Origin of the sequence: Ectobacillus funiculus (assembly GCF_004138295.1) — a bacterium.
Classification (GTDB): Bacteria; Bacillota; Bacilli; order Bacillales; family Bacillaceae_G; genus Ectobacillus; species Ectobacillus funiculus.
In genome coordinates, this window is record NZ_SCFM01000018.1 from 57,672 (window position 1) to 115,342 (window position 57,671).

Annotated in this window: 47 protein-coding genes (1 of these 47 only partly in view); 13 read left to right on the top strand and 34 right to left on the bottom strand. The window is 40.1% G+C overall.

What is annotated here, in order from left to right:
- Nucleotides 1–179 precede the first annotated feature (179 nt).
- Nucleotides 180–659, top strand: coding sequence for a CBO0543 family protein (locus EP737_RS13805; RefSeq protein WP_246040259.1), 480 nt, complete (start codon nt 180–182; stop codon nt 657–659).
- Between the two features lie 223 nt (nt 660–882).
- Here the strand turns inward: EP737_RS13805 and EP737_RS13810 are convergent, their stop codons facing one another.
- From EP737_RS13810 to EP737_RS13860, 12 genes are all read right to left on the bottom strand, one after another.
- Entirely contained in the window at nt 883–1,317 is a 435-nt protein-coding gene (locus EP737_RS13810; RefSeq protein WP_129728562.1) for a DUF2269 family protein, read from the bottom strand.
- 9 nt (nt 1,318–1,326) lie between these two features.
- A complete protein-coding gene (locus EP737_RS13815; protein WP_129728563.1) occupies nt 1,327–1,671 on the bottom strand; it encodes an ASCH domain-containing protein in 345 nt (114 codons plus the stop codon).
- Nucleotides 1,672–2,177: 506 nt separating this feature from the next.
- Nucleotides 2,178–4,907, bottom strand: coding sequence for a P-loop NTPase family protein (locus EP737_RS13820; RefSeq protein ID WP_129728564.1), 2,730 nt, complete (start codon nt 4,905–4,907; stop codon nt 2,178–2,180).
- Between the two features lie 505 nt (nt 4,908–5,412).
- Nucleotides 5,413–6,252 (bottom strand): class I SAM-dependent methyltransferase, encoded by an 840-nt coding sequence (locus tag EP737_RS13825; RefSeq protein WP_129728565.1) that lies wholly within the window; start codon nt 6,250–6,252, stop codon nt 5,413–5,415.
- Between the two features lie 277 nt (nt 6,253–6,529).
- Nucleotides 6,530–6,721, bottom strand: a complete 192-nt coding sequence (locus EP737_RS13830; RefSeq protein WP_129728566.1) for a hypothetical protein — start codon at nt 6,719–6,721, stop codon at nt 6,530–6,532.
- Between the two features lie 460 nt (nt 6,722–7,181).
- Nucleotides 7,182–7,514: a DUF1904 family protein gene (locus EP737_RS13835; RefSeq protein WP_129728567.1), complete on the bottom strand. Its 333-nt coding sequence runs from the start codon at nt 7,512–7,514 to the stop codon at nt 7,182–7,184.
- A 122-nt stretch (nt 7,515–7,636) separates the two neighbouring features.
- Nucleotides 7,637–7,846, bottom strand: a complete 210-nt coding sequence (locus tag EP737_RS13840; protein WP_129728568.1) for a PHP-associated domain-containing protein — start codon at nt 7,844–7,846, stop codon at nt 7,637–7,639.
- Entirely contained in the window at nt 7,843–7,995 is a 153-nt protein-coding gene (locus tag EP737_RS25610) for a PHP domain-containing protein (RefSeq protein ID WP_165350795.1), read from the bottom strand. Before EP737_RS25610 ends, EP737_RS13840 begins: the two co-directional genes overlap by 4 nt.
- Before the next feature lie 99 nt (nt 7,996–8,094).
- A complete protein-coding gene (locus EP737_RS13845; protein ID WP_129728569.1) occupies nt 8,095–9,375 on the bottom strand; it encodes an acetylornithine deacetylase in 1,281 nt (426 codons plus the stop codon).
- A 275-nt stretch (nt 9,376–9,650) separates the two neighbouring features.
- A complete protein-coding gene (locus EP737_RS13850) occupies nt 9,651–10,430 on the bottom strand; it encodes a Cof-type HAD-IIB family hydrolase (protein ID WP_129728570.1) in 780 nt (259 codons plus the stop codon).
- Nucleotides 10,431–11,579: 1,149 nt separating this feature from the next.
- Nucleotides 11,580–12,512, bottom strand: a complete 933-nt coding sequence (locus EP737_RS13855; RefSeq protein WP_246040260.1) for an alpha/beta hydrolase — start codon at nt 12,510–12,512, stop codon at nt 11,580–11,582.
- A gap of 388 nt (nt 12,513–12,900) precedes the next feature.
- Nucleotides 12,901–13,131 carry an excisionase family DNA-binding protein gene (locus EP737_RS13860; protein WP_129728572.1) on the bottom strand — a complete coding sequence of 77 codons (231 nt, stop codon included), beginning with the start codon at nt 13,129–13,131 and terminating at the stop codon, nt 12,901–12,903.
- Between the two features lie 74 nt (nt 13,132–13,205).
- Here EP737_RS13860 and EP737_RS13865 point away from each other — a divergent pair, with 74 nt between their 5' ends.
- A complete protein-coding gene (locus EP737_RS13865; RefSeq protein ID WP_129728573.1) occupies nt 13,206–14,816 on the top strand; it encodes a glycosyl hydrolase family 28-related protein in 1,611 nt (536 codons plus the stop codon).
- 39 nt (nt 14,817–14,855) lie between these two features.
- Here EP737_RS13865 and EP737_RS13870 read toward each other — a convergent pair whose 3' ends face one another.
- The 9 genes from EP737_RS13870 to EP737_RS13905 all read right to left on the bottom strand — a co-directional run bounded on the left by EP737_RS13870 (nt 14,856) and on the right by EP737_RS13905 (nt 25,803).
- Nucleotides 14,856–15,218: a group I truncated hemoglobin gene (locus EP737_RS13870; protein WP_129728574.1), complete on the bottom strand. Its 363-nt coding sequence runs from the start codon at nt 15,216–15,218 to the stop codon at nt 14,856–14,858.
- An 829-nt stretch (nt 15,219–16,047) separates the two neighbouring features.
- Entirely contained in the window at nt 16,048–16,173 is a 126-nt protein-coding gene (locus tag EP737_RS26565; protein ID WP_281278898.1) for a hypothetical protein, read from the bottom strand.
- A gap of 67 nt (nt 16,174–16,240) precedes the next feature.
- Complete coding sequence (locus EP737_RS13875; protein WP_129728575.1) at nt 16,241–18,043, bottom strand: IucA/IucC family protein; 1,803 nt, start codon at nt 18,041–18,043, stop codon at nt 16,241–16,243.
- Nucleotides 18,030–19,244 (bottom strand): MFS transporter, encoded by a 1,215-nt coding sequence (locus EP737_RS13880; RefSeq protein ID WP_129728576.1) that lies wholly within the window; start codon nt 19,242–19,244, stop codon nt 18,030–18,032. Before EP737_RS13880 ends, EP737_RS13875 begins: the two co-directional genes overlap by 14 nt.
- A 9-nt stretch (nt 19,245–19,253) precedes the next feature.
- Nucleotides 19,254–20,555: a lysine N(6)-hydroxylase/L-ornithine N(5)-oxygenase family protein gene (locus EP737_RS13885; protein ID WP_129728577.1), complete on the bottom strand. Its 1,302-nt coding sequence runs from the start codon at nt 20,553–20,555 to the stop codon at nt 19,254–19,256.
- Complete coding sequence (locus EP737_RS13890) at nt 20,525–21,127, bottom strand: GNAT family N-acetyltransferase (RefSeq protein WP_129728578.1); 603 nt, start codon at nt 21,125–21,127, stop codon at nt 20,525–20,527. Before EP737_RS13890 ends, EP737_RS13885 begins: the two co-directional genes overlap by 31 nt.
- Nucleotides 21,117–22,919, bottom strand: coding sequence for an IucA/IucC family protein (locus tag EP737_RS13895; protein ID WP_129728579.1), 1,803 nt, complete (start codon nt 22,917–22,919; stop codon nt 21,117–21,119). The genes EP737_RS13890 and EP737_RS13895 overlap by 11 nt, the downstream gene beginning before the upstream one ends.
- Nucleotides 22,897–24,420, bottom strand: a complete 1,524-nt coding sequence (locus EP737_RS13900) for a pyridoxal phosphate-dependent decarboxylase family protein (protein ID WP_129728580.1) — start codon at nt 24,418–24,420, stop codon at nt 22,897–22,899. The genes EP737_RS13895 and EP737_RS13900 overlap by 23 nt, the downstream gene beginning before the upstream one ends.
- 12 nt (nt 24,421–24,432) lie before the next feature.
- Nucleotides 24,433–25,803 carry an aspartate aminotransferase family protein gene (locus tag EP737_RS13905; protein ID WP_129728581.1) on the bottom strand — a complete coding sequence of 457 codons (1,371 nt, stop codon included), beginning with the start codon at nt 25,801–25,803 and terminating at the stop codon, nt 24,433–24,435.
- A 495-nt stretch (nt 25,804–26,298) separates the two neighbouring features.
- Here EP737_RS13905 and EP737_RS13910 point away from each other — a divergent pair, with 495 nt between their 5' ends.
- Together EP737_RS13910 and rluF are read left to right on the top strand one after the other, a co-directional pair.
- A complete protein-coding gene (locus tag EP737_RS13910) occupies nt 26,299–26,634 on the top strand; it encodes a winged helix-turn-helix transcriptional regulator (RefSeq protein ID WP_129728582.1) in 336 nt (111 codons plus the stop codon).
- 137 nt (nt 26,635–26,771) lie between these two features.
- Complete coding sequence (gene rluF, locus EP737_RS13915) at nt 26,772–27,458, top strand: 23S rRNA pseudouridine(2604) synthase RluF (RefSeq protein ID WP_129728583.1); 687 nt, start codon at nt 26,772–26,774, stop codon at nt 27,456–27,458.
- A 201-nt stretch (nt 27,459–27,659) separates the two neighbouring features.
- Here rluF and EP737_RS13920 read toward each other — a convergent pair whose 3' ends face one another.
- Nucleotides 27,660–28,847 carry an acetyl-CoA C-acetyltransferase gene (locus EP737_RS13920; RefSeq protein ID WP_129728584.1) on the bottom strand — a complete coding sequence of 396 codons (1,188 nt, stop codon included), beginning with the start codon at nt 28,845–28,847 and terminating at the stop codon, nt 27,660–27,662.
- Nucleotides 28,848–29,374: 527 nt separating this feature from the next.
- Here EP737_RS13920 and EP737_RS13925 point away from each other — a divergent pair.
- Nucleotides 29,375–32,251 (top strand): 2-oxoglutarate dehydrogenase E1 component, encoded by a 2,877-nt coding sequence (locus EP737_RS13925; protein WP_129728585.1) that lies wholly within the window; start codon nt 29,375–29,377, stop codon nt 32,249–32,251.
- Nucleotides 32,252–32,312: 61 nt separating this feature from the next.
- A complete protein-coding gene (gene odhB, locus EP737_RS13930; protein WP_129728586.1) occupies nt 32,313–33,578 on the top strand; it encodes a 2-oxoglutarate dehydrogenase complex dihydrolipoyllysine-residue succinyltransferase in 1,266 nt (421 codons plus the stop codon).
- Between the two features lie 189 nt (nt 33,579–33,767).
- Here odhB and EP737_RS13935 read toward each other — a convergent pair whose 3' ends face one another.
- The gene (locus tag EP737_RS13935) at nt 33,768–34,640 is read right to left on the bottom strand and encodes a LysR family transcriptional regulator (RefSeq protein WP_129728587.1); all 873 of its coding nucleotides are present in this window, start codon (nt 34,638–34,640) and stop codon (nt 33,768–33,770) included.
- Nucleotides 34,641–34,837: 197 nt separating this feature from the next.
- Between EP737_RS13935 and EP737_RS13940 the strand changes: the two genes are divergently transcribed.
- Complete coding sequence (locus tag EP737_RS13940) at nt 34,838–35,971, top strand: AbrB family transcriptional regulator (protein ID WP_129728588.1); 1,134 nt, start codon at nt 34,838–34,840, stop codon at nt 35,969–35,971.
- A gap of 56 nt (nt 35,972–36,027) precedes the next feature.
- On the top strand, nt 36,028–36,639 hold the full coding sequence (gene yyaC / locus EP737_RS13945; protein WP_129728589.1) for a spore protease YyaC: 612 nt from the start codon (nt 36,028–36,030) through the stop codon (nt 36,637–36,639).
- Nucleotides 36,640–36,723: 84 nt separating this feature from the next.
- Here the strand turns inward: yyaC and EP737_RS13950 are convergent, their stop codons facing one another.
- Together EP737_RS13950 and EP737_RS13960 are read right to left on the bottom strand one after the other, a co-directional pair.
- Nucleotides 36,724–38,040 carry a CitMHS family transporter gene (locus EP737_RS13950; protein ID WP_129728590.1) on the bottom strand — a complete coding sequence of 439 codons (1,317 nt, stop codon included), beginning with the start codon at nt 38,038–38,040 and terminating at the stop codon, nt 36,724–36,726.
- Between the two features lie 636 nt (nt 38,041–38,676).
- On the bottom strand, nt 38,677–39,543 hold the full coding sequence (locus tag EP737_RS13960) for a LysR family transcriptional regulator (RefSeq protein ID WP_129728591.1): 867 nt from the start codon (nt 39,541–39,543) through the stop codon (nt 38,677–38,679).
- A 149-nt stretch (nt 39,544–39,692) separates the two neighbouring features.
- On the opposite strand from EP737_RS13960, the gene EP737_RS13965 reads away from it, so the two are divergent.
- A complete protein-coding gene (locus EP737_RS13965) occupies nt 39,693–40,820 on the top strand; it encodes a 2-methylaconitate cis-trans isomerase PrpF family protein (RefSeq protein WP_129728592.1) in 1,128 nt (375 codons plus the stop codon).
- A gap of 53 nt (nt 40,821–40,873) precedes the next feature.
- Entirely contained in the window at nt 40,874–41,026 is a 153-nt protein-coding gene (locus EP737_RS25615; RefSeq protein ID WP_165350796.1) for a hypothetical protein, read from the top strand.
- Between the two features lie 314 nt (nt 41,027–41,340).
- On the opposite strand, the gene psiE is transcribed toward EP737_RS25615, so the two are convergent.
- Together psiE and EP737_RS13975 are read right to left on the bottom strand one after the other, a co-directional pair.
- Nucleotides 41,341–41,766: a phosphate-starvation-inducible protein PsiE gene (psiE, locus tag EP737_RS13970; RefSeq protein WP_129728593.1), complete on the bottom strand. Its 426-nt coding sequence runs from the start codon at nt 41,764–41,766 to the stop codon at nt 41,341–41,343.
- Between the two features lie 326 nt (nt 41,767–42,092).
- On the bottom strand, nt 42,093–43,685 hold the full coding sequence (locus tag EP737_RS13975; RefSeq protein WP_129728612.1) for a bifunctional metallophosphatase/5'-nucleotidase: 1,593 nt from the start codon (nt 43,683–43,685) through the stop codon (nt 42,093–42,095).
- A gap of 447 nt (nt 43,686–44,132) precedes the next feature.
- Here EP737_RS13975 and EP737_RS13980 point away from each other — a divergent pair, with 447 nt between their 5' ends.
- On the top strand, nt 44,133–44,357 hold the full coding sequence (locus tag EP737_RS13980; RefSeq protein ID WP_129728594.1) for a hypothetical protein: 225 nt from the start codon (nt 44,133–44,135) through the stop codon (nt 44,355–44,357).
- 150 nt (nt 44,358–44,507) lie between these two features.
- On the opposite strand, the gene EP737_RS13985 is transcribed toward EP737_RS13980, so the two are convergent.
- The 4 genes from EP737_RS13985 to EP737_RS25620 form a co-directional block, all read right to left on the bottom strand.
- Complete coding sequence (locus tag EP737_RS13985; RefSeq protein WP_129728595.1) at nt 44,508–45,227, bottom strand: YebC/PmpR family DNA-binding transcriptional regulator; 720 nt, start codon at nt 45,225–45,227, stop codon at nt 44,508–44,510.
- Nucleotides 45,228–45,504: 277 nt separating this feature from the next.
- Nucleotides 45,505–46,113 carry a 3-isopropylmalate dehydratase small subunit gene (leuD, locus tag EP737_RS13990; RefSeq protein ID WP_129728596.1) on the bottom strand — a complete coding sequence of 203 codons (609 nt, stop codon included), beginning with the start codon at nt 46,111–46,113 and terminating at the stop codon, nt 45,505–45,507.
- 3 nt (nt 46,114–46,116) lie between these two features.
- On the bottom strand, nt 46,117–47,556 hold the full coding sequence (leuC, locus tag EP737_RS13995; protein ID WP_129728597.1) for a 3-isopropylmalate dehydratase large subunit: 1,440 nt from the start codon (nt 47,554–47,556) through the stop codon (nt 46,117–46,119).
- Nucleotides 47,553–47,717, bottom strand: a complete 165-nt coding sequence (locus EP737_RS25620) for a hypothetical protein (protein WP_165350797.1) — start codon at nt 47,715–47,717, stop codon at nt 47,553–47,555. Before EP737_RS25620 ends, leuC begins: the two co-directional genes overlap by 4 nt.
- A 129-nt stretch (nt 47,718–47,846) precedes the next feature.
- Here EP737_RS25620 and EP737_RS14000 point away from each other — a divergent pair, with 129 nt between their 5' ends.
- Entirely contained in the window at nt 47,847–48,722 is an 876-nt protein-coding gene (locus EP737_RS14000; protein ID WP_129728598.1) for a LysR family transcriptional regulator, read from the top strand.
- A 355-nt stretch (nt 48,723–49,077) separates the two neighbouring features.
- Here EP737_RS14000 and EP737_RS14005 read toward each other — a convergent pair whose 3' ends face one another.
- Together EP737_RS14005 and gltB are read right to left on the bottom strand one after the other, a co-directional pair.
- Complete coding sequence (locus tag EP737_RS14005; protein ID WP_129728599.1) at nt 49,078–50,562, bottom strand: glutamate synthase subunit beta; 1,485 nt, start codon at nt 50,560–50,562, stop codon at nt 49,078–49,080.
- Between the two features lie 3 nt (nt 50,563–50,565).
- On the bottom strand, nt 50,566–55,161 hold the full coding sequence (gene gltB, locus EP737_RS14010; protein ID WP_129728600.1) for a glutamate synthase large subunit: 4,596 nt from the start codon (nt 55,159–55,161) through the stop codon (nt 50,566–50,568).
- Between the two features lie 728 nt (nt 55,162–55,889).
- Here gltB and EP737_RS14015 point away from each other — a divergent pair.
- Nucleotides 55,890–56,801 (top strand): DMT family transporter, encoded by a 912-nt coding sequence (locus EP737_RS14015; RefSeq protein WP_129728601.1) that lies wholly within the window; start codon nt 55,890–55,892, stop codon nt 56,799–56,801.
- A 232-nt stretch (nt 56,802–57,033) separates the two neighbouring features.
- Here EP737_RS14015 and truA read toward each other — a convergent pair whose 3' ends face one another.
- On the bottom strand, nt 57,034–57,671 hold the 3' portion of the coding sequence (gene truA, locus EP737_RS14020; protein WP_129728602.1) for a tRNA pseudouridine(38-40) synthase TruA. 100 nt of this gene lie beyond the right edge of the window; the window shows 638 of its 738 coding nt (coding positions 101–738); the start codon falls outside the window, past its right edge; it ends in the stop codon at nt 57,034–57,036.

The window sequence follows — 57,671 nt, forward strand, 5'->3', positions numbered from 1 at the left end:
TTTAAACCAAAAAGATTATATTTAATATTTTTTCGTGTGAAGATATGACAAATTAGGTCTTAAGTCCTAGAAAAATTTAGATAAGGTCCTTCTTTACTCTCTAGCTGGATTGATTCAGACATTTTTTGGTTAATATTTAATATATAGAGGAATTAAGATTTAGAATGGAGGGACCTGAGGTGGCTATTGAAACTAAAATCGAAATAGTATCTTGGGTTATTACAATAGTCTTGTTGTACATCTTTGTACCAAAGCATAAATATCGTGAAGCCCATGTAAGCTTCCTATTCATGCAGGCTCTCACATGGGTGTTTGGCGCCGTAGTAGTAGAATTACATCTCATCGCTTACCCTGTTCGCTTTTTTCATTATGCTTTTCGATCAAGCTTCACATTTGAATATTTTATCTTCCCTGCAGTAAGTGTGTTATTCAATGTACATTTTCCTAAAGAAGGAACATATATCAAAAAAACATTATATACCCTTGTTTTTCCATCTATACTTACGATTAGTGAAGTTTTGCTTGAGAAGTATACAGATAACATTAAGTATATTAAATGGAATTGGTTTTGGAGCTGGTTGACTCTACTGCTTACCCTATATGCATCGTATAAGTATTATCAATGGTTTTTTGCTATACGCAAAACTGATTTACATTGAATAACTTCCGAGTTAGCAATATTTCTTACAGTGCAAATACCCTAGTTCGAGCGAAGTTGATTCACATGACAGCTTCCCTTGTGTTCCTCACTACGGAAGACGCTTTTTGCCTTTTGTAGAGATGGTTATTCGACTGCAAAGGGCTAGAGCTAGCCACCCCCCCAAAAAAAATTACCCTTTCTTATTTTCAAAATATAAAGGCACCCTTAAAACAGGTGCCTCACTACCATAACATAGGTTTCGTAACCATAAACCAAAGCATTATCATCAGCAAAATGAGATAAATCCAAACGGAGCGATGGAGCTTTTGCACCAACGCTTCCTTGTCCTCTCCCGTCTCCTCAAATTTGCGAATTGTCGGAGAAAATGCACGTGCCAAAAAAAATAAAGAAGCCAATAAAATGAACACGGTCATCACAATCCATGGTGTTGTCCACGACCAAGAACCTGTAACCGCCAATAAGACTCCAGAAATAACCAATACATGTCCAGCATGCTTCGCTAAATATACAGCAGCTCGAAACGTATCAAGATAAGCTTGTTCCATTTGTGTCTCTGCTTGGCGCAGCTTTTTGATTGTAGAAAACAAAACAAAGAATGGACCGATTGATAAAATGGCACTAGCTATATGTATATAAAGAAAGAACTGATACAGCATGCGCTTACATTATACCGCACGGAACTCGTGAACCCACACTCTCATATGTGGAAGCCAAGGCATGCCTGGATGGATAGACAAAATAGATTGTTTGTATGCTTCTACATTTTCAAAACCCTCTTGCTGAGCATGTTCGTCTGTTAATTCCCCAAGTGTTTGCGCATATACACGCTCTACCACAAACTGTTTCCCCTCTAGCGTCATGATTTCTCCAACATCCGCATATCTGCCATTGCGGCGCGTTGCTGTCTTTTGTCCTGCAATTACCTTCGCAACATCCTCCGGAAGTGTCACAAGACGCTCAATTGTACATGTTTTCGGCGGTAACGCCTGATTTTCATGATGTGTTGTCATTTCAACATTCCTCCTTATGAATTCTTACACCCAAACCTTACCATATTTTATTCTTAAATTGTACTACTTTATATTAAGAAAAGCGAACAAGGCCCGCCTTTTATGGTAGCGTAGGAGTGGGCCGGAGTAAAAGGCGCTTTTTGCCTTTTGCGGAGGTTCAGCTCGGAGTCGGCCATTTTGGGTCTTGGGAGCTAGACAGCACCTCGAAAAGTTATCCTTTCTTATCTTGTAAAGAAAACTTGCCGATTGGCGAGCCTTGCTCTTAGGCGAAGACAGAGGCGTAGTTGCACTTATACTGTATTCCTTCTAGCTGGGAATTTATACTTTCTTGCATTGTAAAAAAGCAGAGGTCTAGCTTATATCTTATGCTTTCCCTCTGCATCGAATGATTTCTCGTATACGGTCAAATACATACAAAAAGGCTGTCGAAAGAGGATTCCCTCCCCTTTGACAGCCTTTATAACTACTACAGGGCAAGCCACTGCAGTTTTACAAGCTTTTTATATTTAAGATAAAGTTAAAGGATTTCTCGCTTCAGCTGTCCCTGTTACCCATTCATACTGACGAAGCTTCACTTGGAACAGCGTAAGCGGATCGTGATACATTTCAGGTCTAGCCTTCATCGTATCAAGCAGCTGTTGCTTGCTTTGAATATCTGCATCTGTTTCTTCTGCAATTCTACTCAAAATAGAAAGTGGATTTCGGAAGAACATTCCTACATCCCGCACAAGTCCCTTTTCTAGCAATTCAAACTGCAGGAGAAACTTATTTGTCACGGCAGCTGCTGTTTCGCTGTAATCCTCACTCTCAACATGCTTTTTATATTGATTATACAACACCGTTCTATTTTGTCCGAGAGCCCCGAACAATTTCCCAGCGCTCTTTAATAAAAGTTGTGACGGCTTGGTTCGCAGGAACACATTCGTTTCCCCAACTTGCACCGTACTTGTAATGCGCTCCGCATCGCGCTGCCAATCATCGATCACCCTAAAATCACACTGGAGTCTGATCTTCTCTTCTTCGTACAGCGCATTAAATGCCTCGCTCATTTCCTCTAAATAGTCCTGACCCTGCAGCAGCTCCTCACGGGACGAGGCAATCCACTCCTGCATCGAAACGAGACATTCCGGCAGTATTTTATTTTGCAAGTAGCTTTGGATTCTCTTATTCATCTCTTCATTGAGCTGCACATGAATATTTCGGAAATCGCTGTCCTCTCTCAAAATGTCAGAGCACTCCTGCAGTAGCTTTGGAATTTGCTCCGTAAGCTCATCTTGAATCGCCTCTTTTACAACTGCATACGATTTTGCGATGTGCTGTGCCTTTTCTTGCTCCAGATCACTTACCTTATGGATAGCAGCATTCAGCTTTGCAAGCACATCTTCATTCCATTCGATAGAACCTGCTAATCTTCTTTCCTTCTCCTCACGCTTTCTAATTAGATACATAATCATATCTTTAATGAGGTATAAAATCTTCGCTGCACGTCCCTCTTCCGCACCATTAAGTGCAAAAACAGCCGCTAAAAAGCCTGTCATATCACTTACTTGCTGTCTGCTTGCATATAGGGAAGAATACGGTAAAACCGCTGCATTAGGAAAATCAGCCTGTATGCGCAGCTGCGTACCTTCTGTAATCCGCATCGCTTCCTGCTCACTGTAAATGGTATCCATCTTATTCAATAGAAAATGAATTGGCAGGTTAGGCAGCTGCTTTCGAACCTGAAGCAGCACCCTCCGTTCCTGCTCCGTAAACGGCTCATTCACATTAAGCACGACTAACAGACCATTGGAGGCACGAGCATATTCAAACAGTTCAGCGCCTTGAAAGTTTGGTATATCGAAAATAGTAAGAGCATGATCGTATAAAAACTGGCTTGGTACTCTGACATGAACGTACTCTCCTTGAGGACTGGATAGCTCAAGTTCAGCAAGACTAGAAACTGTCCTTACTGTAGTTTCATCCATAATCGCAATTTCCGTCTCTGGACCATCGCTAATAGCAACAGCTGCACCAGCTGCATATCCAGATACAGTCTCCCCTAGTAGGGAATTAATGAAGGAGGATGTTCCATTCCCCTTTACACCAGTAACTACAAGATGACGTGTTTTCGCGTCTGCAAGCTGGTGAGCGAGCCAATCCCATCGCGGCCCTGCCTCTAAATCATTTCGCTCCGCCCACTGTGTAATGGAATCAAAAAGCCGAAGCGCATTTTCTAGAAAATCATGGCTATACTCAGAGCGATAGATTAAATCCTTAGCAGTACTTACAAAGCTCGCTTCTATACTGTACGGAAACTTTTCGCTCCATGCCAACAATGCCGCTGCTGGAAATACAGCACGCAAATGGGGAGTCAGCTTCAACCAATTTGTAAGTAGGTTCGGTAAAACGTCGTGCAACTCACTAATAAAATATTGTCCCGCCATGAACTCCTGGTATGCATCCTCATATAGAAAAGAGATCTCATCCCAAGCATTATAAGGATTCACCTCAGCCTCTACAAATACAAGATTAATAATTTGTATCCAAGCCAAATAAGAGTCTTGGTTTTTATAGCTCTGCCAAAGTACAGAAACCATTTGCACAAACTGCCCATGATCCAACCTGTGCAGCACAGCTAACAGCTCATAGAAATAACCTGGCGCCTTTTCCTTCGTGTAGCCCTTACTTACATAGCCCTCTAAAATTACAAACCATTGCAGGGATTCTGTTCGAATAGATTCCTTCGCCGCAAGCTCAATGGCGCTATTCCAATCTTCCTGTTCCTCATAAAAGGCACGAGCTAAGGATGTGACGTTTGGATAATCAGGGTTGAGCGATACTGCCTCCTGAATTACTTTGAAAGCAGACTCCGTTTTATTCTGTTCGATATGAAGCGAAAATAGCTGTAGTGCAATTTCTGTCGTTAACGTACTGCAATCTGTAACAATAGATGTATACAGCTCTTCGGCACGGTCTAATATGCCAATCTCAAAATAGCTATCAGCGATATTTTTTATTGCCCACGGCTGCAATTCATTCTCGACCTTTTCCCATTTAAAAATAGCTGCTTCTAAATCCTTGCTGTGGTAATAGATCTCGCCTTGCGCAAAACGAATATAAGACAAATCAGCGGTCTCACTGCTTTCCTCTGTCCGGTACAACGCTCCAAGTACTTCAATCGGCTGTCTCGTTTCATTTTCTATTAAAAAGGTTTCATAATATGACTTGTTAATAAACTGCTTCTCGACTGTCATGGTTTTCCTCCGATATACAGTAAATTCATTAAAAATAGGGACCAAAATTTGGACAACTGTCCTTTTTCAATCTCTTTATTTTATCATATTTTTTGTGTGACAAAGTTTTATTTAACTTTCATTTACATGACAATAAAGAGGTTTTATGTAAAAATTTTAACATGATTTCAAAGAAACTTTCGGTTTTTTAAAGAAAACTCGACGATTGGCGAAGACAGAAGCCTAGTTACACTTACACTGTATGCCTAAAATTTCTCACTACGTCGAATGGTCTCCTAGCTAAAAGTTTATACTTTCTTTGTTAAAATGCAAGAACAATGACAAAGATCTATGAGTTTATTACAATCAAAATACTATATACATAATATAAAGATATAACTATAATAAAAACCGGACAAAAACGAAAAAATTAGGCGAATCTGAATTATCAGTTCGCCAAAGATAATACTTTCCCAAGCCCACAGGCTAGTCCGTTACAAGAAAATCCCTACATAAACTTTTATTTTCAGAGACGCACCGGATTCCAATATATTAAAGCAGCATGAAACGGATATACATACTCATATGTACCGTCTTTTTCTAACACATATTTATTGATAACACTCTCCACCTCACGAGCGTTATAGGCCGTATCCAAAATCTTTGTAGTGTTGTCACGAAGCAATTTTTCATAAGAGGAATAGCTTTTTTTGCTTTGTAATTTCACAATCTTGCAATTTGCTAAAATTCCAAGCTGATACAATACATTCAAAATATGAATATAATCCCGGCGTCTTAAATTGATTTTATATCCCATTTGCTGGAGCTCCATATAGTGAGGTTTTTCCGGTCCGGTTGTCATTCCTGCAATTACTAGCCGATTTGCCGTCTCATTCATTTTTAATAATGCCTTCCCTATATCATACATTCGATAGTAACAGTTAAATCCAAACACCACGTCATATGTTGCGCTTGCTTTTTCATTCTCCCACTTTTCATGAATCAGCTGCATGTTACCGATACCTTTGTCAGCAGCTTGGGCTTCTAGAAATTGGACAATGCTTTTTGAACTGTCTATACATGTAAGCTTCTGAACTTGATCGGCGATTGCAAAGGTATAATTTCCCCATCCAGGACCAATTTCCAATACGTGATCATCACTGTTTAAAAGCGTCAGAAGTTCCTGCTGCACGATTTGTGCGTATGGATCTGGTTTATGCCGTTCCTTTCTCTTCAGCATAGAAGACCAAAAATCCTCTTCAGCCTGGTCATCTTTTAATCGCTTCGGTATGTTTCCGTTATGATCTGTCATGGATTCCTTCCATAGCTCTATATAATCATAGGCTTTTTGTATTTCCATCTTCATTCGTTTCTCTCCAGTCTGTATAATTCAAATATGCTTTCAAGCTGTTCTGGTTCAAATCTAAAAACAGCTAAGAATTATTTTATAGATGATAAAGAAAGTTTGATTATACTTGTAATTCTTAAAATTTGAAACTGAATTTTCAATATGACAGTAATACAAAAAGCTATTCCTAAAATGAAATAATCCCCTGCTGCTCCATTTATAAACAGAACAACAAGGGATCTAAGTACACACCGTATGTTTCACCTATATGCTTTCCTTTCCACTGCATGAGGACTCATGTCATGATAAAAATATCTTTCTTTTCTTCTTTCTTTTCCTCTTTCTTATCCAATACTTCCCGCACTGCATCTTCCCACCAGTAAGGCTCATCCTGCTCTGGAATAACTGGTTGCACTGTCCTCAGTACCTTTACATCGGCCATTTCACAACAGATTTCATATACTTCATCAAATTGAACGAGAGACATTTCCATTACCTCCCTCAAATTAAGTTATTTCTTACAGCCTTATTATATATCCATTTTTTTCAAAACACCACACCTAATCGCACTTAAATTGTGACCGCTTACATATTTTTGTTGAAAATTTTACTCATATCGTCACCTTTTGCAATAAAAACTACGTAATTTGTTGAAGAAAACTCGCCGATTGGCAAGCCCTGCCCTTGGGTGAAGACAGAGGCGCAGCCCTACTTATACTGTATTCCTAAAATTTCCGGCTACGTCGAGTTGGCTTCCGTCCAGAAATTTATACTTTCCTACAGTGTAACAAAAGGTAAAAATAACTGCTTCATACCCATAGTGTATTTCTATGATTTATCCATACGTCGAATTCCTTCTTGGCTCAAATTTTATAGCTTTTCAAATAAAAAAAGAAAACAGAAGCCTTTCGAATATACACGACTGGCTTCCGTTTCTCACAAATACTCTATTCGTCACATCTGCTTCCATTTATGTAATAAGCGGACTCTGCCAATGAAATAAATGTAACCTCTACCTCTTGAATACCTGTCCCCATTATATACTTTGTAATAGCTTGGGCGAATTTATCACGGATTTCCTGTCCACGCTCAAACCATTTCACCTCAATTAGAGGAAACGATGGTACTTCTTCTCCGTCAAAGATAAAAACAGATTGTGGTACTTCGAATGTGAAATTATCTGTTCCACAATCGCAAATAGCTGCAAGCTCTTCCACTAAAGGCTTGCTGATTTCCTTTGTTTGTTCAAGTGTAATTCCCCGAATAACAATATGTGGCAAAATGATTTCTCCCTTCTTTGCTTGGTCATCTTTATTATACGCATTTAGGGACTCGTTTTGCTGCTATATTTTGCCCTTTATTCGCTCCACTAGGAATGATTAGTGAAGTTGACTCTTACCTGTTACACCTGCTCCTTCTTCCGTCCAAGCTGCTCTTTTCGTTTTTTCAGCTCCTCAAAATGAGCCATACCGATGTTTTTTGAACCGAGCTGTGCACCAGAATCACCATAGAACCCATGAAAGTCAGAACCGCCTGTTTGAACAAGACCATATCGCTCGGCTAACTCTCGTGCCCTCATTTCGTGTTCTTCATTATACAGCGGATGCTTCACTTCAATTCCTTCGAGTCGAGTCCAGCTGCCACCCACCCCGTAACTGCCTCAAAGTTATTGAATTGACCAGGGTGAGCCAGGACCGGAACACCTCCTGCCTTCCGAATAACACGTATTGCATCAAACACATCGATATACTGAATTGGCACGTATGCAATACCTTGCGGATATAAGTTTGTTCCTCTTTCTTAAAGTACAAAAAAAGGGACGCAAACATATACAACGCCTGCGTCCCTTCCTTTTATCTCTTATTCAGCTTTACTCGTATGACACCATTCATAAATAAATGCAAGGATTACCTTCGTAAACTCAATAAGCTGCTTTACCGCTACCTTTTCATTCACAGAGTGCGCTTCCTGCAGCGTTCCCGGTCCATAAATAGCCGCTGGAATTTGAAACTCACTAAACCACCCTCCGTCTGTAACCGTTGGGGACATATCAATCGTCGCCTGGCGATGAAGTGTTTTCTCATGGAGCGAGAATAATGTTTGTACGGCTGCATGATTCTGGTCTACTTCTAAAGACGGGAAGATTTCCCCTCGATCAATAATCATAGATTCACCGCCCCATTGAAATTGCGGAGGATTCTCCCGCAGCCATGGGTCGGCATCTGCAATTTTACGGATAAAGCTCTCGATTTCTTGTGCTACCTGATGATGTGTTTCATTTGGATAGAAATGCACAGTAATCCAAAGACGGCATTCGTCCGCAATAAAGGCTGCGTGGCGCCCTCCTTCAATCACTGCAGGGTTAATTGTTGTCATTCCCGGCGGATACCCTTCATAGGTTTTCATCACTGCCCAATGTCTTTCAAGCTCCTGAAGACCTTGAATAATTTTCATCATCTTCTCAATGGCGCTTGCTCCAAACAATCGCCCTCCTGCATGAAGCATTTGGCGTCTCGTTGCATCATGAAAGGTTTGCGGACTTTTGACTGTGATCCACCCTGTAATAACCCCGCCTTGCCCTTGAATATGCAAATCACTTGTATCAACAACCAAGGCAAAATCAGCATTATAGCCGCGCTTGCAACATTGGAGCGTCCCTGCCTCTCCAACCTCTTCACCGATTACAGATTCAAAAATTAAATCCCCCGGCAGTTCAATCCCTGCCTCATGAAGCAGCTGAATCGCAAACAAAGCCCCTGCAATCCCCCCCTTCATATCCGCAGCGCCCCGACCGACTACATATCCATCCTCTACAAACGGGGCAAACGGACCTGTTTTCCACGGTTCATCCTCGGATACCTCGGCAACATCTACATGTCCATTAATAATAAGGCTTTTATGTTGCGCTGATTCCTTCCCTTTCTTTACACCCACTACATTTGGGTCTCCCGGATATACATCCCATTGATCAATAGAAAAGCCGCATTTTTGTAGAAACTCCCCTACAAATTCCTGAATATCGCTCGTATTCCGTGCTGGCGGAGCAGGAGTTTCAAATTCAATCAGCTTTTTGGTCAACTCAATAAGCTCTTCCTTTCGTGCATCAATTTGCTGTAATAGTACTGAGATCTGTTCGTTCACCACTTAACTCTCCCTCTCCTTATACTGTATTCCTAAAATTTCTCGCTACATCGGATTGTCTTCCAGCTAGAAATTTATACTTAAAGTGAAAGAAAAGCAGAGGATATAGAACGTTTTAGCGTTCTAGCCTCTGCTTTTTATATGAGCAATACAATAGGCTACAGTTGATTAAACACCTATTGTGTCAATCCCCTTCAACAGCAGTAAATAGAAACTCTTGTTAACATACTTTGAAAACTATTTATAGGGTTAACAGTCTATAATCCTTCTACTCTCTAGATAAGCCCAAGCTTCTCCAACCCATGCTTTACGCCATCTTCCTCTGCGGTAATTGTAACCATATCAGCATGGGCCTGCACTTCAGGAATCGCATTCCCCATTGCTACTCCCATACCAACCATGGAGAGCATTTCAACATCATTCAAACCGTCTCCAAAAGCAACAGCCTCTTCCTGAGAGACCCCTAATTGCTCTAGAACCTTTAGAATCCCGGTTGCTTTTGTTGTATTCGCACAATTTACATCGCATGTACGCATCCCTGGGCTGCTCCATCTTCTAAAATATAGCTCTGGAATACTTTTTTGATACCCCTGCTCCTCCTCTGCTTCACAGTGAAGAAACAATTGATAAATATTCTCCTCTTTCCAAAATGCAGGTGCCTCCTGCAATCCCGATACATCTTGACGAAATGCCTCCTTGACATAAGGATGCTCTATTTCTGTTACCCTTAGATCTGCTCCTCCAAGGTATGTTAATGGATGCTTATAATCATTCGTCCGAATATAAAGCTTCTCTAGTACATGCTTCTCAATCGGTTTTCGATGGATAATTTCTCCCCTATGATATACATAAGATCCGTTAAAGAAAATCATCGACTGTACATCTAAATCATGAATAACAGGCTTTGCAAAATAAGGTGCTCGTCCCGTTGCGATCACGACATGGATATTATTCTCCTGAAGTCGTCGCACTGCCTGCTTTGTTGCATTCGTTACACTCTTTCCATGTGGCAAAATCGTACCGTCAATATCTAAGAAAACAACTTTGTACTTCATTATCAAAATTCCCCCCGTGCCTAGACAAGAAACATTCTGTCTCGATAGATATAGTAATTCCTTCTAGTACATCAAAACATTTTATCTCATGCAGGCCCCCGGCAAACTATGAGACGGTAGTCTACAAACATAAAACACCTTCTATTGTAGCACGTTCATTCGTTTGCAGAAGTAAAAAGTTCTTTCTCCCATTCCTTCCTTGGGCTTCATTCCAGAATCTAAAGCCCTACTTTCATTATATAGAAAAAATTATATAAGCTATGTTTAATTTTTGTAAAATATATAAAACCCCATATTTTACTTATTTATCCACCAAAGAAATCTTCTTCTTAGTGATATAGATTAAAAATAAGCTCCTATTATTTGGCTGTATTCTATCTCATCTTAACTTCTTTTTACTTACAAACCAATTAAAAACAAGCTATCCATTATCCGGTAAAATATTCTGAAAATTTTAAAAAATAACTTGTCAAACAGGCTACTTTATGTAAAAATAGAGATACAGAAGTTCACAATTCTGTCACATTTAAAAAATGTGCTAACTGATAACGAGAGAGGAGTTTGATAGTATGCTAGAATTCTTAGTAGGAATGGCACTTTTTTCTCCGTTTTTCTTGTTACCAATTGTGTTAAGACAATACTTTAAAAGCTCTTCATTAGATGTTGCGTGAAAATATAAATGTAAGCACTTACAATAACCAAATGTAAGCCATGCGATTGATTCGCATGGCTTTTTGTTTTATCTTTTTCCGACAGAGGACTCCCTCTGCAAGCACGGCATGGGCGTAACTCGGTGGCAAGTAAGAAAGAAATGTCGTTTAGACGCTCATCCATAATACCGTCATATGAACACCCATCACTTAGATAAAATCACCAAAACCAACCAGAAAGAAGAGGGAGAAAATAAAGAAATGATTTTCCTATCGAATCTATAAACAAGCTGCCTCTCTTGATTTGAATCAGGAACTTTCTCGTTCTCCCCGTCTCTACAACGGAGCGATACACATCGATTACATTATTTTTCATTTCATCCATTAAACAGTTCATAGTTATATTTGTATACATTTTTGTATTATTATTTTTCTAGAGCCCCTCCATTTTTCTTGGAAGGAGCCGCTTATACTTCTTTATCTTACGAAAGAAGGCATATCATCTCTCCTCCAGCCACCTCACAATATCGCTATATACCTCCTTCTGATTGATCTCATGCAGCATTTCATGGCGACCATCCTTATAAAATATGTATGATACATCATGCACTCCAGCCGCTCGAAATGCTTCGTATGCTTGCAGGACACCCTTTGTATTTCCACCTACAGGATCTTTGTCCCCAGATATAAACAAAATCGGTAAGTCCTTTGGTACTTTTGCAATGTTCTCTGCCTTTTGAATCATTTCACTTCCCGTATATAAATCGTAAAAGAATCTACCTGTAAAAATACCGCCGCATAGCGGGTCTGCAATATACTTGTCTACTTCCTTCTCATTACGGGTTAGCCAATCGAACGGAGTACGGGTCGGTCGGAATGGCTTATTGAATTTTCCAAATGACAGATTGTTTAAAAATAAGCTTGGTGTTTTTCTACCTTTTGCCTTCATTTCTAAACGAGCGAGCAGTTTACCGATCTTCAGAAGTGGAATCGCATTATCTCCCGTCCCTGATAGAATCATCCCATGCAGTTCCCTTCCGTACAACTGCGCATACCGCCTTATAAGAAATGAACCCATACTGTGACCGAATAATACTACCGGGGTGCCTGGGTATTCCTTCTTAATCTGCTGCGTTACGAGATATAAGTCCTCGACAACTTTCCCAAAACCATTTTCATCTGCAAAATATCCCCTATCTTCCTTTTTTTCTGCCGTATACCCATGACCTCGATGATCATTGCCATATACAAAAATTCCTTCGCCAATGAGCATTTGTGCAAATGCAGCATAACGGCGAATATGTTCCGCCATACCATGGGAAATTTGTAAAATCATTCTTGGCTGCCTTGTTTCATCTATCCATTTTATACAAGATAGTTCTACACCGTCTGATGCTTGTACCGTAAAAGCTGTCTCCATCTCTGCATCCATACCTTTCCGTATATCTCCATCTAATGTAACAGGAAATATGTGCTTATCCTGATTATTATGTTGCTTTCTAAAATGTTTTTACATAAAATATAGCAAAAAATAAAGAAAACTCGCCGATTGGCGAGCCCTGTCCTTGGGCGAAGACAGAGGCGTAGCCCTACTTATACTGTATTCCTAAAATTTCCGACTACGTCGAATCCACTTCTGGCTGAAAATTTATACTTTCTTACAGTGTAAATAAAACGAGCATACTTCCCGTAAAGCATGCCCGTCTTCCATATATGACTTACTCATATATATGTTATATTTTTCGGAACAACCACAAACTCCTTGTCCGTTTTCTCTTCTTTTTATCCCTCTGTTCGACAAACCTCATCTTCTCAGTAAACTAGTCTTCATCCTTTACATCTAAATCGTCTGGAATCGGCTCACTTAAAATTTCATCAATGAGCTTCCGGTACTTCTCCATTTGCTGAAGGTGATTATTGAACTGCTCCTTATTGATTAAATATTGCTCTCCATCATAAACCGCCCGAATGCGTCTTTGCCGAATAAGGCTTTCAATCTCAGATTCCCGGATATTTAAAAAATCCGCTGTTTCTTTTATAGTTAGATACATGATTTTCCCGTCCTTTCTGTATGCTTATTATATAATAAGCATACCACTTGTTTTACAAAAACGAGGTGAAAAGCATGTATCTTGATCAAAGCCATGACCCAAGAAAGAATGCAAGGCTGCTGTCGCAGCTTGCTTATCACAAAGTAAGTGTAAAAAAAGCCGTCGAAGAAACAAATGCGATTTTCTCTAGAATAAAAGAAAATGCTCCTATGCCCAAGCCTTCTTTTCTAAAGCGTCTACGTTCCAATGCGGCACTGACTGATTGTGCTACGTATGTTGATGAAGAAGGTCACGCCTATCCTGCTTGGAAGAATCTATTAGATACAGAATACAATCACTTATTAAAACGTGTAAGACGAACCGTCAATGTCAAAGACTATGGAGCAAGAGGCGATGGCAGAACTGATGATACAGAAGCCTTTAAGAAAGCCATCGGTAGCGGCCGAGTGAGAGTGTGTATTCCCGCAGGAGTGTTTGTGACAAAAGGACTGCGGCTGCCATCATGGACGTATCTTGAAGGGGCAGGCAAAGGCACAACCGTCATAAAGCTTCATCATGCTGCTCCAAAAGGAACCAGATTGATTACAAATGCAAACTACCGGCGCGGGAACCGTAACATTTACATACAAGGCATGACGTTAGACTGGAATGTGGAACGGCTCGGCTACGAACAAAAAACAGCTACCGGAGGCAATCACTCCAGCTGCCTTACATTTGCCCATGTTACCTTTGGCTGGGTAAAGGATGTATCCGCGTTGAATCCTGGATTACACTGCTTCGATATCTCCTCTCCTGCCTATAGCTATGCAGGAGATGGGACACGCGCACGGGGCGGCAGTAAGTACATTTGGCTGGATAATTTGAACGGCTCCGGTTTTGGAGACGATGGTATTACCACACATCATAGCGAAAATATTTTAATCTCGAACTGCCACATGTGTGACCCGAGCGGGCGAGCGCATCAAAAGGGATTTTCCAACTCGAACGGCATTGAAGTGGATGACGGTTCACGAAACGTATGGCTTGTGAACAATTCTACCGCCAGATGCTTTGGCGGTGTTGAAGTTAAAGCTCATCATAACTCATCCGCAGCTTCAAATGTACAAATCATTGGACATCTTTCTGTCAACGACAACCGTTCCTACAATTTCCGTCACATCGGACACCACACCAGCACTGATCCTGCATCACAGACAGCTTACGATATCCGTGCGACAAATATTGTAGCCATTGCACCTATTTATACAAACTTATATACAGATTCTAATCCGCGAGGCATGGTAATTTCAGCGTATAACAATGTTGTTATTAATCATTTTACGCTCATTGGTGATCCTGAGTATGACTATAAAGGAAATCCTGTTATTGCCCTCCAATATCGGGCACGAAATATCGCTCTGCATAACATCGCAATTCGCAGCTTCCAAACAGCAGGCACAGATATACACATCTTCGGTGGAACGCAACGGGCAGATTGTATTAAACTCAGGAACATCTTTATCCGTAACTCTGCTCCACAGGCTATATATGTAGGGACAGGAGTACAGCAGTTAGCCGTTCATAACGTTCATGCCAAGAGCAAAAACGGGGCCTATGGGCTAAAAACAGTTAACTCACTGCCCGATATTTCAGAGGTTCATGCTACGGGTTATAAAACTCCTATTTTAATTGACGAGCATACATGATAAAAAGGGACTCACAGAAAGCTGTTTGTCCCTTTTCTTCTATTTATATAGAATATCATCCCGAAGTGTTGCGACCTTATCTAAAGCCGTTTGAATATCATGCTCCTGTACACCAAAATGGGCAAGGGCATCATGAAGATGTGTTGCAATGGTCTGAAAATGGGCTGGCTGCAGATTCATCCCCTCATGTGCTTTCGCCATCGATTTTCCTGAGTATTGATTTGGACCGCCTAAAGCAAAGCTAATAAATTTCGCTTGATGACGTTTTTGCTTTTCCATATCTGTGTTCTCGAAAAAATGCTGAACTGTTTCATCCTTTAGAACTAATTCCTCGTAGAAGTAATCCACTACTTTCGCAATGGCTTCTTCTCCCCCAAACTTCTCATACAATGTTTGTCCCATCTAATACATGCTCCTTTTCCAAAATATTACACAGTATTATTTTTCTATTTTTTCATAAGCGTTATTCATTCTTTTGAGCTTTGCTGCAAATTTAGGTAATTCGCGCAGAAACAGTAATCGAAAAAAGGGAATACACTGTATAAAGAAAACTCGCCGATTGGCGAGCCCCGCTCCTGAGCGAAGACAGTGGCGTAGTTGCACTTATACTTTGCTCCTAAAATTTCTCACTACGTCGAATTGGCTTCCAGCTAGAAATTTATAGTTTTTTAAAGTGTAAAGAAAACTCGCCGATTGGCGAGCCCCGCTCCTGGGTGAAGACAGTGGCGTAGTTGCACTTATACTTTGCTCCTAAAACTTCTCGCTACGTCGAATTAGCCTCCAGCTAGAAAGCTATACTTTCTGGTGTAACAAATCAGGATATGAAAAAGGATAACATGCTAGAAATGGTATTTCATTTCAAAAAATGCAACTTCCTCTTTTATCCTCCTCACCATATCCCCTTATGGCACTATTAATTTCCAGAAAATTCAAAAAGGACTTGCACTAAATTCCATTTTATGTAAAAATAGAATTAAGGAGTTCACAAATTCGTCACATTTATACAAGCTTCCATAAATGAAAGGAGTGTTAATATGTTAGAATTCGTGATTGGAATGGCACTGTTCTCTCCTTTTTTTTCCCTGCCTCTACTACTTGCCTACTACTTTGAACATTTCTCTTCAGACTCTTACTAAAAGCTTTTTTGTAACCGTTAACAAAAAGTTCCCTTCTTAATTATAAGACTCGCCCACTGGCAGGCCGTTAGGCGAAGACAGTGGCGTAGTTGCACTTACACTTTACCCCTAAAATTTCCTGATGCGCCAAGTTGACTTCTAGTTGGAATTTGATACTCTTTTTTAAAGCACAAGAAAAAATGCTGCCTTTCCGCAGCATTTTTTTCTTTATATTCAGCCATGATCTGTTTAGAGGAGCATCATCTTTGGTAAAGAAAAAGAATAATAAATTTCTATTTTTTCTCCTGCTTACACGATCATTTGACTCGCTACTTCATGAAGCGCATTTGTGACTTTTCCATATTCACTCGCATGCGGACGATCCTCTCCATCTTCATAGCCATAATCAAACATACGATTGCGATTAAGAGTTAGCTTCGTAAATGTTGGACGCAACAAATCGAATGTATTGAATCGTTCTTGTAAATGAGGAAATTTCCTTTGATAAGATAAAATTTCTTCACGAACAATGCTCCAGAAATGATGTTCAGAAAATTGTTCATTTTCCTGTAGAATATTGCTTAAATAACGGAAATGACAAATAAATAATCCTGTAAAAATGAATTGTGTCAACCCTTCAGGTGGCTCACTGCGCAGTACTTTTTTCAACTCAGGAGATACTGCCTCCAGCTCTGGGAGTGGCTGATCGCTAATGTTCACGTCGTCCACAAAGTCTTTCATAATCAAACGTTCCGGCTGGTAATTTTTTAGCACAAGCACCGTATTTTGCCCATGCGGTGAAAATACAGTACCGTACTGATACAAGTAGTGAAGTAATGGAGGTAAAATTGCTTTTGCAAGCTGCTTGACCCACTCCTCTACCGTAAGACCTGATTTCTCAATTAATGCTAATACAAATGGCTTTCCTTCATGATCCACATGCAGCAATGCCGCAAGTGTAATTGCATGTTCACCGTCTTGCAGCCCATTGTAAACACTTTCCCTCCAAACCACGCCGAGCATTTCAAGATATTGGTAAGGAGCTCCTTTTAGCTTTGAAAAAGTGCGATGATCAACGTTCATGGTCGCAACCTCTCCTAGCAGGCCAAGGCGGCATTCTTCTTTTAAAAACGTATCATGTTCCCAGATGTTTTTCATAAATGCTGTTACTTCAGGAGCAATCACTGTCCTTTCGCTCGGTAATCCTCGATATACAAGTGTATTTAAAATGCTCATCGGCAGCTTCACATGATGCTTTTCCTTATTCGTTACATTCACAAATGTGCGAATGGACTGTTGTGGGAGATAATGATCTTCTCCTTCCCCTAATGGAATCAGCTCTTTGTTAGCAATCTCAGCAGCGAACATAGACACAATTACATTGTTCCATTGCCACACATGAATCGGCATGAAATAATAATCCTCTGCTTGTACTCCTTTAGTTACTAGCTTTTTCTGAAAAAGCTGGATTGTCTTCCCATCAAGCTCTTTCTCTATCACACTCTCATAAGATAGCTCTTCTACCGAATGAAAGCTTCCGATCTTTTTATGGATTGCAATCCATGACAGCTGTACCTTTTTCTTTTGTTCAGGCGCATACTTTATATAGTCATCATACCCAAAGCCAATCCGGCCTTTGTTATATGTAATCCAAGGATGCCCCGTCATTTCTCCTTCTAGTTCTGCATAATCTAATTCAATTAGCTCTTTCGATAATTTTGATCTTTCTTTTAGGTGAGTATCTGCCACTAATGTATGCAAATACTCCTTCACTAAATGGCCCGCTGTAGAACCTGTCATCTTTCCCTCTTCTTGTATACTTAACAAAAATGCAAGAGATAATGATATATCGCTTGTTTCAGCGTCTACTTTCACACTCTCAGGTAAAACATAAAAGCTGTTGAATAAGCGAGGCTTCGCTTGGAAGCAGTACACTACCCCTTTTTGATCCCTCCACTCGTAAAAACGAATACCGTCCCTCTCACTCATCAGCTTCGGCATAATAATTTCTTCATACATGAACTCTTGAAGCATTTTAGCTAGAAGCTGTTGATCTTTTTCCTTCCAAGCTGTTTCTGTTAACGCATGTATAGGTGTCTCACAAATTTTCATGACGCCCGACTCCCCTTTTTATTTGATATGAAGATGATTGGTAACTACGAATTGAAAATAAAGCCATGCATAATGCCGATCCAATTAAAAGGAAACCGCTTAGAAGGAATGGTCCTTCAAGGCCATTATGCTGCACCATCATCAAAGCGGCCATCGGCGAGAAAAGCAAAGCTATATTTTGTACTGATGTGACGAGGCTATATGAAAGCGGCGATTCCCTTCCAATTCCCATTTGGAAGAAGAGAATATCAATTGCTGCCAGACTGACAAAAAAGCATATACCATATACAATCCGAATAGCAACAAACAACCAAATGTCCTCAGCTAACATCTGGATAAAAAGCAAACCTCCTGTTATACCCGTTACGCCTATTAAAATAACTGCGACATACGACTGAAGCCAACGCTTCGGCAAAAAAAACTGCAGGACAATCGCCACAATGCTCGGCATTACATACAGCAAGCTTGCTTCTTGCTTTGTAAGAGCATAGCTATTGTCAAGAAAGACTGTGAAATAAGGACGAATCGCATGATGCCCAATATAAAAGAGAAATGCAGTGAGCAAATAAATAAGAAATTCCCTCGACCACTTCACATCTTTTAATAAGCCTTCCGTCTTTCTTACCTTCTCCCATGTTGCGGCAGCACTCTTTTTCGGGAATAGAAAGCAACTTGCTGCTGCAAGCATAATATCAACCAATGCAAAGATATAATAACAATTCAAAGGAACTGACAGACCAATAATAAAGCTTCCTACAATTCCTGATACGATTACACTCCCGTGAAAAATAAATAAGTAGGTAGTCGTTGCTTTTACCCTTTCATCGGCATTCTTACTCGAAGCCACCATCGCTGGATATAGCAAATAAATGCTGCTTTGAAAAAATAGTAAAACAAGTGAAACTCCTAAAAATTGTGGAAAGGTATGGCTCATAGGTAAAAGTATCTTACACCCTCCCATTATCATTAAAGCAGCCGTAACGATCTTTTGAAGTCCCCATCTTTTAGCAACCATACCCCACATCGGAGTCATCACAATGACTATAAGGCGACAACAAATAATAAATAGGCTCGTTGCTTGCACTCCATCTACTTGAAAATAATCGGAAAATAGCTGCGGATAAAATGGTGACAATAGCATTTCCGAAATTAAAGTAAACAGCAAACAACTATAGATAAACCCTTTTTCACCCCTCGTCATTGCCTTCTCCTACAGTCCAAACTGTTGGAACACGCTGTTTTTATATGTTTGATATATTTCTTTTCCTGCTAATTGGTTGATAATCGTTGCATTTCGAAGTGCACCGAGTCCTAAATCAGGCGCACCGACACCATGCGTATGCAACTCACCGTTTTGAATAAACAAGTGATTATGACCTTCCTTGTTTAGCTGCACTTTATAGTCCTCTTGAATAACAAGCTGTCCCGCCTCATCCCACTCAAGCAGATGCTGTATGCCTTTTAAGCAGTCTGGAATATAAGGTTGATAGCCTGTTGCGAGGATCACTACATCGCTTTCCAGTTGCTTATTCTTTTCTTGTTCACGTTGATATAAAGATAGAGTATATTGATTGTCCCATTCTTCTATCGATACTAGCTCTGTCAATGCTTGTAGATGAACATTCGGTACGCTGTTTCCAACAGTTCTCTCATATAATAAATCATAAATATCTGCAATCGTTTGAAAGCTGATCCCTTTATACAGCAGAGCTTGGTTACGCAGAACATCGTTTTTCTTTTCTTGCGGAAGTCTATAAAAATATTGGGTATAATCCGGCGAGAAATGCTCCAGGCCAAGCTTTGAATATTCCATCGGATAAAAGCCTTTGGATCTTGTGAACCAACGTAATGTATACGCATGGTCCGGCTGCTTCCCTAAAAGATCATGAAAAATTTCTGCTGCACTCTGCCCAGAGCCGATAACCGTAATCGAGCTCGTTGGCAGAATACTTTCCCGCTTGCCCATATACTGTGCAGAATGAAATACACGATCACCAAGAGCTGACTGAAATTTCTCAGGAACATGCGGTCTCGTTCCAATTCCCATTACGATATGCTTAGTGTAATATGTGTTCCGCTTCTCTTCTCTGTGAGAAAAAACAGTAACGCGATAATGCCCTTCCTCTGTTTGTTCAATGTTCTCCACTTCACATCCAAATTGAAGCTGGGGGAGCTGCCCTGCTACCCATTGACAATAATGGTTGTATTCTGTGCGCGGGATATGGAATTTTTCAAAAAAGTAAAAACGGTACAATCTGTTGTGTTCATGTAAATAGTTCAAAAAACTAAAACGACTAGTTGGATCGACCATCGTTACTGTATCTGCCATAAAAGGAACTTGCAGCGTCGTTCCCCCCAGCAGCATTCCAGGATGCCAATTAAATTGTTTGTTTCTATCGAAGAATAACGAGCGACACTCTGTCTTTTCCAATAAAGCCGCTAAACCAAGGTTAAACGGACCAATTCCAACTCCAATTACGTCTAAAACTTGTTCTCCTGCCAATCTGCCCATCTTCTGTCAAACCCTTTCCGTTCACATATCATTAATAAACCTGTCTTATCAGGCAAAGCAACCTCCTTTACAGATTGAAAGCCACATTTCTGGAATACATGGATCATTTTTTCGTTTCGCACATCAGGCTCAGCAACGATACGATTCGTTTCACTTATTTGAAATTTTTTATACAGCATCGTTAGTAATAATGGATAAATAAAACCTTTACCTAAAAACTCCTTTGGTCCTATCAATAGATGAATCCCTTGGTCATATTCATCCCATTCATAATATCCGCCAATGATATCGTCCTTCACCCAGTAGGACTCCCAATAACTCATAGGGGTCCCATCTATCTCCCCGATTAGAAGCGTCTGATGATCATCCTGCAGAAACTTCCGTAAATGTGCAGTGTAATCTGGAAGAGAGATATTTAGATTCCAAAAAGGAACTACATGTGATTCCTGCATCCATGAATGAAGTCTATGTACATCCTTCTCCATGCTTACTCGCCGAAATGAAATCGTCTTTTGGAGGCTGGCATCGTATCTTTCAAATGGATAACTTAGTTGAATCGTATTACACTTCATACAATTCACCTGCTGCTGTGACAATAGGATTAGGCACATGGACATATACGGATTGTGATGCAAGAGATCCTACAAGCTCATCCATGTTATGTACTCTTGTCAATAGATTCGCCTTGCATGGCAGCTCTTGCTCATTCAAGAGTGACTCTAATAGATTCGTATGATCACCTAATTGAACATGTAATTGTTTCAGCTCTTCTCTCATTATGATAAGCAAACGATTTTCATCAATTAGCCTATTCACTCCGAACGCGTTAATCAAACCGAACAAATGATTAAAGCATACGTAATAACGGAAACGTTCTTCCGCAATAGCATCCTCACATACCGTGTCACTCTTTTCATTCAAGTTCCCAACTAGTTCTTTAAGAGCCGCTACCTTCGATTCCATAAAATAATAGCCCTGATTATCACGATAATAGAACATAGATGGATATCCCTCTTCGTCAAGTTTGACGATGGAATTTTGCTGATGAGCTTCCAAGGCAATTCCATATGACACATATAGCCAATAAAGCGGGCGTAAACTGATTTGCAAATAACGGGCAAACCATCGCTCACTCACGTCCGCAACAGAAATTCCTTCCTGGCGCGCAATATTGGAAATGATATTAGTTAAATGTGAAGCTTCTCCTGTAATATGATCCTGGCATAATGCCGCCAATAACGTTGTACGCAGGTCATTTCCCTCTTGAAACGGATTATCACGAATGACTACCTCAAATCCCGTCTCATGTGCCTCAGATTTTAACGTAATATAGGCAGGATCCTCGATAATGTGAAAAGCCGGATGATGTTCTTGTAACTTATTTTGCAGCTCTCCATGAAGCAATCGACTTACCTCTACGCCGCGATCAAGCTCCTTTCGCTTATTGATCCGCAGTGAGTTAGTAATTTTGACTGGGATTGAAAACTTATACATAAAGTTTGCCTCAGGATGGTATACCGTACGGACAGAAGAAGTTGGATAAAACTTCCTTCCCTGAGGTCCAAGATACGCAAGCTGTCCCGATTGAATCAAGTTGCATACATATTCCTGTCCCAAAAGTTTTCTTGCCTGAAGTGGATGAACAGGAATAAGTGCAAAATCATCTTCCTGACAATAGGTTTCTGCAAAAGCATGTGAAACGAACGGATCCTTCAACAACTCTTCTTTTATAAGAGCTGCTACGTTCTTGCCCCATACAGAGTCCTCCTCCACGATATCATTGACAGCTTGGAAGTAATGAAGCTGAAAGCCTCCTTTCCTTTCAGGGGCAAAAATATGTTCTTCATCTTCATCGATCCCTTGTCTGCTTTTCGGTGTTGGGTGAACTTGATGCCCAATAACCAACGACTGCTCAGATTGAAGGAATGTTTTCTCTGTTTGATAGCATTCTTCCAAATCATCTTGTCTTGCTGTGATAATACCCTTCATATTTTGATAGCTTAAAATAGTCCGAAGCATGAGCTCATCTGTTTCTATTGGTTTATCGGCCATATATTTGAATTCGTTTTGCATCAATACTGTCAGCATAATGTAGTCAAGTTCTTCTACTTCACCAGCTCCCACTTGGTAGTACATAGGAGACATAAAGAGATGGCGCCCTGTTGGGGATTTATACCGAACAGGAATATATACTTTAGCGGACTGCTGATCAAATTGAAGCACCAATATGTATCTAGCATCCTGAACCCTCACCTGCATAGATACATCATCCGGACGCTTCCATTCCCCGAGCCCTGTTTCTTTAACATAACAATTAATCAAGTTTTGCATTGTAATGTGATTAGTGATGAACGGAATATTCATACCTTGTCCCTCCTTGCTCTTTCTCAATTTTTCCTCCCATTTTCTTCATCCGTTCTATATGCTCCTTCATATCATGAATCGTATTGAGCGGATTAAGCATGGTGAATTTCAAATATACTGATCCGTTTTGTTTTGTTTTTGCTATAATTAACTCTCCGTTTTTATAAAAGGTACGCTGCATCTTAAGGTTGATTTCATTTACATAGTCACGCTCTTCACTGCGCTCTGATGGTATATAACGGAACAACACAGCATTAATTTCCGGAGTATTCAGCACTTCAAAGCAAGAGTTGTTCTCCAGCAGCTGTGCGGTTTCTTTCGCTAAATGAATCGTGGAATCAATCATTCTTCCAAACAAATCCGTTCCCATTAACTTGAAGGTCATCCATACTTTCAAAGCATCAAAACGCTTTGTTGTCTGAATGCTCTTTTCAACAAGATTGATAATCCCTTCATCCTGATCTTCCTCAGGATTCAAATAGTCTGCATGATAGGCAATGCGATGGAAATCCTGTTTATTTTTCACAAAAAAAGCACCGCAGCTGATAGATTGATAGTACAGCTTATGAAAATCAATGGTGATTGAATCCGCCAGCTGCAGTTCACCGAGTAAGGAACGATATTGATGAGAAAAGAGAAGTGCTCCTCCATAGGCTGCATCAACATGCAGCCATAGCTCCTCTTCATTTGCAAGCTGCGCCATCTCACTTATACAATCAATGCTGCCAAAATCCGTTGTTCCTGTTGTTGCTACCATCATGAATGGAATTAATCCTTCCTGACGAAGCTGCGCGATTTTCCTTCTGGCGTCTTGGATAGAAAACCTCTGTTTCTCATCGGTCGACACTGTGACAACGGCATTCGTTCCTAGTCCAAGCTGCGCTGCTGACTGCTGCACAGTAAAATGGGCATGCTCCGAGCAAAGAATTCGTAATTTATTTGCTTCAAAAGGCAATCCCTCCTTGTAGGCATTAACCGAGAAATGCGTTTCGCAAGCCTTGTTACGCGCTAACAGCAATCCCATATAATTAGACTGTGTTCCTCCGCTTGTAAACACACCATCTGCTCCATCAGGATAACCGATTCTTTTTGTGAAAAATTTAATCAGCTCCTCTTCCATATAAGTAGCGGAAGGGCTTTGATCCCATGAATCCATCGATTGATTTAAAGCAGCAATAATCACCTCTGCTGCAATTGATGGAAGTAAAGGAGGACAATGAAGATGGGCCATAGCGGAAGGATGGGAAATCCATAAAGAATCTCCCACTATAACATTCTGAATTTCCGCTATCACTGTTTCCATCTCTTGACCTGCAATTGGAAGGTTGGATATCTCCTTCACCTTTGCAGCTATCTCCGTACGGCTGCTGCCAGAAAACGGTTTGTTTGCTCCTTTGACTTGTTGATGTATGACTGTTATCACCTCATCCATGAGTGAGCGATATGTTCCCTCGCTTTCACTATCAGGATGAAGAAACCATTTTGTATAATTTGTATTCATATTCATCACCTTCTAGCGTAATCCGAAATGGGCTTCTGCACTTGTAATAGCTTCATAGAATCTCTGTAGTACTTCATCCACCTGTTCCTTTGAGATAATTAATGGCGGCAGCAGACGGATAACGGTGCCGAAACGACCCCCGACTTCTAAAATTACCCCGCGATTAAAGCACTCCTGTTGAATTTTCCTAGCAAGCTCAGGATAAGCAGGGTAGCTTCCAATTGTATTTGGCTGTTTAACCGGATTAATAATTTCAATCCCAAGCATAAGACCCAGTCCTCTTACCTCACCGATAGAAGAAACTTGCTTTTGAATTTGCTGCAATTGCTCTTTAACATAGATACCTAACGCGTGTGCATGTGCTGGCAGCTCATTTTCTTTTATAAACCGAAGTGTGGCCTGTCCCGCTGCCATTGCCATTTGATTTCCTCGAAATGTTCCAATATGAGCGCCCGGCTCCCATTTATCAAGACGTTTGTCATAAAGGACAACAGATAATGGTAAGCTTCCTCCAATCGCTTTTGATAAAATAAGAACATCTGGCTCGATTCCTGCATGCTCGAAAGCAAACATTTTCCCTGTTCGACCGATACCTGTTTGTACTTCATCAATAATAAGCGGGATATTTCGTTCTCTTGTAATTCGGCGAAGCTCTTTTAACCATCCGACTGGAGCTGGAATCGACCCGCCCTCTCCTTGTACAACTTCGACAATTACACCCGCCGGAGTGACGATTCCGCTTTCTGGATCGTCCAATAGATGCTCAATGTATGTACTGCTGATGCGGTGGCCTTCTTTTCCGATTCCAAACGGGCAGCGATATTCGTATGGATATGGGAGAAAATGTGCATCAGGAACTAACGCATGAATATTCTTCTTAGGACTTGTCGTTCCCGTGATGCTTAACGCACCATGAGTAGAACCGTGATAGCCTCCTTGAAATGAGAAAATCACTCTATTTCCTGTTGCTGTCTTCACAAGCTTCAATGCAGCCTCTACCGCATCACCACCCGTTGGACCACAAAAATGAATTTTTACTTTCTCAGCAAACGAAGAAGGTAAAGAAGAGAATACCTCATCAATAAACGCCTCTTTTACAGGTGTAGTTAAATCAAGTGTATGTAAGGGTACATACGATTGCATAAAACCTTCTATCGCTTCCCGCACAACAGCATGATTATGTCCCAAGGCAAGTGTGCCAGCTCCCGCCAAGCAATCAATATATTGCTTGCCGTCCATATCTGTTATATAAACACCTTCAGCCCTTTTAATCGCAAGAGGCAGCCTCCTTGGATATGACCGGGCATTAGATTCTCTTTTCTCTTGCATAGCTAATAGGTCTTGATTTCCTGTATACGTAGAAATAGAAACTGTTGTTTTCATGATTTAACACTCCCTTGTTTTTTATATCCCATCCTCAAATGATTTCAGTTTATATGTGCTTAAATCGCCATCCGTTGATAATGATTTTCATTACTAATTACAAATACCATATTAATTGATAATGATTATCATAGTCAACGTTTTTTTATAAATAAGGAAAATTCGCCGCTTGATGAGCCCCGCTCTTGGGCGAAGACAGAGGTGTAATTGCACTTATCTGTATTCTTAAAATTCCTTGTTATGTCGAGTCAATTTCTAGCTGGAGATTTATACTTTTTTAAAGTGTAAAGAAAGAACCATGCTGAAATATTTTAAGCTTAAAACAACTCAGCTATAGTTAAGTCATCGGGTTTATAACTATTTCAAACAAGAGATAACCTAGTGTGAACCTCCATTGAACTTCTGACGCAAGACACTAAATTACTATAAATAAGTTAGTATATTTTTATGTGCAGTACATATGGTGTATAATGATAGTAGAACGAGGTGAGATCTATGGATCAATTTTTGCTATGTCCACGATTTGAGAAAAGTGTAGAAATTATAAGTAAGCGTTGGACCGTATTAGTGATTCACCAGCTTTTTTCTGGTCCGCAGCGTTTTTGTGCAATAGAATCTGCACTTCCTATCAGCGGAAGAGTGCTATCAGAAAGACTCAAGGATTTAGAGCTAGAAGGAATTGTGAAACGCCAGGTATTTCCAGAGACTCCTGTTCGTATTGAATATTCACTTACAGATAAAGGACGCTCGTTACAACCTGTCATTGCGGAGCTAGAAAAGTGGTCTCGTGACTGGGTGAAGATTGATGAAGATAGTGAAAATCCACAATAAATCATATTCATTAAAAAGGGAGCGCTTCAGTCGCTCCCTTTTTCTTTTTAACACCAGTACACGGACATGAAGCGATGCTTGTGCTGTATAATGATACACAGACAATTTTTATACTACTAAGTTAGGATGCGGTTCAAATGAGGATCAATAAATATATTAGCGAGACAGGGTTTTGCTCTAGAAGGGAAACAGATCGATTAATCGAGGCAGGACGAATTATGATTAATGACCATATTTGCGAGCCTGGGGATACGGTGAATATTGGAGATATTGTGCGAATTGACGGACAACCTATTCCTCCCAAAAAACCGCCTGTCTACATTATGCTGAATAAGCCTGTAGGAATTACCTGCACGGCAGCTCAGCATGTAAAAGGGAATATTATTGAGTTTGTGAATCATCGGGATCGCGTTTTCCCAATTGGGCGTCTTGATAAAAACTCGGAGGGCTTAATCTTACTCACAACAGATGGAAGTATTGTAAACAAAATTTTACGGTCTGAGCATGAGCATGAAAAGGAATATATTGTAGAGGTGGATAAGCCTATTGATGATGCTTTTATACAAGGAATGTCCAGCGGTGTAGAAATTCTTGGTACGAAAACAAAGCCATGCAAGGTATCGAAACTCGCTGATTCTGTTTTCCGAATCGTGCTTACGCAAGGTCTCAATCGCCAAATTCGCAGAATGTGTAAAAGCTTTGGTTATAACGTAACCAAGCTAGAACGTATCCGAATTATGAACCTTACCATTGATGGTTTGAGTAAAGGGCAATGGCGGAATCTTACCAATGAGGAGTTACAACAGCTTGTCTCACTATTATAAAGAAAACTCGCCGATTGGCGAGCCGGTAGGCGAAGACAGAGGCGTAGTTGCATTTATACTATATTCCTAAAATTCCCTGTTATATCGAGTCAACTTCTAGCTGGAGATTATACTTTTTTAAAGTGTAAAAGGCTCCCTTCCTACATCATGATGTAGGAAGGGAGCCTTTAAGCTTCTCCTAAGAGAAGTCTTTTACATGATTTAAGCGCGCTCTACGATTGTTGCTACCCCTTGTCCTCCGCCAATGCAAAGCGTTGCTAGACCAGTTTGGCTATCACGCTTAATCATTTCATGGATAAGGCTAACAAGAACACGGGCACCACTTGCGCCAATTGGGTGTCCTAATGCAATCGCACCGCCGTTTACGTTCAATTTCTCTTTATTAAATTGAAGCTCACGGTCTACTGCAAGAGCTTGTGCTGCAAACGCTTCGTTTGCCTCGATTAAGCTGATATCCTCTAATTGAAGAGCTGCTTTTTCAAGAGCTTTTTTCACAGCTGGAACAGGACCGATTCCCATAATGCTTGGATCTACGCCTGCACTTGCATTAGCTTTGATCGTTACTAATGGCTTAAGTCCTAATTCATCTGCTTTTTTACGGCTCATAACAACTAGTGCAGCAGCGCCATCGTTAAGGCCTGAAGCATTAGCAGCTGTAACAGATCCGTCTTTTTTGAATGCTGGACGAAGCTTTCCAAGTCCTTCTGCAGTTGTTCCAAAGCGAGGGAACTCGTCTTGTGCAACTACAGTCACTTGACCTTTGCGTCCTGGTACTTCTACAGGAACAATCTCCTCAGCAAAACGATTGGATTCGATTGCCGCTTGCGCCTTTTGCTGACTCCAAGCAGCAAACTCATCTTGTTCTTCACGAGAAATGCTATATTTATCACAGAGATTTTCTGCTGTAATCCCCATGTGATAGTTATTAAAGGAGCATGTTAATCCATCATGAATCATGCTATCTACTAGCTTTTGATCTCCCATTTTAAATCCATTACGAGCCCCTTGTAAAAGGTAAGGAGCTTGGCTCATGTTTTCCATTCCGCCTGCAACAACGATTTCTGCATCTCCTGAAAGAATCGCTTGAGTTGCTAGATGCACTGCTTTCAGCCCTGAGCCACACACTTTATTGATTGTTAATGCAGATACTTCCTGAGGTAAGCCGGCAGCAATAGCAGCTTGTCTTGCTGGGTTTTGGCCAAGACCAGCTTGCAAAACGTTCCCCATAATAACTTCATCAACCTGATTTGCATCTACCCCTGCTTTTTGTAATGCGTCTTTAATTACTACGCCGCCTAATGTGGATGCAGAAACATTTTGTAAGCTACCTCCAAAGTTTCCAATCGCAGTTCTTACAGCACTAACAATAACAACTTCTGTCTGAGTCATGTCGAAAATCTCCCCTTAATATCGATAACCATCGATTTATTTCCTCAAGTTTAGACATTAAATATTCAGCTTCTAAATTCCTCCTTTCTAACCATTTTTTCGTTCATCATTTTTCGACATTTTCTTTACATTGACATACACCTGCCATGATATAAAAAACGTTTCTGCAAGCGGTAACAGGGAATAGGAAATATATTGAATAGCCCTACAGAAACCCAGATAACACCAAGTCTTTCATCTATATGCTAAGGGAAATATAAAAAAATGCCCTTACCTTAGACACCTATTGGATAGTTCTATCTAAATGTACATCTCTTACTGATATGGAAACATGATACAAAAATCAACTTACTGCAACGTCTACTCTCTGTTGATTTTTGTCGAACACTTTGGTAATATCAGCACAAAAAATAAGCAGGTTAATCAGTAATCTCATAATATTCTTTTTTTAAATGATGGGTGTTCATTTTTATGTAAGCGATTTATAATAAAGAAAGAGTGTCCCATCATTGAGGAGGTATGGCCAAATGGCAACCGAACAGACAAACAAAACAAATCCATGGACAAAGTTTCACGGTCCAAATCTTGGCTATGTCGTTGAGCAATATGATCGTTATGTAAACAATGAAGAATCCGTTGATCCGGAATTAATAGAGCTTTTTGTCCAATGGGGTCCACCTTTGGATTTTAAAATTTCAAAAAAAGAAGCAGGACAAGCCCCTCCTTCTTTCAACAATACAACTAACATGGACATAATACTTAAGATAGTAAAGCTATGCGAAGATATTCGCAGACATGGACACTTAGCAGCGAGCATCAACCCATTATCAGAACAAAAAAATAACCACCCTTTGCTGCAGCCAGAAAAATATGGTTTAACTGAAACTGATTTGAAAGCGGTTTCCGCTAAGCTTGTTTGGGAAAACGCACCAAAGGAAATCCAAACGGCATGGGATGCATTCAACCAGTTAAAATCGGTTTATACTTCATCCTTAGCATACGAGTTTGAGCATGTGCATAGCAGCGAGGAACGAGCATGGCTGCAACAAATGGTAGAAACAGGATCCTTACATCGTGCCTTATCTAAAGAAAAGCGGGCAAACCTGCTGCAGCGCCTAACTGAAGTAGAGGGTTTTGAACAATTTTTACACCGAACATTTGTAGGGCAGAAGCGATTTTCTATTGAAGGCGTCGATATGCTAGTACCAGTACTGGATGAAATCGTAAATGAAAGCGTTATCTTAGGCATGCACAATGTCTTGATTGGTATGGCGCACCGCGGACGCTTAAGTGTATTAGCTCACACACTTGAAAAGCCATATCGCAGCATTCTTACAGAATTTCAACACTCCACTACAAAGAAGACCGGCCAACCAGAGGATAAAGTTGGTTGGACAGGAGATGTTAAATATCATTTAGGCTATAATCGTTTTATTGAAGGAACTAATGGGGTTCGTACACGCGTAACTTTAGCTAACAACCCGAGCCACCTTGAAGTTGTAGATCCTGTTGTGGAGGGCTTTGCAAGAGCTGCGCAGGATGACCGAAGCAAGCCTGGTTCGCCTAAACAAGATGTATCGAAAGCGCTTTCCGTCCTTGTTCATGGTGATGCCGCCTTTCCTGGTCAGGGAATTGTCGCAGAAACTTTAAACTTAGCTGGGCTCAAGGGTTACCATACAGGCGGAACTCTTCATATTATCGCAAATAATTTAGTCGGATTTACAACAGATAGTTCAGACTCCCGTTCCACAAGATACGCGAGTGATTTGGCAAAAGGATTTGAAGTCCCTATTGTACATGTGAATGCAGATGACCCGGAAGCTTGTTTAGCAGCTGCGTATCTTGCTCACCAATACCGAGTTCGCTTCCAAAAGGATTTTGTCATTGACCTGGTGGGCTATCGTCGCTTTGGACATAACGAAATGGATGATCCAACAATGACGCAGCCGCATGTATATAAGAAGATTACAAATCATCCAACTGTAAGAGCATTATATGCAAATCAGCTTCAAGCGAAGGGAATTCTTACACAAGAAGAAGCAGAGCAAATGAAGCAAAACGTTCAAGAAATATTACAAACTGAATATAACAACGTTCCTGAAAAGAAGGAGACTCTATCTGGAGATATACCGGTACCAGAAGTCATTGCCAATGGTATTCCATCAATAGAAACAGGCGTACCATTAGATACACTTCGTGAATTAAATACAGAATTATTGAGCTGGCCAGAAGGCTTTACTATTTATCCGAAATTAAAGCGCATTCTTGAACGCCGTAAAAGCGCATTAGAAGAGCAAGGAAAAGTAGAGTGGGCAGTGGCTGAAGCATTAGCATTCGCAACGATCCTACAAGACGGAACACCAATTCGTCTAACAGGACAAGACTCAGAGCGTGGAACATTTGCTCAGCGTCATATTGTGCTGCATGATACAGAAACAAATGAAACCTTCTCAACAATGCAGCAGCTCCCGCAGGCTCGCGCTTCCTTTACGGTCCATAATAGTCCGTTATCTGAAGCAGCGGTTGTCGGTTTTGAATATGGATACAATGTATTCGCTCCCGAAACACTTGTTATTTGGGAAGCGCAATACGGAGATTTTGCTAACACAGCACAAACTCTCTTTGATCAATTCATCTCAGCAAGCCGTGCCAAATGGGGACAAAAATCGGGTCTTGTTATATTGCTCCCTCATGGCTATGAAGGGCAAGGACCTGAACATTCGAGCGCTCGACCGGAACGCTTTTTACAGCTTGCAGCTGAAAATAACTGGACTGTCGCAAACGTAACAAGTGCAGCTCAATATTTCCATATTCTTCGTCGACAAGCATCCGTTTTAGGAACAGATTCTGTCCGACCACTAGTAATTATGGCACCAAAAAGCTTATTGCGTCATGCGATGATTGCATCTCCAAGCAGTGACCTAAGCAAAGGCCGTTTTCAGACAGTGCTAGAGCAGCCAAATCTTGGACAAGACGCAAATAAAGTAAAACGCTTAGTACTAACAACAGGAAAAATGGCAATTGACTTAGCAATGGAAGCAGAAGCACATAAAGAGAATGAAATCCTAGATGCAGTACACATTATTCGCATCGAACAGTTATATCCGTTTCCAAAGGAAAAGGTGGCGACGATCGTAAAGCGTTATCCGAATCTTGAAGAAATCGTTTGGGTACAAGAGGAACCAAAAAATATGGGGTCTTGGCATTATATCGCCCCTACCCTATTCGAGCTTGCCGGCAAGCATATAGCAGTAGACTATATCGGACGTCCAGAACGCTCAAGTCCTTCAGGCGGAGATCCAGCGATTCATAAAAAAGAACAAGAACAGATCGTGAAGCAGGCATTAATCACAGATCGCTTATCCAACTACGAGAATCAAGAACAAGCATTAGTGAAAAACTAAAACAATTCATTTAGGGCGGCTATTGATAAAGAGCGTTACACCATCAAGGGGGATATAGAAAATGATTGAAATTAAAGTGCCAGAGCTTGCAGAATCCATTACAGAAGGAACCATTTCAAACTGGCTCATCAAGGTTGGCGACAGAGTAAACAAAGGGGAAAGTGTCGTTGAGCTTGAAACAGACAAAGTAAATGTTGAAGTCAATGCAGATTATGCCGGGGTATTAACACAGCTATTAAAACAACCTGGCGACACAGTAGAAGTTGGAGATGTTATCGCTATTTTGGAGGAAAATGTAGATGCCAGCATACCTGCTGTCGAGCCTGTTAATCAACAAGCTCCTGCTTCAAGTGTATCTGTCGTGCAGCAGGAGACTGATTCGGCAAACAATCAATCCTTACATCGCTTTCCAAGCACAGGTCAGCCTGTTGCTTCACCAGCAGCTAGAAAATTAGCACGCGAAATGGGAATTGATTTAAATGAAGTACGAAGCACTGATCCACTTGGCAGAATTAGACCGCATGATGTGAAAGGATCGACTGTTCCAGCTCCTGCGGCAGAAGTGCCAAAATTAGAAAAGCCTGCTCCAAAGCCTGCAGGTATACAAGCAGATGCAGAATTTACAAAGCCGGTGGAACGCTTGAAAATGTCCCGTCGCCGCCAAACAATCGCCAAACGTCTCGTTGAAGTACAGCACACAGCTGCAATGCTAACTACATTTAATGAAGTCGATATGTCCGCGGTTATGAAGCTACGTACAAAACGTAAGGATGCATTTTTTGAAAAGCATGGCGTGCGTCTTGGCTTTATGTCCTTCTTTACCAAAGCTGTAGTGGCAGCACTTAAGAAGTACCCGCTTCTCAATGCCGAAATTCAAGATGACGAGATTATCCTAAAGAAATTTTATGATATCGGAATCGCAGTGGCCGCGCCAGAAGGGTTAGTTGTACCAGTTGTACGTGATGCAAATCAAAAAAGCTTCGCGGAAATTGAGGGAGAAATTAACCAGCTCGGCAAAAAAGCACGTGATAACAACCTTACATTAAAAGAGCTGCAAGGCGGCACATTTACAATTACAAACGGGGGAGTTTTCGGTTCCTTAATGTCAACACCGATCTTAAACAGCCCGCAGGTAGGAATTCTTGGTATGCATAAGATTCAAACAAGACCAATAGCTATCGATGAGGAACGTATGGAAAATCGACCAATGATGTATATTGCTCTTTCCTATGACCACCGCATTGTTGATGGAAAAGAAGCGGTTGGCTTTCTTGTTACGGTGAAGGAACTGCTAGAGGACCCTGAATCCCTATTGTTAGAAGGTTGATTGGTTTTGATCAGATCCCATATGAAACCTTGAACTGGGTAGCAAGGAAGTCATCTGCTCAGCCGCCAATCAATGGAATCTGTCTATAATTAACATTATATAAAAAGTCCGCCTTATCCCCTTATTACTAAGGAATGAGGCGGACTTTTTATATCTTGTTTTTCAATAGTGCGGCTCCAAGCTCAACGATCAAAGAGGCTTACTTAAGTCTATACCTTCCATGAAAGTAACAAACGCTTTTACCATGTTCAGCTTCAAGGAATCCTCATGGTAAATCATCCATGTTTTTCGTAATATAGGCTCCCCTTCTTTTGTTCGGATATCAATTTTGTGTATATCATCTATACCGTTGAAAAGCATGCTCGACATAATGGCGTAGCCTAATCCATTCACTACCATTTCCTTACATGTATCAGCCTTATCAACCTCTATGCTCGTTAAAGGCGGCTGAGAATAATTTTCTGCCCACCAATTGTCAACCACAGATTTTAATAAATAATCGGGTTGGTAATTAATTCTTGGCAGATGAGGAAGGTCGGAAATGTGAATTTTTTCCTTAGAAGCAATACATATTGTTTCTTCAAATAATAGCTGTTTTTTCTCCTGCCAGCTGTAATCCCCCCTAATAAAACCAATATGCGCATCTTGGTTATAAACTAAATTGGTGATATCACTGCTCCAAGCCGTCGAGACCTTAAATTCAATAGCTGGATATTGATCCTTAAAACGCTTTAATAAGGTTGGAAGGTGATAATGTGCAAAGAAATTTGCAACACCCAGCTTTAATGTTCCAGCAACTTTACTGTCCATATTGAGAACATTTTCTTTCATTTTTTGAATTCTCAACAGTATTTCTTTCGCACATTTTGCTAAATATTCTCCTTGCGGAGTGAACTGAATTCCCCTCCTTCCCCGGTTTACAATTTGGACCCCAAATTCTTTTTCAATTAGCTGTAAACGATGTGTTAAAGCAGGCTGAGAAATATATAAACTTTTTGCTGCCTTCGTAATATTTTTTTCGTTATGAAGCACCTGTAAAATAAGCCAATCCCGATCCTCCATCAGTTCTCTCCTATCCAACCATCAATTTTATTTATGGTTAGTTATCAATCTTATATATTTTATTTATTTCTAGTAGTATATTAATATTCATTTATGCAAGGTTCAACCCTTTTACAATATGTACAGCATCATTATAGAGAAAGTCTGCCTGGTACTTTCACTCCTAACAAACATGTTTTAAGAAAGGAGGAATCTGTATGAAGGATACGGTTTTTTTCAAAAATATTTATTTCATCATATTAAGCAGTATAGGGGGGCTTATCCTCTCCTTAACCGGGCTTTCCATCGGTTGGATGCTTGGGACACTGCTCTTGGCAACCCTTCTCTCTTTCCAGCGATCAACATTTTTAAAGCTTCCCGAGAAGCAACAGGGAGTTTCAAAGCATTGGTTACAAGCTGGGCAATGTATTTTAGGGATTGAATTGGGACAAAAAATGAACTTGTCTATTTTTCATATTTTTAAAGAAGACTGGATGACTATCCTAATTATGCTGCTTTTGTCTATCGTTTTTTCTATCCTTTCCGGATTCATTCTATGGAAGTTTAGCCAAATGGATATGCTGACGAGCTTGTTTGGAACAGCCCCTGGAGGATTAAGTGCGATGCCTGGTATTGCGGAAGAAGTAGGCGCCAATACCGCAATCGTCAGCATTGTTCAAACTATGCGTGTTTTTCTAATTGTCCTAATGATCCCAGTCATTGTTTCTTCTTGGACTTTAGATCCTGTTAATCCTACAGCAGCTTATCTTTCTTCTGTTCAAATACCCGCGTTTCATATAGGGCAACTTCTCTGGACTATCATCTTAATCGTAACAGCGTGTGGAGGATATTATATAGGGAAGACCTTAAGATTCCCTGCCCCATGGTTAGTGGGAAGCATGGTCAGTGTTGCTATTATACAATCGCTCAGTTCCTCCTATGTTGGACATGATATGATTGCATGGTGGCCTCACAGCGTAATTATTTTATCGCAAATTTTAATGGGTTCAAGCATAGGGTCACGTTTTGAAAAAAATATGTTTATAGGCTTGAAAAATACATTGTTTGTTTCTTTAGTAAGTACAATCATCCTCATTCTTGCCATGTTCCTATGTGCATATCTTGTATCAACCTTAACGGGTATAACATTTATCACTGCTGCCTTGGCGTTTGCCCCGGGCGGGATTGCAGAAATGACAACCACGGCAGTCGTTTTACACGCGGACTCTACCTTTGTATTAGCGGTGCAAGTGCTTCGATTAGTCTTTGTCTGTGTCATTCTCCCTCCCTTTTTCAGATTTTTACATCACTGGAAGCTAAGAAAAAATATACGCTCTCATGTATCTGCTTAATTTTTCAATACTGGGATTTTCTTTTATACTTATAATGGAGATAAGGAGGGATGAGAATGGATTTTTTTTATAGTCAAAAGAAAAGAGATCCACAAGAACATAAATCCTTTTTCGTTCAAGCTAATGAAAAAACACAAGAACAAGAGATAGAGCAATTGTCACTCATATTAGCCGAAATCATTCGAAGTTCATCATGTAAGGACGAAGACATTGTCTTTTTATGTATTGGTTCAGATCGATACGTTGGAGATTCCCTCGGTCCCTTAGCAGGAACAATGCTCAAAGAAAGCCAGGTTCCCTATCGTATCTATGGCACGTTAGAGGAGCCTGTTCATTCATTCAATTTGAAGAAGGTGATAAAGGGAATTCAGAAACAATTTAAGAAGACCCTCATTATTAGTATTGATGCTTGTCTAGGAGAAAAAAATCAAGTAGGACAAGTTATTTTTCAAGAAGGGCCGCTTGTTCCGGGAAAAGCTCTTGAGAAGGTGCTGCCGGCAATAGGCGATTATCATATGAAAGGAATGGTCAACTATATAGATCCTTTGCCAACATCACAGTTTTTAAATGATACCCGGTTATATACTGTTATGAATCTTGCAAAGATTATTGTAAAAATCATTACTCGAGCAGCTGACAAAAGCGCCTCCATACACGATACAATTTAATAAGTGCAGCTAGGCTGGCGCCAGTCTAGCTGCACTTATACTTTAAAATATAAAATAAACTACCCCACAGTATAAACTGCAAGTTTAAAACAAAGTAAGAGCGCCAGTTAGAATAGCAACAATCATAATAACCAAGGAGCAAATAACAGCCCACTTAAATGCATATCGCTGAAATTCACCAAGATCGGTTTTAACCATTCCTACCAACAACAAAGTGGATGCAACAAGCGGGCTTAAGAAATGCACCGGTTGCCCCAAGATGGAGGCTCTAGCAATTTCTACAGGAGAAATTCCATAAGAAGAAGCGGCTTCAGCAAGAATTGGTAAAACTCCAAAGTAGTATGCATCATTCGATAAAACAAATGTAAATGGCATGCTAGTTAGAGCAACAACCAATGGGAAGAAAGATCCTAAAGAATCCGGAATAATTGACACTAATGCATGAGCTATTGCATCTACCATTTTTGTTCCAGAAAAAATCCCAGTAAATATACCAGCAGCAAATACTAAAGTAACGACAGTTAAAGCATTCCCAGCATGAGCTAACACACGCTCTTTTTGTTGCTCTAAATTCGGATAATTAATCATTGAAGCCAGAACAAAGCCTATAAGAAACAAAACAGGAACAGGCAATATTTCCATTACTAATACGACCATAACAGTCAGAGTTAGAAGTAAATTTATCCATATTAACTTGGGGCGTTTAATATTTGCAGGAATTTCAAAAGCGGCAGCTACTTCAGGAATAGTCGATATATTTTTAGGAGAATATTGAATATCGATAATGCCAATTCTTTCACGTTCTTTTTTCCCCAAAACATAGGCTATAAAAAGAACACATGCGATTCCCCCAGCCATTGTCGGTAAAAGCGGGATAAAGAAGTTACCCGCATCAAGACCCAAGGATGTTATAGCTCTAGTAGCAGGTCCCCCCCAAGGAGTCATACCACTCATAATACTTAGAGAAAGCAAAGAAACGGTCGCAAGAACAAGAGGATTCATACCTAATCGCAGGTAAAGCGGCAACATAGCTGAAATCGTAATCATATGAGTCGTTGTTCCATCTCCATCTAAAGCAACTGTTAGCGCCAGCACCGCTGTTCCTATTGCTATTTTAACAGGATCCCCTTTAACGATTTGCAGCATCTTCGAAATCAATGGATCAAATAAACCAGCATCTATCAAAATGCCGAAGAATAAAATTGCAAATAATAATAAAGCTGCTGAAGGTGCAACAACCTTTAGCCCATCAAGCATCATTTTACCAAGCTGAGAACCAAATCCCCCTACTAATGCAAAAATGATAGGAACTGAAACTAGAGCGTTAATCGGAGATAATCGCTTTGACATCATCAAATACGTAAAAACTACAACCATTGAAATCCCTAAAAAAGTAAGAATAGTAATCCCCCCTTAATATAGAAACCGCTTACATATTAAAAAAAAAAAAAAAAAAAAAAAAAAAAAATGAATTTGGATACTTAAAAATGATTTTATCATCTCCCTACGATTTGAATTCTCCATATCTTAAGAATAATTCAAGTTCACAAATAAGTGAAATATATATTTTTTGACCCTTTCCTAAAAAAAAACTTATAATTAAACGATTTTGAAGTGATGGACGCTTATGACAATTTGCGTTTTTCGAAATTCAATATGTAGTCTTATTTAACTGAATATTCAGGATTATTGAATAAATAGTTGATATAGACCAGAAAGCTCTTAAGATTATTGTTGATAAAATCATTTATAATAAAATGAAACTTCCATATCACGAAGTGTTGACAAAAGCACATTTTGTAGCTTTTATCTTCATTTGGTTAGCTCTTGTGATTTATACTTTTTCTTCTGTAACAAAATCGGGTCAAGAGAGTAAGGAACCTATAAAAAGTAAAATTGATGCCTAACAAGAGATAGCACTTTTTTATGAACGGGGGCATGCTTTAAAAAGATTGGGGAAACCTTTATAGCTGGGGTTCCCCTTAATTTTATCAAATTATCAAACACAACCTTATGAAGCATAAGTGTATACTCACTTCAATAAGTATTAGAATAATCATTTAAAAATTCAATAAAACTTTTAACTATAGATAGCCGGAGAGAGTCTTGATCATACATTAACCATGTATTTCTTACTACAGGCTCCCCATTTTTGTAGGTTAACTGGTATGTGTGAAGGTGATCAGAAGGCTGCAAACAAATTTCAGGTAGTATAGCAATTCCTAAATCATTTTTGACCATTTCTTTACATGTTTCCTGTCTATCTGTTTCCATCGTGACAAATGGTGGTTCTGAAAACCTATCGTGCCACCAGCCATCAATGAGACCTTTTAGCGAACTATCTGTTTTGTAATTAATAAAGGGCAGCTCTGCTAGCTTGGTCATGTCCACCTCTTTTTTAGAAATCAAACAAAGCCTCTCCTTATGTATCAATGTTTTGATTCCATACCAATTGTAGTTACCTCTCAGTATTCCTAACTGTACACTGGAGGAATGAAGAAGGTTCATAATATCTGTGCTCCATCCCGTATTTACATTAAATTGTACATTAGGGTATTTCTCCGAAAACCGTTTCAATACTCTAGGCAATTTATATTGGGCGAAATTACTTGAAACTCCTAGTCTCAAAGTTCCTCTTACTTCATTCTTCATATTCAATATATGATCTTTCGTTCTTTGCATTTTTTTTATCATTTCATCTGCATAATTTGCCAAATAGAGTCCTTCCGAAGTGAACTCAATTCCCCCTCTTATTTTGAAAAACAAACTGGTCCCGAATTGTTGTTCTAAATTTTTCAATCTATATGTTAACGCTGGCTGAGAAATATACAAACGCTCTGCAGCCCGGCTAATATTTCTCTCCTCATATAGAACTCTTATAGCGACCCAATCCTTCTCATCCATGCTGTACAGCTCCTATCCGTTTTGATTATAAGTTTTTTTTGGTTTTTTTCTATTAAATTATCTATTGTACTTATGATTCAGCTTATCATACTATGTCTTTAGAAGCACCGGTACTTTTAAATAAAGAATAAGAAAAGGTGGGTATGGGGATGAAGGTACCAGTTGTTGTTATGCGTGGCGGAACAAGTAAAGGTGTATTTCTCGCTTTCGAGCATATGCCAACCAATCAATTACTTTGGGAAGACTTTTTATTAGATATTATGGGGAGTCCGGATCATAGACAGATTGATGGACTTGGTGGAGCAAATTCGTTAACGAGTAAAGCAGCTATTATCAAGAAATCCGATTTGGAAGGGATAGATGTAGAATATACCTTTGCGCAAATCAGCATTGAGAATCAAATGGTTGATTTTAAAGGGAATTGCGGCAATATTTCATCTGCAGTAGGACCTTATGCTATTCAACAGGGATTGGTGCCTGCAAAGGAACCTATCACAACTGTGAGAATATTTAATACAAATACGCAGAAGGTAATTATAGCTGAGGTTGAAGTTGAAAATGGACAGGTTAAAACAGATGGAAGCTGTTCAATTCCTGGAGTTCCCGGAACTGGCTCCCCCATTTACCTTTCCTTCACTCGTGCAGAAGGTGCAGTAACAGGAAAGCTGTTCCCGACCGGAAATCCTATAGACATAATTGAAACACCTAACGGCTCAATACCTATATCCATTATTGATGTGGCAAATCCATTAGTCTTTGTAAGGGCCCAGGACATCGGGCTTACCGGAACTGAGTTACCCCATGATTATTCTCAAGAAAAATTAAAGGAAATGGAGGAAATAAGGTCCATGGCAGCTGAAATGTGTCAATTTTCCCAAAAAGAAGAAGCGACTAAGAAATCTCCCGCTGTGCCAAAAATGACGATCATCGCTCCTCCTATGGATTATACTGACCTGACAGGAGTAGAACGAAAAGCTTCGGATATGGACTTGATTATAAGAATGATGTCTATGCAAAAACCACATCAAGCCCTTGCGATTACCGGTGCGATTTGTACAACAGCAGGCGCCTTCTTAAAGGATACGATTTTATCCAATATTGTAACAGTGACTGAAGAAGTAGTTCGCTTAGCACATCCCGCTGGTATTATGCAAACAAAGGTAGATATACTTGCAGGACATATTGCAGCAATTAAGGTAGTTCGTACAGCCCGCACTATTCTAGAAGGATATGTGTACACAAAACGAAACTATGAACTTTCCTATCAATTAGCTTGATTTCATACCGTCTAAGGAAAATAAAAAATTTATTTTAACTTGGGGGATTTTCTATGTGGATCATTACTACGTACAAAAACAATGGCATTAAAATGCTTGAATTTGAAAAAGAAGAGGAAGCAAGAGAAGTATTCAAAAGCATTCAAGACAACAAGATTCTTACCGAAGTTATTTATTTTAATGATCCATGTTTCGCTTATGCTTAAACTCCTTGTAACTGCATATATTAGCAAATTACTCACCTGAATTAAAAGGAGATAAGTCAAGGATTCTTCTAGCAAACCCTCGGCTTATCCCTTTATTTTTACTTACAAGTATATATCCAGCTTTTGTGCATTTGAGCCGCTTGCATATGAAATATCCAAATACTTCTTTCGAATGGAAGAAGTATTTGCCGCTTTCATACCACCACCTCACCTAAGAACAACATTTCCCCTATTCATTTTTTCCTTTCCCCATTCATAATCAGATGAAATTTTACATTTTTTTGACAGTCGAACCTTAACTTGATGGCTACAGATTATAGCCTCTCTCTTCGTGCTGTCGCGGAATTCATAATAAAATAGCTAATCACTAACACTAAAATAGCTAATGTGTACAAAAGGGTATGCATCGGATTCTCATAATGTACAATAATTAAACGAATCAATGCAGTAATACCAATGTATAAGAAATAGCGTATCGGGAAGTGATAATGCTCTTGAAAATATTTTACGATCATTGCTATAAATTCAAAATACAAAAAGAAAACTAAAATACTCTCAAGAAGCTCATACTGCGTATTAACACCTTCGCCAAAAAAGGAAAAACGAATGAAATGGATGATTTCCTTACCTAGCATAAAACACAAGGCAATAGCTAGTATAATTAATGCAACATTTAAGATAGATTGAAGAATGAATGAAATCTTAAGCCTTGACCCAGTCACTTTACCTTGCTCCTTCATTGAAACTCCTCCGATTATAGTAGATTTTCTAAGGATGCTAGAGCATCCCAGGTTTCGGGAATACATGAAATGGATTCCAAAACCTATCTACTATGTTACCTAAAGAAGGAGGGATAATTCAATAACTAAAAACTAGTCTCTTTCTGATGGTACGTCTGCACTTATACTTTATTTCTAAAATCTACTGATGTGTCAGATTCTCATTTAGCCGGAAATTTATCCTTTCTTACAGCATAAAAAACAAGGCTACATAAGGTCTCCTTGTTTTTTCACATTTTATCTGTCATTAGTCCTACCGCTCTATTTTGTATCCGCTCATTTCAGTATCAGTACTTCAGCTTATGAATTCTTTTTTCTTCGATATTAAAGCTAAACGGCTGAGATTGAGCTTTGATAAACTCCACTAATGCATCTAAATCAACAGGACCTGTTTCTCTATCTGTCCCTTCCCTCAATATCGTAAAACCATCACCGCCGTCAGCCAGAAAACTATTCACTGTTACAGTATAGCTCTTATTTGCAGCCAAGCTTGTTCCCTCAGGCAGCTGAATATCCATAACCTTTTTACCGATAGGCTGGTTATCATCCCATGTGTAGGTGAAGCCGGAAATCTGAAGCATTGTCTGTTTTTGCCCTTGCCATTGCTGGTTTAGCACAGCCCGTATTTGTTCACCCGTTAGCTTCATCTTCACTAACTTATTGTTAAATGGCTGAACGGTAAATAAGTGTCCCCAAGTAACATCTCCAGCACCAACGTCTGCCCGAATGCCGCCAGGATTCATTAAAGCAAAATCTGTTTTCATGAGAGCTCGCTGGGAATCAGCAATTACATTGCCTAATAGGGACTCACCATCTTCATTTTGCAGGGAGATTAACGGTACCTTTGCGACCCCAATGAGACGATTTACGATAGGCTCTACCTTCGCCTCATATTGTTGAATCATCCGTTTTGTCACTGCATCAGGTTCGATACCCTCTTGGAATACATTCACAATTTCCGCACTTTTATTCATAATATTCTTCGTTCCCGGATCAATCTCTAGATCGACATCAGAAAAGGCCGTTCCATAAGAATAGGATTGAACAAGCAGTTTCCCATCCACTATTGCATTCATATATGCGTGATTGTGGCCTCCATAAATAATATCAACTTCCTCATCCACCGCATGAGCAATTTCTGTTAACCTACCGACAGCTTGCTCACCATTAAAGCCTGAAGAGCCAGGGTTATGAGCGAGAACAATGATGGCTCGTACCCCTATTTTTTTTAGCGTAGCTACCGAGCGATTAATTGCTTGCGCCTCATCAATAAATTTAATCCCTTTCACTCCGCTCGGAATAACGACATTTGGTGTATGAGTGGTACATACTCCAATGAATCCAATCTGCATGCCGTTCACCTCTATCACCTTATATGGAGGGAATATTGGGCTATCTGTTTTTTCATTAATTACGTTAGCTACAATCCAAGGAAAGGCTGCTCCCCCGAAATCCCCTGTTTCTGCATGTATGCCACCGTTAATCAAACGGAGAAGCTCATTGATGCCTTCATCGAACTCATGATTTCCCATTGTACCGATATGAAAATGCATCTGATTTAAAAAATCGACTGTAGGCTCATCCTGCAGTAATGCAGAAACTGGGGCACTCGCACCAACCATATCTCCTACATGGACCAATAGGGTATTTTTATTTTCCGCAGCATGCTTCTTCAAATAAGTGGCAAGATAGTCCGCCCGTCCGACAGATTTCCCGTTTACTTTACGAGTCACATTCAGTTGACCATGTAAATCATTAATCCCGAGCAATTGAATTTTAATATAGCGGGGATTACTTGCAGGTTTTTTATTTTGTTTTTTAGTAGGACGATTGCTAATGTGACCATGATAACCATTGGATAGTCCTTGAGTATCCCCCATCACCGTGATAGCGCTAATGTGATTAACACTCCTCCCTTTTTGGCTAACTCCTAAAAGCTTTGCAGCTTCTATATGTGCCGCCTGCCTTTTTTGATAACTTTGAAGCTTTACGTTGCTTGGGTTATCGATAGTACTCTCGTCAATACGACTGCATCCCATCAAGACGAACACCAAAAAACCTATAAAAGAAACTCTTGGAAAAAGCCTCATGAACACTTTCCCCTTATCCTAGAAGATAATAAAGCACATCTAGTATTTGTAGACTTAAAAACCTTATTCCAAATTTAAAGTATCAAAAAAGACCTACCTTAAATCCCTTATACATTTGCACAAAAACACAGACATTTTTTGTTCACATTTACAAAATAATCTTGTGTTTATTTTATGTTAAGCATTGTAATTTCACATTTTCAAATTATAATTACTAAAAAAGGGGGATGGAATACAATGGTTATTCATTTTGAATTAAGAAACAAAGATGATGTATTGAAACTGAATCGACTCGCTACAAGCTATGGCTTCGACATTTGGGTTCACGACGAGGAAAAAATGTTCGATGCTAAAACATTACTTGCTTTATACACTCTTCCATTCAATAAAACACTTAAATTAGTGGTAGAGGATGGAGTAGAGTCTAAATCTTTACTGCGTGAGATGGAAGATTTTCAATAAAGGATTATCATTTGTATGAAATAAACACTATTGCAACAAAGCTAATATTACATGGTCTTATTCTTGATAATATGTTAACAATCCTACTACTTTCGATAAAGCCATACAAAAAAGCAGACCTTTTTGCAATAAAAGGTCTGCTTTCTTGTATTATTCACCTAAATCTACATTGTGGTACACTTGCTGTACATCCTCTAAATCTTCTAATGCATCAATTAGCTTTTCAAACTTTGCTTGTGCGTCTTCTGGAAGGGTTACCTCATTTTGCGCAAGCATTGTTAGCTCTGCAACTGTAAACTCAGTGACACCAGCATCTTTGAATGCTTCCTGCACGGCATGGAATTGGTCAGGCTCAGCATATACAATAACTGAATCCTCTTCTTCCAGCACGTCACGTACGTCTACATCCGCTTCCATTAATAATTCAAGCACTTCATCTGCTGTCTTGCCTTCAACACCGATAACAGCCGTTGCATCAAACATATATGCTACAGATCCGCTTACACCTAAGTTGCCACCGTTTTTATTAAATGGGGCACGTACTTCTGCCGCAGTACGATTCACATTGTTTGTAAGAGCATCTACAATTATCATTGATCCACTTGGCCCAAATCCTTCATAACGGAGCTCAGTATAATTTTCCTCTGCGCCGCCCTTTGCCTTTTCGATGGCACGATCAATAATTGTTTTTGGTACGTTATATGTTTTAGCACGCTCAAGTACAACACGTAAAGTTTGATTGGATTCTGGATTTGGCTCGCCTTGCTTGGCTGCTACATAAATTTCGCGTCCAAACTTTGCATAAATACGACTTGTACTTGCATCCTTTGAAGCTTTCTTTTCTTTAATATTGTTCCACTTACGACCCATACTGTTTCACTCTCTTTCAACTTTGAATCTACACAAAAGTATTAACATAAAACCAACTGTTTCTTCAACACTTTTTCAAAATAATGATAAAAAATTCGTTACTATTATACTGCTAACAAACAATCCTGACAAAAGCTGACCTATTCAACAAATTATATTATACACTGTATTCCTAAAATTTCCGACTACATCGAATTAGCTTCTGGCTGGAAATTTATCCTTTCTTAAAGTATGAAAAGAGCGACTATATGATAGCCGCTCTTTTCATAAAATGCTATTAGAACATAAAACTATAGGTTGGACGCTTAGAGTATTCGTATAATGCAATTTTATCTTCCTGCTGTAATGTTAAAGCGATATCATCCATTCCTTGCAGAAGATGCTTTCTTCTGTGTTCTTCAATATTAAAATAAATCATATATCCTGTAGAATCCGTAATAATTTTGTTTTCTAAATCAATCTTTAAAGAATAGCCCTCTATCTCCCTTACATTCCGAAATAACTTCTCTACTCTCTCTTCCGGCAAAGCAATAGGCAAAAGGCCATTTTTAAAACAGTTGTTATAAAATATATCTGCAAAGGAAGATGCGATAATAACTTGGAAACCAAACTCCTTTAACGTCCAAGGTGCATGTTCCCGTGAAGATCCACAGCCAAAATTTGATCGGCTTAATAAAATTGAAGCTTGTTTATAGCGTTCTTTATTAAGTTCAAACTGAGTATTTAAGCTTCCATCCTTCAGAAAACGCCATTCATGAAATAAATATTTACCGTATCCAGTTCGCTTAATGCTATTTAGGAAATACTTTGGAATGATAGCATCTGTATCGACGTTTGACCGGTCTACTGGGGCTACTATTCCCTTAAATGTTTTAAATGCCTTCAATTGCTACCCCTCCACTACAACAAGATTTGAAAGTTGGGCAGGAACCCAGTCGCGAACATCAACAAAGTGACCGCATACAGCAGCTCCGACAGCCATAGCTGGTGAAACTAGATGAGTTCTTCCCCCTCTTCCTTGCCGTCCTTCAAAATTACGATTTGATGTAGAAGCACAGCGTTGTCCAGAAGAGATAATGTCAGGATTCATCCCTAAACACATACTGCAGCCCGCTTCTCTCCATTCAAATCCTGCTTCCTTAAAAATTACATCTAGACCTTCCTTTTCTGCCTGTACTTTAACGTTTCCTGATCCTGGTACAACCATGGCTCTTACATGTTTGGCTACTTTTCTGCCTTTTGCCATGGAAGCAGCCTGACGTAAATCTTCTATACGTCCATTTGTGCAGGAGCCAATGAATACTACATCAACAGGAATGCCTGTCATTGGAGTTCCGGACTCCAATCCCATATAGTGCAGAGCCTTTTTAGCATTTTCTTGTTTTTCTGAGCCTGTGAAAGATTCAGGATCTGGAACAAGGTCGGTAATGCCGGTGCCCATCCCCGGGCTGGTTCCCCATGTTATCTGTGGGATAAGATCGTCTGCATTAAATTCTACCCGTTTATCGTAAATCGCTCCTTCATCTGTAAAGATTTTTTTCCATTCAGCAACAAGGCTTTCAAATTTTTCTTCCTTTGGGGTATAAAGACGATTTTTTAAATATTGATAGGTTGTTTCATCAGGAGCAATCATACCTGCCCTTGCCCCTGCTTCAATTGACATATTACATACAGTCATTCGCTCTTCCATAGATAGCTTCTTGATCGCATCACCCGTATACTCGATCACATAGCCAGTTGCAAAATCGGTTCCGTACTTTGCGATAATGCCTAAAATTAAATCCTTTGCAGTGATTCCAGGCTTTAATTCTCCTGTTACGGCAACCTCTAAGCTTTTTGGTTTTGTTTGTCGTAAGCACTGAGTAGCGAGTACATGCTCTACCTCGCTTGTTCCGATTCCAAAAGCTAAAGAACCAAAGGCCCCATGTGTTGAAGTATGGCTATCCCCGCAGACAATTGTCATGCCTGGCTGTGTCAATCCGAGTTCTGGACCCATCACATGCACAATCCCTTGTTCTACGCTATCCAAGTCGTATAACTTAATCCCATGATTTTTACAGTTTCTGATGAGAGCTTCAATTTGCTCCTTTGAAACAGGGTTTTCTATGTTCCAGCGATCCGGTGAGGTAGGAATTACATGATCCATCGTCGCATAGGTTAGATCAGGTCTTCTCACGGCTTTGTTGGCCAACTCTAAGCCCTCAAATGCTTGAGCTGAGGTTACCTCATGGATTAAATGCAGGTCTATATAAAGGATGCTTGGTTCATTTGCCTCGCTATAAACCTCATGATTTTCCCATATCTTATCAAGCATTGTTTTCTTTTTCATTGGACATCCACCTTTTGTTTGAAATTTCCTTCCTCTCTCCAAGGATTCAATGTTAAGGCTAAGTTTATATCGCTTGGTGCAACAATTCCCCCGCCTTCTTCCACACCCTTTGCAGCTAATACAAGATTTTCTTTAGTAGATCCTAATAATTTGTTACTCATTTGTACTCCTCCCTTGCGAACAGGAATAATTTTCTTGTATTTACATAGTACACCTACAAAATACTATTTAAAATTAAGAAAATTAGTTAAAATCGATTATGATTCCTGATTAATAGGAGGAGAGATGCTATGGACATTAAATGGCTTCAAACATTCGTAACCGCCGCAGAATATGAGAATTTCCGGAAAACATCCGAGATTTTATATATATCTCAACCAACTGTTACCCTGCATATTAAAAATCTAGAGATATTATTAGAAACCACCTTATTTGAGAAAAAAGGAAGAAATATCATCCTGACAGAAGCTGGTCAGATTTTCTTGCCTGATGCAAAAAAAATGATTGAAACATACGACTCTTCTCTAAAAAGAGTGGATAATTGGAAACAAGGATACGATAAAAAGCTAACGATTGCCATTGCACCGTTCATTGCCTCATCCATCTTTCCAATGTTTTTGAAGAAGTTTTTTGAGGAAAATCCGCATATCGATGTCACAATTAATGTGGTGAAATCTCCAGATATTGGCCAGGAAGTAAATCACGGAAAAGCAGATCTTGGCATCTCAAGGATGATCCCAAATCAAACGCAGCTGTCTTTTGCAAGTATTTGGGATGACCAAGTCATCCTAGTGGCCCCCAAAAACGAGCTGGAGACTGAATCCTTTAAGGAGGAAGACATATTTCAAAAATATAAATTAATTACGCATAATCATCCCGTGTACTGGGACGATTTATTGCCTAGAATAAGGGCACTTTATCCTAAGGTTAGGACAATGATGGTGACACAAGTGGAAATTACAAAGCAATTTATTATGGCAGGTCTTGGGATTTCTTTCTTGCCTAAACTATTTGTTCAAAAGGAATTACTGCAGGGAGATTTAATTTATATTCCTACCAAACAATTAGACCTTCCTACCTCACATATGTACTTCGTAACAAAGAGAGAGAATAAAGAAGTCATTGATTTCAAATTGGCACTTTTTAATTTCTTAAAGAATTATTAATTCGGTAGAGATAAAGAAGACAGAGACGTAGTTGCGCTTATACTGCATTCCTAAAACCTCCGACTACGTCGAATTCGCTTCTAGCTGAAATTTTATGCTCTATTAAAGTGGAACAGACTGAAATAAAAGCAGATATAGAAGTCCGAGAATCCTTGCAGGTTCTCGAACCTCTCTGCTTATTTTTTAATTCTTTCCGTAGACATACAGCACTCCACCTGTGTAGAGTTGTACCAGCTAGTTGTAATCATTCACTACGCCGTTAAGGTTTCCAGCTAAAGATTTATTTTTTAGCAAAATGATGCTATCCCCGCATAACCCCTTAACACATCCTGTATTTCTAAATTTGTGCAGTGCCCTAAGGTAAATTAGTCTCACCCATTAAATACCGATCACATTCCCTAGCAGCCTCTCTGCCTTCATTTATAGCCCAGACAATCAAACTTTGACCTCGACGCATATCACCAGCAGCAAAAATTCCTTCAATATTTGTTTTATACTTTCCATACTCAGCCTTTACATTCGAGTATTCATCTGTTTCGACGTTCATTTTTTGAAGGAAGTCTTGTTCTGGACCGCTAAACCCAATCGCTAGTAATACTAATTGGGCAGGCCAGACTTTTTCCGTCCCTGGAATCTCTTTTCGAATGCGTTGGCCATTTTCATCGGTTATGGTTTCAACGTTAATAGTATGAATCTCCTTCACATGGCCATTTTCGTCTCCTACAAACTTTTTCGTCATCACGGCATAGGCTCGAGGATCTTTGCCGAACACAGCTGCCGCTTCCTTTTGACCGTATTCAACCCGATGAATGACTGGCCATTGCGGCCATGGATTATCAGCAGTTCTCACTTCTCCTCTTTTTTCATAAATATCAAACTGCGTTAAGCTTTTGCATTTATGTCTGAGGGAAGTAGCCAAACAATCCACACCTGTATCCCCCCCGCCAATGACAACTACCTCCTTATCCTTTGCTGATATATACTGACCATCTTCAAGATTTGAATCTAACAAGCTTTTTGTATTTGCATGAAGAAAATCCATAGCGTAATGGATCCCCTTTAGCTTCCTCCCTTCTACATTCACATCACGAGCTTTTGTTGCACCACCACAAAGAACAATCGCGTCAAATTCTGATTGTAGCGAAGAAATGGGATAGTCCTTGCCTACTTCTGTATTTGTTATAAACGTAATTCCCTCTGCCTCAAGTAGCTTTACCCTTCTCTCGACAACAGAATAAGGAAGCTTCATTTCAGGTATCCCATACGTCAAAAGGCCCCCAACACGATCATGACGTTCGAAAACAGTAACATGGTGTCCTGCTTTATTAAGCTGTGCAGCACAAGCTAAGCCTGCCGGACCAGAACCGACAACTGCCACCTTTTTATCAGTTCGGGCTTTCGGCGGTTCCGGCTGCACCCATCCGTTCTCAAACCCTTTATTAATAATTTCTAACTCTATTGACCGGATTGCAACCGGAGGCTCATTAATTCCAAGTACGCAAGCTCCTTCGCACGGAGCTGGACAAGCCAAGCCTGTAAATTCAGGAAAGTTATTCATCTTATGTTCTCGTTTCAAGGCTTCTTCCCATTGTCCCTGAAAAACTAAATCATTCCACTCTGGTATTAAGTGATGGACGGGGCAACCAGAAGTCATCCCATTTATCATCGTACCTGTATGACAGGTTGGAATGCCGCAATCCATGCAACGGGCACCTTGTCGCTCTAATTCAGCTTCTTCAAGAGGTAAGGTATAAATGTCCCAATCATTCGTCCGTTTTGCAGGATCACGTTCAGACCTTGAGTGGCGCTCATAGTCCATAAACCCAGTTGGTTTTCCCATCGTTCACCCTCCATCCTTCATCGAATTCACTGCTTTTTTGCTTTCTTCAAATGCAAGCAGTGCCGCTTTATGTTTGCTCAAGCCGCTTTCTTGTAAATACTTAATTCGCTCTTGCATCTCTAAATAGTCTTTCGGAATAACCCGTATGAACTTTCCGCTCATCTCTTCCCAGCTATCGAGTACTCTCTTTCCATATGGACTATTCGTATAATGAACATGCTTTTGGATCAATTCATAGACAGCTTGGAGCTCTGCCTCATCTTGAATCTCATTTAGATACACTTGCTCCTGATTGCATTTCACCGAAAAGGCATTTGAGGCATCCAATACATACGCAACGCCGCCTGACATACCAGCTGCGAAGTTTTTCCCTGTTGCTCCTAATACAACAACTGTTCCGCCTGTCATATATTCACAGCCATGATCGCCAACGCCTTCTACTACAACATTAGCACCACTGTTTCTCACACAAAAACGTTCCCCTGCAATGCCATTAATATAGGCTTCTCCTCCAGTGGCCCCGTAAAACGAAACGTTCCCGATAATAATATTTTGTTCTGGGATAAACGTGCTCTTTCGAGAAGGGTGAACGATAATTTTCCCGCCTGACAAGCCTTTTCCAATAAAATCATTCGCATCTCCAATCAGCTTCATTGTTAAACCAGGCGGAATAAATGCGCCAAAGCTTTGCCCCGCAGAGCCTTTAAATGTGAGACGAATCGTATCCTCCGGTAATCCCTTCGCACCATACCGTTTCGTAATTTCACTGCCTAGCATTGTCCCCGCAACGCGGTTAATATTCCGAATGGATAAAGTCGCCTCCACTCGCTCTTGATTTTCAAGGGCTTCTTTACATAATGGAATTAATTCTTGGCTGTCTAACGTTTTATCAAGCCCATGAACCTGTTCAACTGTTGCATACAGGCTAGTATTCTTAGACACCTCCGGCTGATACAGAAGAGCTGATAAGTCAACTCCTTTTGCTTTCCAATGGTTAATCGCCCTGTTCGTCTCTAAAACATCCGTCCTTCCAATCATCTCGTTTATTGTCCGAAACCCAAGCTCTGCCATCAGCTCTCTCACTTCCATCGCAATAAATCGCATAAAGTTCACAACATGCTCAGGCTCACCAGTAAATTTCTTACGCAGCTCTGGGTTTTGTGTCGCCACACCTACCGGACATGTATCAAGGTGGCAAACGCGCATTAAGATACACCCTAATACAACTAACGGTGCAGTAGAAAAACCATATTCCTCCGCTCCAAGCAATGCGGCAATGACAACATCCCGGCCTGTCATCAATTTCCCATCTGTCTCCACGACGATTCGATCACGCAACCGATTCAAAAGCAAGGTTTGATGTGTTTCTGCTAACCCGATCTCCCACGGTAATCCAGCATGCTTCAGGCTTGTCCTTGGTGCAGCTCCAGTTCCTCCATCATATCCACTGATCAGAACAAGATCAGCTCTCCCTTTCGCCACGCCGGCCGCAATTGTTCCTACACCAACTTCTGATACGAGCTTGACACTCACTCTTGCAGAGGGATTTGCATTTTTTAAGTTATGAATTAATTCGGCTAAATCTTCAATGGAATAGATATCATGGTGAGGCGGCGGTGAAATCAAACCTACACCTGGCGTAGATCCTCTTACCTCCGCAATCCAAGGATATACTTTTTTTCCAGGAAGGTGTCCCCCTTCGCCTGGTTTAGCACCTTGAGCAACTTTAATTTGGATTTCATCAGCATTTACAAGATAATGGCTAGTCACTCCGAATCGGCCAGAAGCAACCTGCTTAATCGCACTCCGCCGTAACTGTCCATTTGGATCAGGTGTAAATCGGCTAGGAGCTTCTCCCCCTTCTCCAGAATTGCTTTTAGCCCCCATTTTGTTCATCGCAATCGCAAGTGCTTCATGGGCTTCACCACTTATTGAGCCATAAGACATTGCTCCCGTTTTAAATCGTTTACAAATGTCCTCAATGGACTCTACCTCATCCAAAGCTATTGCTTCTCGTTTTTTAAAGGACAGCATGCCGCGAATGGATTGAAGATTATGATCAGCATCTGTCAGCAATATTGAATACTCTTTAAAAAGCTTATAATTATTCGTTCGGCAAGCTTGCTGCAACAGATGAATGGTCCGAGGGTTGTATTGATGGTCTTCCCCGTCATACCGCCACTGAAAATCATCGCCCGATTCTAAAGTCCTTTTCTCACCTCTTGCTGGATCAAATGCTCCTTGATGTCTTATCATCACTTCCTCGGCAATGAGATCCAACCCTATTCCGCCTATTCGTGACGCTGTCCCAGTAAAATATGTATCGACCACATCCTGATCAATTCCAATCGCCTCAAAGATTTGTGCGCCACGATAGCTTTGAAAAGTTGAAATCCCCATTTTCGATAAAACTTTAAGGATTCCATCAGTTGCCACTTTCCTATATACTTCAATCGCATCCTCGACCCGGATTTCGCGTATATCACCGATTTCGATCAATCCCTGCAGTGAATCAAATGCTAAATAAGGATGAATCGCTTCGGCCCCAAAGCCAAGCAATGCCGCGAAATGATGAACCTCTCTAGGTTCGGCGGAATCAATGACGATGCTTACTTTGGATCGTGTTCCGTTTCGAATAAGATGATGATGCAGGCCAGAGACAGCCAGGAGAGCCGGCAACGCTGCATATTCAGCATTGACTCCGCGATCTGATAACACGAGTAAAGAAGCACCTTCATCAATGGCGCTATCGGCTTTTCTAAATAAGTCTCCTAAAATCTTTTCAAAATTAGGAGGGGTTGTTTCAACAGGAAATAGCATGGACAGCGTTTCACTCTCAAAGTCAGAACGGTAAAGCTTGTCCAGCTGGCTCTTCGTCAAAATAGGAGTCCCAAGCTGAATTTGTTTACAGCTCTCAGGCACAGGCTGAAGCAAGTTTCTTTCTGGACCGATTGTTGTGACAACCGAAGTAATCACCTTCTCTCGAATCGCATCAATTGGCGGATTCGTTACTTGCGCAAAAAGCTGTTTGAAATAGTTATAAAGCAGCTGTGGTTTTTTAGATAACACCGCGAGAGGCGAATCGTATCCCATAGAGCCAATCGGGTCCTTCTTGTCTGTTACCATAGGCTTCAATATTTTATTAAGCTCCTCGTTTGTATACCCAAATGCAAGCTGTTGTTTCACTCGTTCATCCCTGTCAAAAACTTGTATATTGTCATTCGTTTCAGGCAGGTCATCAATATGAACTAAATGCTGCGCTAGCCAATCCTTATACGACTGCTCAGACGCGATTTGCTTTTTAATTTCTTCATCTGGAATAATTTCGCCTTTTTCTAAATCAACAAGGAGCATTTTTCCAGGGTGAAGTCTGTCTTTATATTCGATATCCTCAGCAAAAATATCCAAAGCACCTACTTCGGACCCTAAAACAATCATGCCATCTTTTGTTACATAATAACGCGCAGGCCGCAGCCCATTCCGGTCAAGGCAGGCCCCGATTTGTTTGCCGTCCGTAAATACAACAGCTGCTGGTCCGTCCCACGGTTCCATTAAACAGCTATGAAATTCATAAAATGCTTTCTTTTCATCATCCATTGTTACATCATTCACCCATGGCTCAGGAATCATCATCATTGCTGTATGGGCAAGCGAACGCCCGGAAAGATGCAGAAATTCAAAGCAGTTATCAAACATTGAAGAATCACTGCCATCTGTATCAATAACTGGGAATAGCTGCTGAAAATCCTCATCATGAAATAAATCAGATTGGCACAGAGCCTCTCTCGCCTGCATCCATTTCACGTTTCCTTTTATCGTATTAAACTCCCCATTATGGATTGTAAATCGATTCGGATGAGATCTTTCCCAGCTTGGAAAAGTATTTGTACTAAAGCGTGAATGAACAAGGGCTAACGCTGACTTAAAATCACGATGATTCAAATCAATATAAAAGGAATCTAGCTGCTCTGGAATTAACATCCCTTTATACACAATGGTTCTTGATGATAAGCTGCAAATATACATCCCTTCCTGATGCTCACTATCCGTACGGGATACTTCATTTTCTAAACGCTTGCGGATGACATATAGTTTTCGTTCAAAATCATCTTGATCCTTAAGAGTTGGAGAAGGCGCTATAAACACTTGACGAATAAACGGCTTTGATTTTTTTGCCATGTCACCAACAAAGGAGTCATTTACCGGAACAGTCCTCCACCCTAGGAAGATCTGTTTCTCCTCGACAATCACACTCTCAATTTGTTTTTGGGTCCTTTTTCTAACCTCCGGGTCCTGTGGCAAAAAGACCATACCAATCCCGTATCCCCCTTCCCGAGGGAGTTGAATGCTTTCTTTATCACACTGCTTCTCAAAAAAAGAATGTGGAATTTGAGTCAGAATCCCTGCACCATCCCCAGTACTTATATCTGCAGATTGTCCGCCCCGATGTTCTAAATTACATAAAATCGTGATTGCATGCTCCACAATGTCATGCGACTTCTTTCCGTTTATATTAGCAACCATTCCGATTCCACAAGCTTCATGTTCATATTCAGGATGATATAAACCTTGTGCACCCGGATACCCATGCTTTTTCATGCCAGCACTCCTTCTTAAAAAATTAGGCCGATTTCATGATAAGGTAGTACCAGTGAGTACAACTACTCATATCCCCCATCAACACTGAAATCCTGATAGTAATGTTAGTGCCCTTCACATAAAAGTAGTGTACACATTCCAATTCCATTTAATCCTAATGTCTCCATTAATTATGAAATCCTTCTCTAATAAGGAATATAAAGAAAACTCGCCGATTGGCGAGCCCTGCCCTTGGGCGAAGATAGAGGCGTAGTTGCACTTATACTGTATTCCTAAAATTTCCTGCTACATCGAATAGGCACTTTCTTACAGTGTAAAAAACCACTATACCAATGACATTTGGTATAGTGGTTTTAGACTGTTGAGAAACAACTCCATCAAGTAAATTTGTGACAAACTTGTTGCAAATTTAACTGCTTTTTTATGGTGAAACATAGTTTTCGTTTTAGTTTTTTATTCAAAAAACTTCCACAGGTCCAACCTAGGTAGCTTAACAGCACAAAATACATTGTATACCGCCACTGTTTTCTGTATAATAAGGAAATCATTTTGTTTACTAATTGGGTAAGTACCTTCATGTTCATCATTAGATTGTTTCATATAATGAAATTTGAATAATAAAACCTTTTTTAGGATGTGGATTTTTCTAGAGAAACTCTATTTTCGCCACACAACTGTCAATTGATAGTTGTGTGGCTTTTTTTTATGTAAAGAAAGGGGTCAAAATCATGAAAACTTGGCACTATGCATTAATTGTTTTTTTAGGTGGCTGCTGTTACGGAGTATTATCGACATTCGTTAAACTTGCTTACTCAGCAGGCTATTCCGTAACAGAGGTAACAGGCGGCCAATATCTATTTGGAACACTGCTTACCTGGGTGCTTGTTCTGTTCACAAAAAAGAAAACATTAACTTTAAATCAAGCTTTCAAACTACTATTATCCGGAATTCCATTTGGCCTAACCGGCGTGTTTTATTATCAGTCACTACAAACACTTAATGCTTCGCTGGCAATCATTTTTTTATTTCAATTTGTTTGGATTGGTACACTTTTTGAATGGATATTCTATAAGAAAAGGCCTACAAAATGGAAGATTATTTCGATAGCTCTTCTTCTAATCGGCTCAGTTCTAGCTGCAGGCATTGTTTCAGAGGGTGGAATCGTTCTATCATGGCAAGGAACGATTTGGGCACTATGTTCTGCTTTGACATTTTCAACCTTCATTTTTCTTAGCAGTTTAGTTGGAAAAGATACTCCGCCCGTACTAAAAAGTGCTCTGCTTTCCACTGGTGGTTTGATAGTTGTCTCTTTACTGTTTCCACCAATGTTCCTATTCGATTTACCCATCTTAACGGGAGTTGCACCGTATGGATTGTTTCTCGGTTTATTTGGAGCAGTTCTCCCACCGCTGTTATTTTCAATTGGAATGCCGTATATCGGACCAGGACTTGGTACAATATTAACAGCTTCCGAGCTTCCAGTAGCCGTTTCCATGTCTTCACTCGCTTTAGCTGAATATGTGGGTTTGTCGCAATGGATTGGAGTTGTTTTCATATTAGGCGGGATTGCGGCCGGTAATATAAGGGGTTCAAAAGGTAAAATAAATCCTGTTCAGGTACAAAAAAGTTCCACTTTGTAAAGCTTTTTGTACCAACAAGTACCTTTTATGGGATTGTAAATTGTCTAAAAGAGGTACCACCAACCTAAGAAAATTCAACAGTCTGAAACCACTATACCAATGGCACTTGGTATAGTGGTTTTTACTGTTTTCGAAATAATGCAGCTACGCTGAGACTTTCTCAACAAGGCTCCTTGCTTACCGTTACAGCCGTTAACTACTAGACGAAGTAAACTCCTGCAACCATATTTGTCTAAAACTCAACCTTTTCCAAGTACAGTCCACTTGCATCAGCAAGACAATTCACTTGATTTCGTTCTTTTGTCTCTAAAATTCCTAATACCGCTTCAGCATCTATTCTGCCTAAGCCCACTTCTATCAACGCTCCGACAATTTTTCTCACCATATTATGAAGAAACCCATTACCGCTCACTCTAATTTGGATAAAGCCCTCTTCTTCAGCTATATCAATAGAATATATTTCACGAACCATAGACTTTTTCTTAGACTTGGCATTTGAAAACGCAGTAAAATCATGTTCGCCTATAAAAAACCTACCCGCTTTTTTCATTTTTTCGATATCCAGCTTTTTTTCAACATGCATGCTGTACTTTCGCATAAAAGGATTTGTATGTTCCTCGTTCCAGATTTTATACAAATACGTTTTAGCTTTGGAGTTGTATCGGGCATGAAAACGTTCAGGAACTGACGTCACCTCGGTAATACTAATATCCTGAGGCAAATATCGATTCAAATAATTTTTAATTTCAGATTCGCTCAACTGCTTATCGACCTTGAAATTAGCTATTTGCTCAAGAGCATGTACACCTGCATCGGTTCTGCTGCAGCCAATGATTTCAATTTCTCTTCCTACGAGCTCAGATAGTACAG

Coding starts and splice junctions, on each gene's coding strand:
- EP737_RS13810 (WP_129728562.1), bottom strand. CDS start 1,317: ATGCTGTATCAGTTCTTTCTTTATATACATATAGCTAGTGCCATTTTA.
- EP737_RS13815 (WP_129728563.1), bottom strand. CDS start 1,671: ATGACAACACATCATGAAAATCAGGCGTTACCGCCGAAAACATGTACA.
- EP737_RS13820 (WP_129728564.1), bottom strand. CDS start 4,907: ATGACAGTCGAGAAGCAGTTTATTAACAAGTCATATTATGAAACCTTT.
- EP737_RS13825 (WP_129728565.1), bottom strand. CDS start 6,252: ATGAAGATGGAAATACAAAAAGCCTATGATTATATAGAGCTATGGAAG.
- EP737_RS13830 (WP_129728566.1), bottom strand. CDS start 6,721: ATGTCTCTCGTTCAATTTGATGAAGTATATGAAATCTGTTGTGAAATG.
- EP737_RS13850 (WP_129728570.1), bottom strand. CDS start 10,430: ATGAAGTACAAAGTTGTTTTCTTAGATATTGACGGTACGATTTTGCCA.
- EP737_RS13855 (WP_246040260.1), bottom strand. CDS start 12,512: ATGGATGCAGAGATGGAGACAGCTTTTACGGTACAAGCATCAGACGGT.
- EP737_RS13860 (WP_129728572.1), bottom strand. CDS start 13,131: ATGTATCTAACTATAAAAGAAACAGCGGATTTTTTAAATATCCGGGAA.
- EP737_RS13865 (WP_129728573.1), top strand. CDS start 13,206: ATGTATCTTGATCAAAGCCATGACCCAAGAAAGAATGCAAGGCTGCTG.
- EP737_RS13870 (WP_129728574.1), bottom strand. CDS start 15,218: ATGGGACAAACATTGTATGAGAAGTTTGGGGGAGAAGAAGCCATTGCG.
- EP737_RS26565 (WP_281278898.1), bottom strand. CDS start 16,173: ATGGCTGAATATAAAGAAAAAAATGCTGCGGAAAGGCAGCATTTTTTC.
- EP737_RS13875 (WP_129728575.1), bottom strand. CDS start 18,043: ATGAAAATTTGTGAGACACCTATACATGCGTTAACAGAAACAGCTTGG.
- EP737_RS13880 (WP_129728576.1), bottom strand. CDS start 19,244: ATGACGAGGGGTGAAAAAGGGTTTATCTATAGTTGTTTGCTGTTTACT.
- EP737_RS13885 (WP_129728577.1), bottom strand. CDS start 20,555: ATGGGCAGATTGGCAGGAGAACAAGTTTTAGACGTAATTGGAGTTGGA.
- EP737_RS13890 (WP_129728578.1), bottom strand. CDS start 21,127: ATGAAGTGTAATACGATTCAACTAAGTTATCCATTTGAAAGATACGAT.
- EP737_RS13895 (WP_129728579.1), bottom strand. CDS start 22,919: ATGAATATTCCGTTCATCACTAATCACATTACAATGCAAAACTTGATT.
- EP737_RS13900 (WP_129728580.1), bottom strand. CDS start 24,420: ATGAATACAAATTATACAAAATGGTTTCTTCATCCTGATAGTGAAAGC.
- EP737_RS13905 (WP_129728581.1), bottom strand. CDS start 25,803: ATGAAAACAACAGTTTCTATTTCTACGTATACAGGAAATCAAGACCTA.
- EP737_RS13910 (WP_129728582.1), top strand. CDS start 26,299: ATGGATCAATTTTTGCTATGTCCACGATTTGAGAAAAGTGTAGAAATT.
- rluF (WP_129728583.1), top strand. CDS start 26,772: ATGAGGATCAATAAATATATTAGCGAGACAGGGTTTTGCTCTAGAAGG.
- EP737_RS13920 (WP_129728584.1), bottom strand. CDS start 28,847: ATGACTCAGACAGAAGTTGTTATTGTTAGTGCTGTAAGAACTGCGATT.
- EP737_RS13925 (WP_129728585.1), top strand. CDS start 29,375: ATGGCAACCGAACAGACAAACAAAACAAATCCATGGACAAAGTTTCAC.
- odhB (WP_129728586.1), top strand. CDS start 32,313: ATGATTGAAATTAAAGTGCCAGAGCTTGCAGAATCCATTACAGAAGGA.
- EP737_RS13935 (WP_129728587.1), bottom strand. CDS start 34,640: ATGGAGGATCGGGATTGGCTTATTTTACAGGTGCTTCATAACGAAAAA.
- EP737_RS13940 (WP_129728588.1), top strand. CDS start 34,838: ATGAAGGATACGGTTTTTTTCAAAAATATTTATTTCATCATATTAAGC.
- yyaC (WP_129728589.1), top strand. CDS start 36,028: ATGGATTTTTTTTATAGTCAAAAGAAAAGAGATCCACAAGAACATAAA.
- EP737_RS13960 (WP_129728591.1), bottom strand. CDS start 39,543: ATGGATGAGAAGGATTGGGTCGCTATAAGAGTTCTATATGAGGAGAGA.
- EP737_RS13965 (WP_129728592.1), top strand. CDS start 39,693: ATGAAGGTACCAGTTGTTGTTATGCGTGGCGGAACAAGTAAAGGTGTA.
- EP737_RS25615 (WP_165350796.1), top strand. CDS start 40,874: ATGTGGATCATTACTACGTACAAAAACAATGGCATTAAAATGCTTGAA.
- psiE (WP_129728593.1), bottom strand. CDS start 41,766: ATGAAGGAGCAAGGTAAAGTGACTGGGTCAAGGCTTAAGATTTCATTC.
- EP737_RS13975 (WP_129728612.1), bottom strand. CDS start 43,685: ATGGGGGATACTCAAGGACTATCCAATGGTTATCATGGTCACATTAGC.
- EP737_RS13980 (WP_129728594.1), top strand. CDS start 44,133: ATGGTTATTCATTTTGAATTAAGAAACAAAGATGATGTATTGAAACTG.
- EP737_RS13985 (WP_129728595.1), bottom strand. CDS start 45,227: ATGGGTCGTAAGTGGAACAATATTAAAGAAAAGAAAGCTTCAAAGGAT.
- leuC (WP_129728597.1), bottom strand. CDS start 47,556: ATGAAAAAGAAAACAATGCTTGATAAGATATGGGAAAATCATGAGGTT.
- EP737_RS25620 (WP_165350797.1), bottom strand. CDS start 47,717: ATGAGTAACAAATTATTAGGATCTACTAAAGAAAATCTTGTATTAGCT.
- EP737_RS14000 (WP_129728598.1), top strand. CDS start 47,847: ATGGACATTAAATGGCTTCAAACATTCGTAACCGCCGCAGAATATGAG.
- EP737_RS14005 (WP_129728599.1), bottom strand. CDS start 50,562: ATGGGAAAACCAACTGGGTTTATGGACTATGAGCGCCACTCAAGGTCT.
- gltB (WP_129728600.1), bottom strand. CDS start 55,161: ATGAAAAAGCATGGGTATCCGGGTGCACAAGGTTTATATCATCCTGAA.
- EP737_RS14015 (WP_129728601.1), top strand. CDS start 55,890: ATGAAAACTTGGCACTATGCATTAATTGTTTTTTTAGGTGGCTGCTGT.